The sequence below is a fragment of the Yoonia sediminilitoris genome (assembly GCF_003058085.1).
Lineage (GTDB): Bacteria > Pseudomonadota > Alphaproteobacteria > Rhodobacterales > Rhodobacteraceae > Yoonia > Yoonia sediminilitoris.
This window is the reverse complement of record NZ_QBUD01000009.1, coordinates 55914-112414: the sequence shown is the minus strand read 5'-3', so window position 1 is coordinate 112414 and position 56501 is coordinate 55914. Positions and strand designations below refer to the sequence as shown.

At 56.8% G+C, this 56501-nt stretch carries 56 protein-coding genes and 2 tRNA genes (2 of these 58 cut by a window edge); 29 read left to right on the top strand and 29 right to left on the bottom strand.

Annotated elements, in window-relative coordinates; translation table 11 throughout:
- Positions 1 to 384 carry the end of a multidrug effflux MFS transporter gene (locus C8N45_RS15960; protein WP_108387250.1) on the top strand. Its footprint begins 822 nt before the window's first position, so only the last 384 of its 1206 coding nucleotides appear in the window; its start codon lies beyond the left edge, outside the window; its stop codon occupies positions 382 to 384.
- Here C8N45_RS15960 and mfd read toward each other — a convergent pair.
- A complete protein-coding gene (mfd, locus tag C8N45_RS15955; RefSeq protein WP_108387249.1) occupies positions 381 to 3830 on the bottom strand; it encodes a transcription-repair coupling factor in 3450 nt (1149 codons plus the stop codon). The two genes, C8N45_RS15960 and mfd, sit on opposite strands and share 4 nt — an antisense overlap.
- A gap of 34 nt (positions 3831 to 3864) precedes the next feature.
- Positions 3865 to 4392 (bottom strand): hypothetical protein, encoded by a 528-nt coding sequence (locus C8N45_RS15950; RefSeq protein WP_108387248.1) that lies wholly within the window; start codon positions 4390 to 4392, stop codon positions 3865 to 3867.
- A gap of 123 nt (positions 4393 to 4515) precedes the next feature.
- Here C8N45_RS15950 and hemB point away from each other — a divergent pair, with 123 nt between their 5' ends.
- From hemB to C8N45_RS15930, 3 genes are all read left to right on the top strand, one after another.
- A complete protein-coding gene (hemB, locus tag C8N45_RS15945) occupies positions 4516 to 5520 on the top strand; it encodes a porphobilinogen synthase (protein ID WP_108387247.1) in 1005 nt (334 codons plus the stop codon).
- A 405-nt stretch (positions 5521 to 5925) separates the two neighbouring features.
- Positions 5926 to 6480 carry a lipid-binding SYLF domain-containing protein gene (locus C8N45_RS15935; RefSeq protein WP_108387245.1) on the top strand — a complete coding sequence of 185 codons (555 nt, stop codon included), beginning with the start codon at positions 5926 to 5928 and terminating at the stop codon, positions 6478 to 6480.
- Positions 6481 to 6483: 3 nt separating this feature from the next.
- Entirely contained in the window at positions 6484 to 7089 is a 606-nt protein-coding gene (locus C8N45_RS15930) for a nucleotidyltransferase family protein (protein WP_258793299.1), read from the top strand.
- On the opposite strand, the gene C8N45_RS15925 is transcribed toward C8N45_RS15930, so the two are convergent.
- The 3 genes from C8N45_RS15925 to ypfJ form a co-directional block, all read right to left on the bottom strand.
- Positions 7082 to 7729, bottom strand: a complete 648-nt coding sequence (locus tag C8N45_RS15925) for a Hint domain-containing protein (protein WP_108387243.1) — start codon at positions 7727 to 7729, stop codon at positions 7082 to 7084. The genes C8N45_RS15930 and C8N45_RS15925 overlap by 8 nt on opposite strands.
- 280 nt (positions 7730 to 8009) lie before the next feature.
- Positions 8010 to 8095 (bottom strand) — tRNA-Leu (locus C8N45_RS15920).
- A 63-nt stretch (positions 8096 to 8158) separates the two neighbouring features.
- Positions 8159 to 9013, bottom strand: a complete 855-nt coding sequence (ypfJ, locus tag C8N45_RS15915) for a KPN_02809 family neutral zinc metallopeptidase (RefSeq protein ID WP_108387242.1) — start codon at positions 9011 to 9013, stop codon at positions 8159 to 8161.
- Positions 9014 to 9126: 113 nt separating this feature from the next.
- On the opposite strand from ypfJ, the gene C8N45_RS15910 reads away from it, so the two are divergent.
- Together C8N45_RS15910 and C8N45_RS15905 are read left to right on the top strand one after the other, a co-directional pair.
- The gene (locus C8N45_RS15910; RefSeq protein ID WP_108387241.1) at positions 9127 to 9705 is read left to right on the top strand and encodes a YqaA family protein; all 579 of its coding nucleotides are present in this window, start codon (positions 9127 to 9129) and stop codon (positions 9703 to 9705) included.
- Positions 9702 to 10193: a disulfide bond formation protein B gene (locus tag C8N45_RS15905; protein ID WP_108387240.1), complete on the top strand. Its 492-nt coding sequence runs from the start codon at positions 9702 to 9704 to the stop codon at positions 10191 to 10193. Before C8N45_RS15910 ends, C8N45_RS15905 begins: the two co-directional genes overlap by 4 nt.
- Here the strand turns inward: C8N45_RS15905 and C8N45_RS15900 are convergent.
- A complete protein-coding gene (locus tag C8N45_RS15900) occupies positions 10150 to 10569 on the bottom strand; it encodes an Lrp/AsnC family transcriptional regulator (RefSeq protein ID WP_108387239.1) in 420 nt (139 codons plus the stop codon). The two genes, C8N45_RS15905 and C8N45_RS15900, sit on opposite strands and share 44 nt — an antisense overlap.
- Before the next feature lie 86 nt (positions 10570 to 10655).
- Here C8N45_RS15900 and rocF point away from each other — a divergent pair, with 86 nt between their 5' ends.
- From rocF to yghX, 3 genes are all read left to right on the top strand, one after another.
- A complete protein-coding gene (gene rocF / locus C8N45_RS15895) occupies positions 10656 to 11585 on the top strand; it encodes an arginase (protein ID WP_108387238.1) in 930 nt (309 codons plus the stop codon).
- Entirely contained in the window at positions 11582 to 12628 is a 1047-nt protein-coding gene (gene ocd, locus C8N45_RS15890) for an ornithine cyclodeaminase (RefSeq protein WP_108387237.1), read from the top strand. Before rocF ends, ocd begins: the two co-directional genes overlap by 4 nt.
- 94 nt (positions 12629 to 12722) lie before the next feature.
- A complete protein-coding gene (yghX, locus tag C8N45_RS15885; RefSeq protein WP_108387291.1) occupies positions 12723 to 13619 on the top strand; it encodes a YghX family hydrolase in 897 nt (298 codons plus the stop codon).
- A gap of 39 nt (positions 13620 to 13658) precedes the next feature.
- On the opposite strand, the gene C8N45_RS15880 is transcribed toward yghX, so the two are convergent.
- Positions 13659 to 13925, bottom strand: a complete 267-nt coding sequence (locus C8N45_RS15880) for an usg protein (RefSeq protein WP_108387290.1) — start codon at positions 13923 to 13925, stop codon at positions 13659 to 13661.
- 195 nt (positions 13926 to 14120) lie between these two features.
- Here C8N45_RS15880 and gyrA point away from each other — a divergent pair, with 195 nt between their 5' ends.
- The 3 genes from gyrA to gluQRS are packed head-to-tail and all read left to right on the top strand — an operon-like array spanning position 14121 to position 19146.
- Complete coding sequence (gene gyrA, locus C8N45_RS15875; protein WP_108387236.1) at positions 14121 to 16862, top strand: DNA gyrase subunit A; 2742 nt, start codon at positions 14121 to 14123, stop codon at positions 16860 to 16862.
- A gap of 58 nt (positions 16863 to 16920) precedes the next feature.
- Positions 16921 to 18276 carry a methylenetetrahydrofolate--tRNA-(uracil(54)-C(5))-methyltransferase (FADH(2)-oxidizing) TrmFO gene (trmFO, locus tag C8N45_RS15870; protein WP_108387235.1) on the top strand — a complete coding sequence of 452 codons (1356 nt, stop codon included), beginning with the start codon at positions 16921 to 16923 and terminating at the stop codon, positions 18274 to 18276.
- Positions 18277 to 18288: 12 nt separating this feature from the next.
- Positions 18289 to 19146, top strand: a complete 858-nt coding sequence (gene gluQRS, locus C8N45_RS15865; protein ID WP_108387234.1) for a tRNA glutamyl-Q(34) synthetase GluQRS — start codon at positions 18289 to 18291, stop codon at positions 19144 to 19146.
- A gap of 12 nt (positions 19147 to 19158) precedes the next feature.
- Here the strand turns inward: gluQRS and hisI are convergent, their stop codons facing one another.
- Positions 19159 to 19512: a phosphoribosyl-AMP cyclohydrolase gene (hisI, locus tag C8N45_RS15860; protein ID WP_108387289.1), complete on the bottom strand. Its 354-nt coding sequence runs from the start codon at positions 19510 to 19512 to the stop codon at positions 19159 to 19161.
- A 67-nt stretch (positions 19513 to 19579) separates the two neighbouring features.
- Between hisI and C8N45_RS15855 the strand changes: the two genes are divergently transcribed.
- Positions 19580 to 20026, top strand: a complete 447-nt coding sequence (locus tag C8N45_RS15855) for an iron-sulfur cluster assembly scaffold protein (protein ID WP_108387233.1) — start codon at positions 19580 to 19582, stop codon at positions 20024 to 20026.
- Between the two features lie 186 nt (positions 20027 to 20212).
- Here C8N45_RS15855 and C8N45_RS23945 read toward each other — a convergent pair whose 3' ends face one another.
- The 5 genes from C8N45_RS23945 to sciP form a co-directional block, all read right to left on the bottom strand.
- Positions 20213 to 20335, bottom strand: a complete 123-nt coding sequence (locus C8N45_RS23945) for a hypothetical protein (RefSeq protein ID WP_258793298.1) — start codon at positions 20333 to 20335, stop codon at positions 20213 to 20215.
- A 102-nt stretch (positions 20336 to 20437) separates the two neighbouring features.
- Positions 20438 to 22528: an ATP-dependent DNA helicase RecG gene (recG, locus tag C8N45_RS15850; RefSeq protein WP_108387232.1), complete on the bottom strand. Its 2091-nt coding sequence runs from the start codon at positions 22526 to 22528 to the stop codon at positions 20438 to 20440.
- Entirely contained in the window at positions 22525 to 24630 is a 2106-nt protein-coding gene (ligA, locus tag C8N45_RS15845; protein WP_375342478.1) for an NAD-dependent DNA ligase LigA, read from the bottom strand. The genes recG and ligA overlap by 4 nt, the downstream gene beginning before the upstream one ends.
- A 166-nt stretch (positions 24631 to 24796) precedes the next feature.
- Positions 24797 to 25510, bottom strand: coding sequence for a response regulator transcription factor CtrA (gene ctrA, locus C8N45_RS15840; RefSeq protein WP_108387231.1), 714 nt, complete (start codon positions 25508 to 25510; stop codon positions 24797 to 24799).
- A 90-nt stretch (positions 25511 to 25600) separates the two neighbouring features.
- Positions 25601 to 25879, bottom strand: a complete 279-nt coding sequence (sciP, locus tag C8N45_RS15835; protein ID WP_108387230.1) for a CtrA inhibitor SciP — start codon at positions 25877 to 25879, stop codon at positions 25601 to 25603.
- 128 nt (positions 25880 to 26007) lie between these two features.
- On the opposite strand from sciP, the gene mnmA reads away from it, so the two are divergent.
- Complete coding sequence (gene mnmA, locus C8N45_RS15830) at positions 26008 to 27147, top strand: tRNA 2-thiouridine(34) synthase MnmA (protein WP_108387229.1); 1140 nt, start codon at positions 26008 to 26010, stop codon at positions 27145 to 27147.
- Positions 27148 to 27366: 219 nt separating this feature from the next.
- Here mnmA and C8N45_RS15825 read toward each other — a convergent pair whose 3' ends face one another.
- The 3 genes from C8N45_RS15825 to C8N45_RS15810 form a co-directional block, all read right to left on the bottom strand.
- Positions 27367 to 27789 (bottom strand): DUF2267 domain-containing protein, encoded by a 423-nt coding sequence (locus C8N45_RS15825; RefSeq protein ID WP_108387228.1) that lies wholly within the window; start codon positions 27787 to 27789, stop codon positions 27367 to 27369.
- 580 nt (positions 27790 to 28369) lie between these two features.
- Entirely contained in the window at positions 28370 to 30889 is a 2520-nt protein-coding gene (locus C8N45_RS15815) for a bifunctional diguanylate cyclase/phosphodiesterase (RefSeq protein WP_168769495.1), read from the bottom strand.
- A 616-nt stretch (positions 30890 to 31505) separates the two neighbouring features.
- A tRNA-Arg gene (locus C8N45_RS15810) sits at positions 31506 to 31582 on the bottom strand.
- A gap of 353 nt (positions 31583 to 31935) precedes the next feature.
- On the opposite strand from C8N45_RS15810, the gene C8N45_RS15805 reads away from it, so the two are divergent.
- From C8N45_RS15805 to C8N45_RS15795, 3 genes are all read left to right on the top strand, one after another.
- Positions 31936 to 32712: a peroxidase family protein gene (locus C8N45_RS15805; RefSeq protein WP_133175994.1), complete on the top strand. Its 777-nt coding sequence runs from the start codon at positions 31936 to 31938 to the stop codon at positions 32710 to 32712.
- Between the two features lie 144 nt (positions 32713 to 32856).
- Positions 32857 to 33174 (top strand): DMT family transporter, encoded by a 318-nt coding sequence (locus tag C8N45_RS15800; protein ID WP_108387224.1) that lies wholly within the window; start codon positions 32857 to 32859, stop codon positions 33172 to 33174.
- A gap of 18 nt (positions 33175 to 33192) precedes the next feature.
- The gene (locus C8N45_RS15795) at positions 33193 to 33825 is read left to right on the top strand and encodes a cysteine hydrolase family protein (RefSeq protein WP_108387223.1); all 633 of its coding nucleotides are present in this window, start codon (positions 33193 to 33195) and stop codon (positions 33823 to 33825) included.
- Positions 33826 to 33929: 104 nt separating this feature from the next.
- On the opposite strand, the gene C8N45_RS15790 is transcribed toward C8N45_RS15795, so the two are convergent.
- The 9 genes from C8N45_RS15790 to iscR form a co-directional block, all read right to left on the bottom strand.
- Positions 33930 to 35153: a cysteine desulfurase gene (locus C8N45_RS15790; RefSeq protein ID WP_108387222.1), complete on the bottom strand. Its 1224-nt coding sequence runs from the start codon at positions 35151 to 35153 to the stop codon at positions 33930 to 33932.
- Positions 35150 to 35749 (bottom strand): YIP1 family protein, encoded by a 600-nt coding sequence (locus C8N45_RS15785; RefSeq protein WP_108387221.1) that lies wholly within the window; start codon positions 35747 to 35749, stop codon positions 35150 to 35152. The genes C8N45_RS15790 and C8N45_RS15785 overlap by 4 nt, the downstream gene beginning before the upstream one ends.
- Complete coding sequence (locus tag C8N45_RS15780; protein WP_108387220.1) at positions 35746 to 36249, bottom strand: YIP1 family protein; 504 nt, start codon at positions 36247 to 36249, stop codon at positions 35746 to 35748. Before C8N45_RS15780 ends, C8N45_RS15785 begins: the two co-directional genes overlap by 4 nt.
- Positions 36250 to 36252: 3 nt before the next feature.
- Entirely contained in the window at positions 36253 to 37542 is a 1290-nt protein-coding gene (locus C8N45_RS15775) for a SufB/SufD family protein (protein WP_108387219.1), read from the bottom strand.
- Between the two features lies 1 nt (position 37543).
- Positions 37544 to 38299 (bottom strand): Fe-S cluster assembly ATPase SufC, encoded by a 756-nt coding sequence (sufC, locus tag C8N45_RS15770; RefSeq protein ID WP_108387218.1) that lies wholly within the window; start codon positions 38297 to 38299, stop codon positions 37544 to 37546.
- A gap of 158 nt (positions 38300 to 38457) precedes the next feature.
- On the bottom strand, positions 38458 to 38988 hold the full coding sequence (locus tag C8N45_RS15765) for a hypothetical protein (RefSeq protein WP_133175993.1): 531 nt from the start codon (positions 38986 to 38988) through the stop codon (positions 38458 to 38460).
- A 232-nt stretch (positions 38989 to 39220) separates the two neighbouring features.
- Positions 39221 to 40744: a Fe-S cluster assembly protein SufB gene (gene sufB / locus C8N45_RS15760; RefSeq protein WP_108387216.1), complete on the bottom strand. Its 1524-nt coding sequence runs from the start codon at positions 40742 to 40744 to the stop codon at positions 39221 to 39223.
- A gap of 11 nt (positions 40745 to 40755) precedes the next feature.
- On the bottom strand, positions 40756 to 41790 hold the full coding sequence (locus tag C8N45_RS15755) for a cysteine desulfurase family protein (RefSeq protein ID WP_108387215.1): 1035 nt from the start codon (positions 41788 to 41790) through the stop codon (positions 40756 to 40758).
- 6 nt (positions 41791 to 41796) lie between these two features.
- Positions 41797 to 42258, bottom strand: a complete 462-nt coding sequence (gene iscR / locus C8N45_RS15750; RefSeq protein ID WP_108387287.1) for a Fe-S cluster assembly transcriptional regulator IscR — start codon at positions 42256 to 42258, stop codon at positions 41797 to 41799.
- A 162-nt stretch (positions 42259 to 42420) separates the two neighbouring features.
- On the opposite strand from iscR, the gene C8N45_RS15745 reads away from it, so the two are divergent.
- The 5 genes from C8N45_RS15745 to C8N45_RS15725 all read left to right on the top strand — a co-directional run bounded on the left by C8N45_RS15745 (position 42421) and on the right by C8N45_RS15725 (position 46952).
- Complete coding sequence (locus tag C8N45_RS15745) at positions 42421 to 43074, top strand: alpha/beta hydrolase (RefSeq protein ID WP_108387214.1); 654 nt, start codon at positions 42421 to 42423, stop codon at positions 43072 to 43074.
- 2 nt (positions 43075 to 43076) lie between these two features.
- Entirely contained in the window at positions 43077 to 43487 is a 411-nt protein-coding gene (locus C8N45_RS23725) for a hypothetical protein (protein ID WP_245882696.1), read from the top strand.
- 31 nt (positions 43488 to 43518) lie between these two features.
- Complete coding sequence (locus C8N45_RS15735) at positions 43519 to 44094, top strand: HD domain-containing protein (protein ID WP_108387213.1); 576 nt, start codon at positions 43519 to 43521, stop codon at positions 44092 to 44094.
- 86 nt (positions 44095 to 44180) lie between these two features.
- Positions 44181 to 46250, top strand: a complete 2070-nt coding sequence (locus C8N45_RS15730) for a DEAD/DEAH box helicase (protein WP_108387212.1) — start codon at positions 44181 to 44183, stop codon at positions 46248 to 46250.
- Between the two features lie 360 nt (positions 46251 to 46610).
- Positions 46611 to 46952 carry a TfoX/Sxy family protein gene (locus C8N45_RS15725; RefSeq protein WP_108387211.1) on the top strand — a complete coding sequence of 114 codons (342 nt, stop codon included), beginning with the start codon at positions 46611 to 46613 and terminating at the stop codon, positions 46950 to 46952.
- Positions 46953 to 47034: 82 nt separating this feature from the next.
- Here C8N45_RS15725 and ndk read toward each other — a convergent pair whose 3' ends face one another.
- On the bottom strand, positions 47035 to 47457 hold the full coding sequence (ndk, locus tag C8N45_RS15720; RefSeq protein WP_108387210.1) for a nucleoside-diphosphate kinase: 423 nt from the start codon (positions 47455 to 47457) through the stop codon (positions 47035 to 47037).
- Between the two features lie 178 nt (positions 47458 to 47635).
- Between ndk and C8N45_RS15715 the strand changes: the two genes are divergently transcribed.
- Positions 47636 to 48691 carry a proline racemase family protein gene (locus C8N45_RS15715; RefSeq protein WP_108387286.1) on the top strand — a complete coding sequence of 352 codons (1056 nt, stop codon included), beginning with the start codon at positions 47636 to 47638 and terminating at the stop codon, positions 48689 to 48691.
- Positions 48692 to 48718: 27 nt separating this feature from the next.
- Here C8N45_RS15715 and C8N45_RS15710 read toward each other — a convergent pair whose 3' ends face one another.
- Positions 48719 to 49069: a DUF6614 family protein gene (locus C8N45_RS15710; protein ID WP_108387209.1), complete on the bottom strand. Its 351-nt coding sequence runs from the start codon at positions 49067 to 49069 to the stop codon at positions 48719 to 48721.
- A 158-nt stretch (positions 49070 to 49227) separates the two neighbouring features.
- Here C8N45_RS15710 and C8N45_RS15705 point away from each other — a divergent pair, with 158 nt between their 5' ends.
- The 4 genes from C8N45_RS15705 to C8N45_RS15690 all read left to right on the top strand — a co-directional run bounded on the left by C8N45_RS15705 (position 49228) and on the right by C8N45_RS15690 (position 52483).
- Positions 49228 to 51081 carry an ABC-F family ATP-binding cassette domain-containing protein gene (locus C8N45_RS15705; protein WP_108387208.1) on the top strand — a complete coding sequence of 618 codons (1854 nt, stop codon included), beginning with the start codon at positions 49228 to 49230 and terminating at the stop codon, positions 51079 to 51081.
- Between the two features lie 72 nt (positions 51082 to 51153).
- Positions 51154 to 51783, top strand: a complete 630-nt coding sequence (locus C8N45_RS15700) for a MarC family protein (RefSeq protein ID WP_108387285.1) — start codon at positions 51154 to 51156, stop codon at positions 51781 to 51783.
- 17 nt (positions 51784 to 51800) lie between these two features.
- Entirely contained in the window at positions 51801 to 52379 is a 579-nt protein-coding gene (locus C8N45_RS15695) for a retropepsin-like aspartic protease family protein (protein WP_108387207.1), read from the top strand.
- Positions 52376 to 52483 carry a DNA polymerase III subunit chi gene (locus C8N45_RS15690; protein WP_108387206.1) on the top strand — a complete coding sequence of 36 codons (108 nt, stop codon included), beginning with the start codon at positions 52376 to 52378 and terminating at the stop codon, positions 52481 to 52483. The genes C8N45_RS15695 and C8N45_RS15690 overlap by 4 nt, the downstream gene beginning before the upstream one ends.
- A gap of 1 nt (position 52484) precedes the next feature.
- Here C8N45_RS15690 and C8N45_RS15685 read toward each other — a convergent pair whose 3' ends face one another.
- Together C8N45_RS15685 and C8N45_RS15680 are read right to left on the bottom strand one after the other, a co-directional pair.
- Positions 52485 to 52937 carry a DNA polymerase III subunit chi gene (locus C8N45_RS15685; protein WP_108387205.1) on the bottom strand — a complete coding sequence of 151 codons (453 nt, stop codon included), beginning with the start codon at positions 52935 to 52937 and terminating at the stop codon, positions 52485 to 52487.
- Positions 52938 to 54404 (bottom strand): leucyl aminopeptidase, encoded by a 1467-nt coding sequence (locus C8N45_RS15680; protein ID WP_108387204.1) that lies wholly within the window; start codon positions 54402 to 54404, stop codon positions 52938 to 52940. It abuts the gene before it with no gap.
- A 142-nt stretch (positions 54405 to 54546) separates the two neighbouring features.
- Between C8N45_RS15680 and lptF the strand changes: the two genes are divergently transcribed.
- Together lptF and lptG are read left to right on the top strand one after the other, a co-directional pair.
- Positions 54547 to 55677 (top strand): LPS export ABC transporter permease LptF, encoded by a 1131-nt coding sequence (gene lptF, locus C8N45_RS15675; RefSeq protein WP_245882695.1) that lies wholly within the window; start codon positions 54547 to 54549, stop codon positions 55675 to 55677.
- Positions 55674 to 56501, top strand: partial view of an LPS export ABC transporter permease LptG gene (gene lptG / locus C8N45_RS15670; protein WP_108387203.1) — the 5' portion only. Its footprint extends 267 nt past the window's final position; the window shows 828 of its 1095 coding nt (coding positions 1-828); it begins with the start codon at positions 55674 to 55676; its stop codon lies off the right edge, out of view. Before lptF ends, lptG begins: the two co-directional genes overlap by 4 nt.

Below are 56501 nucleotides of genomic sequence, written 5' to 3'. Positions count from 1 at the left end.
ATGCGGATAGGGATGCGGGCGATCATCAAGGCGACCTATGCCGCGCAGATTTGCCTGACGATCCTACTGATTGTCGTTACGGCCGTCGATGGCCCCTATTGGCTTGCGTTTGGCACCTATGTCTTTTGGGTCGCTGGCAACTTCTTTCAGGCGGGCCTGACAATCGGCAACCTCAATGCGCTCGCGATGGAAGAAATGGCCCATATCGCGGGCATGGCGGCGTCAGTCATCGCTGCTATATCGACCATTGGTGCGGTGATGATCGCAGCCCCGATAGGCCTGCTGTTTGATGGCACGCCAATCCCGATGGCTATCGGCACATTGTGCGCGGCAAGCCTTGCGCTTTGGTTGACCACCAAGATCGTCCGGCCCAGCGACGCCTAGCTACTTTTCGCCTTTTTCTCATCGGACAGTTTTTGTGCCAAATCACGGGCAATGTTGAATGCGCCCTGAATTTTGTCACGTTCCTTGGTCCAGTCACGGCGCACGACGATCTTGTTGTCTTTGACCTTGGCCAACCCGTTTTGCGCATGCACAAACTCGACCAGCCCCTTGGGCGATGCGAATTTATCGTTATGAAACTGGATCGTGGCGCCCTTTGGACCCGCATCAAGCTTGGAAATCCCCGCCCGCTTGCACATGGCCTTGATCCGCACGACCAGCATCAGTGTGTTCACTTCGCGCGGCAGTTTGCCAAAGCGGTCAATCAGTTCGGCGGCAAACCCTTCCAGTTCAACCTTTGTCGTCAGTTCCGACAGGCGGCGGTAAAGGCCCAGACGCACATCCAGATCAGGCACATAATCTTCGGGGATCAGCACAGGCACGCCCAGATTGATCTGCGGTGCCCATTGGCCATCGTCGGTAATGCCTTCGGCGGCACCCGACTTAATCGCGCTGATCTGTTCTTCCAGCATTTGCTGGTACAACTCGTACCCGACTTCACGCATCTGGCCGGACTGCTCTTCGCCCAGCAGGTTCCCAGCCCCGCGAATATCAAGGTCCTGACTGGCTAGTGTGAAACCCGCGCCCAGCGTATCAATCGACCCCAGCACCCGCAGGCGCTTTTGCGCCGTATCCGTCAGTTTCTGGCGCGGCTTGGTCGTCAGATAGGCATAGGCACGGGTCTTGGACCGGCCCACGCGCCCCCTGATCTGGTAAAGTTGAGACAGCCCGAACATATCCGCCCGCCAGACGATCATCGTATTGGCTGTTGGAATATCCAGCCCGGATTCCACAATCGTCGTGGCCAGCAACACATCATATTTGCCGTCATAAAAGGCGTTCATCCGGTCATCGAGTTCACCTGCCGCCATCTGGCCTGTTGCGGAAATATAAGTGACTTCCGGCACCTCGCGTTTGAGGAAATCCTCCATTTCGGCCATGTCGGAAATGCGGGGCACGACCACAAAGGATTGCCCGCCGCGGTAGTGTTCGCGCAAAAGCGCCTCGCGCACGGTGATCGTGTCGAATTCGCTGACATAGGTGCGGATCGCCAGCCGGTCGATGGGCGGTGTGCCAATAATCGACAGGTCGCGCACGCCCGACAAGGACAGTTGCAAGGTGCGCGGAATGGGCGTGGCGGTCAGGGTCAGCACATGCACGTCAGTACGCAGTTGCTTGAGCCGTTCCTTATGCTGCACCCCGAATTTCTGTTCTTCATCAATGACAAGCAGGCCAAGGTTCTTGAAGCGTACACCCTTGGCCAAAAGTGCATGGGTGCCCACCACGATATCAACCGTGCCCTTGGTGATCCCGTCGCGCGTTTTTGCCGCATTCCCCGCGCTGACAAATCGCGACAATGGGGCCACATTAGCAGGAAACCCGCGAAACCGTTCGGCAAGGTTCTGGTAGTGCTGGCGGGCCAGCAGGGTTGTCGGCGCAATGATCGCCACCTGCACACCGCACAGGGCCGCCACAAATGCGGCGCGAATGGCCACTTCGGTTTTGCCAAAACCCACGTCACCGCAAATCAGCCGGTCCATCGGTTTGCCAGACGACAGGTCCTCTAGCACGTCCTCGATCGCGGCCAGTTGATCATCGGTTTCTGCATAGGGAAAGCGCGCAAGGAACTGGTCCCACAGCGCGTCAGGCGGGTCGAGCGCGGGTGCGGTGCGCAAGGCGCGTTCTGCCGCGACCCGGATCAGACGTTCGGCAATCTGCCTGATCCGCTCCTTCAGCTTGGCCTTTTTCGCTTGCCACGCGCCGCCGCCCAGCTTGTCCAGCAGGCCCGTTTCATGGCCGTATTTGGACAGCAGTTCGATGTTTTCGACGGGCAGGTAGAGCTTTGAATCTTCGGCATATTCCAGAAGCAGGCATTCATGGGCGGCACCGGCTGCCGAGACAACCTCCATCCCCATGTAGCGGCCAACGCCGTGGTCGACATGAACGACCAAGTCGCCCGGCGACAGGCTGTTGGCTTCGGTCAGGAAATTGTCAGCACGCCGTTTGCGCTTGGTCTGGCGGATTAATCGATCGCCCAGCACGTCCTGTTCGGAAATCACCGTCAGTCCGGGGGCCTCAAACCCATGATCCAGAGGCCAGACAGCCAGATGCAACCCGCGTTTGCCGACCCTTGCAAAATCCTTGATCCTGATCGCTTCGACGACACCTTCGTCTTCGATCAACCCTTCCAACCGCTCGCGCGCACCGTCAGAATAGGATGCGACAATCACCGGACCTGCGTCCAGCCTTGATTTGATGTGATCTGCCAAGGCACTGAAAAGGCTAATTTGTTCCTGTTGGCGTTCTGGGGCGAAGTTGCGTCCTATGCGGCCACCTGCGTCGATCACACCGGGACCGGTTGCCTGTTTCAATGCTGAAAATTGCAGGACTCGTTTGTCGGCAACAGCGCGATCCCAAGCGGCATCATCAAGATAAAGCAATTTAGGAGGGGCCGGTTTATAGACACTGTCCATCCGGCCCTTTTGCGTCAGCGCGTGCATCCGCGTGCTATATTGGTCGGCAATGCTTTCCCAACGGGCCATGCGCGCCGGGCCAACCTGATCGTCCAGCGTCACTGTCGCGCGGGGCAGATAATCAAAGAGCGTCTCCAGATCGTCTTGGAAGAAGCCCAGCCAATGTTCGACACCTGCATGTTTGCGGCCCGCGCTGACAGCCTCATACAGCGGGTCATCGGTGCCAGCGGCGCCAAATTCGATCCGGTAATTCTGCCGAAAGCGCGTAATCGCCGCCTCGTCCAGAATAACCTCGGACACGGGCGCCAGTTCGACGTCTGTCAGCTTTTCGGTTGTGCGTTGGCTGGCGGGGTCAAACCGCCGGGCACCGTCCAGCACATCGCCAAACAAATCAAGCCGCACCGGGCCGGATTGCCCGGGTGGAAAGATGTCGATAATGCCGCCGCGCACAGCGTAATCGCCCGGCTCCATCACTGTCGGGCTTTGGGTAAAACCCATGCGGACAAGGAAATTGCGCAGGGCGGTTTCGTCCAGCCGTTTTCCAACGGTTGCGGTAAAGGCGGCCTCGCGCAGTAAAGCGCGGGGAGGCACCCGCTGCGTCGCCGCAGACAGCGTTGTCAGCAGCACAAACCGCTCGGGCATCCCATGAACCAATGCGGCCAGCGTGGCCATACGTGCGGCCGACACGTCCGCATTGGGCGACACCCGGTCATATGGCAGACAATCCCACGCCGGAAATACAAAGACAGGCATGTCCGGCGCAAAGAAGGACAATGCAGCCTGCATTGCCGCCAATCTCTTGTCATCGCGGGCCACATGCACGACAGGGCCGGACTTTGCGACCTCTGTCAGGATCAATTGGGCATCGAACCCTTCGGGCGCGCCGCTGACGGTAATATGTTTCGGGTCAGACATTCCGCTGACCTACCCCGCGACGCTGGCGTGTCAACTATCTAAAGCCAAGAGGCAGCGAAAGATTGTGATACATGCCGTACATCGCAGTGGCAAAAATCGACACCATCGCGATGGTTTGAATCCAGAACCGCAGACCTAACAGAGCATGCACCAAATCATCGCCCGTCGGCTGCGACCTTGCGAAACTCATGCTCAGCCGGATATTGAGGATCACGACAACCGTCAGCGGCAAGGCGATACAAAAGAAACCCTGTGCCAGCTCGAACCCGTAATAAAAACCGGCCATGGCAAGCACGCTGAGGACAAAGGCGGCAAACCCCATCAGCCAAAGACCCGCGACATCCGCGATCGCAATCAATCGGCGGACATTGATCGCCACGATGGCTTCGAGATCGGCGGTGGCCTGATCGCCGTTGCGCCGGGCACGATGGATCATGTCAAACGGCACGCCAATAATCCAATGGCTGGCCGTTGACCAAGTTACCGCAACAGCTAGCCAGTACCAGACGTTGGAAAACGTATGCAGGCTAATGACTTGAAAAATTGCGTCATTCCAGTCCAAAAAACTGTCGTCCTCTGTCAGTTGTTTTTGGAGACACTAGCGCCACGCGTGAGCAATGCCCAGACTTGTGATGCTGCATAATCCGTGTCAACCATTGATAAATCACTACCAAAGGCATGCCTCATGACCCCTACCGTCGCCCCCTTTCCCGCTGCGCGTCTTCGCCGGATGCGCAAATCGCCTGCCATGCGGGCCTTGTCGCGTCAGAATACCCTGACCGTCGATGATTTGATCTGGCCGGTTTTTGTGATGGACGGCAAAGACGATGAAACCCCGGTTGCGTCCATGACCGGTGTCACGCGCCGCACAGTGGACCGCATCGCCAAAGCCGCACGCGAGGCGCAAGATCTTGGCATTCCCGCCATCTGCATCTTTCCCTACACTGACATGTCAGCCCGGACCGAAGATTGTGCGATGGCATGGGACCCTGACAATTTGACCAATCAGGCGATCAGGGCGATCAAGGATAAAGCCCCCGACATCGCGGTCATGACGGACATTGCCCTTGATCCATACAATGTCAACGGACACGACGGATTTGTGGAAAATGGCGAAATCGTCAACGACCGCACAGTCGAGGCGCTCGTCAAAATGGGTCTGGCACAGGCCGAGGCGGGTGCAGATATTCTTGGGCCTTCCGACATGATGGACGGGCGCATTGGTGCGATTCGCCGTGCGCTGGAAAGTGCAGGGCATCATAACGTCAGTATTCTGAGTTACTCGGCCAAATATGCCTCTGCTTTTTATGGGCCGTTTCGCGATGCGGTCGGTGCGTCGGCGGCGCTGACGGGTGACAAGAACACCTACCAGATGGACCCGGGCAACAGCGACGAAGCGTTGCGGCTGGTCCAGCGTGATCTGGACGAGGGCGCAGATATGGTGATGATCAAGCCGGGAATGCCCTATCTGGACATCTGCCGCCGGGTAAAAGACAGCTTTGGCGTCCCGACCTACGCCTATCAGGTCAGCGGCGAATACGCGATGTTGCAAGCGGCCGCACAAAACGGCTGGCTTGACGGTGAAAAAGTGATGATGGAAAGCCTTTTGGGGTTCAAACGTGCCGGATGTGACGGCATCCTGACTTACTTTGCGCCGGAAGCCGCCAGACTGATGCGCGCGCAAAGCTGATTTGCCTCGTTCAGCGTTGATCAACTCTTTCTAAACGTCCGCGCCCTACTGATCTCCCGGAATTCGGAACAGGTAGATAAAGGGGTGAGTTGGTAAACGGGACCGGTGACGATTTCATGCGTATCATTGCCAGCATCACCGAGATTGCGGGCATGGTCAATGACGTCACCAGCGCAAGTGCATGTTGCAGCGCGTCGCACAACGGTCAAAGCAGGTTCACAAATTCAATCCGGGAACATGTAAACCAAAGCAAAGGGCGGCATGCCGATCCGAGCGGCTCGCAAACTGCGTGGTCGCATTTTGCCCAATCCAACTTCTGTGAGGTGACAGGACGTCAAGCTTTGCGTATAGTCCGCCCATAAATGGCCAAAAAGGTCATACTCAGGCAGATAAGGCGGACCAGAGATGAGCAGACTCTCAAGACGTGCATTTGCGCTTGGCGCAGTGGCGACGACATTGGCGGCATGTGGCAACGGCATCGGCGGCGGCGGGGCCAGCGCGATTGACGCGCGGGCAGACAGCACGTTGAATTATATGTTTCAAACCTATCCCGGAACACAGGAGCTGGCATCGCGAGCATCCGGCATCCTTGTGATGCCGCTGATCACCGAAGCCGGGCTTGGCATTGGCGGCAGCTATGGCCAAGGTGCATTGCGGATCGGACCCTCGACCGTTGATTACTATTCTGCGACATCCGGCAGCGCAGGATTCCAGATCGGTGCGCAGCAGTTCAGTTCAGTTCTGTTTTTCATGACCCAGGAAGCGTTGCTGGAATTCCGGCGTGGACCCGGTTGGGCGGCTGGTGCAGACATTGAATATGCGCTCAGCGATCAGGGACAGTCTTTGCGCGCGGAAACGACGACCTCTCTTGCACCTGTCATCGCAGTGAATTTCGCACAGACGGGGTTGCGGATCGGCGCGTCTCTTGAAGGGATCAAGTACACTCGCATCATTCCCTGATCAGTGTCCGCGTCTGTTCCCATTTTGATTCTCGCGGCGGGCGGTTCTACCCGCATGCGTGGCAAGGACAAATTGTTGGAAACGGTGGACGCCACACCGCTGTTACGTGTGCAGGCGTTGCGCGCGCTTGCAACGCAGCAGCCTGTTTTCGTCGCGATTTCGGATCACCAAGAAGAACGCAAGGCCGTGCTATCTGGTCTGGATGTCACGATTCTGACTGTCCATAATGCTTCAGAGGGAATGTCAGGCACCTTGCGCGACGCCGTTGCGCAATTGCCGGACGCCGATGCCTTCATGGTAATGCTGGGCGATCTAGTCGGGATCAAAACAACCGATCTGCAAAAAGTTCTGGACGCGCGTCAACATCACCGCGACTACCTCATCTGGCGTGGTGCGACTGATAGCAGTGAGCCCGGCCACCCGATCATATTTGACGCAAGCCTGCGCCCGTTATTCGCTGATATCTCCGGGGACAATGGCGCCGAAATGGTAGTAAAATCATTACGAAACCAAGTCTTTCTAGTTCCGCTCGACGGACGACGCGCCCGCCTTGATTTGGACACCCCCGAAGAGTGGGAGGCATGGCGAAACAGCAGCGACATTACTTGAACAGAAGATACGACTCTATTCTTTTCAATGCCTTACGGGCCGTAGTGTAACCTTTCAAACCGTCGTTTGTCGCAAGATTTGGATAGATGTTTAGCAGTTCGGACCGCTGCTCTGCTGCCACACCCTTCAGCGAGAAATCATTCGGTTGAAAGCTTTCCGACCAAGTGCCATCACTCAGGACCACCTGATGGGCATCAAACATGAAATGCAGGTAGGTTGTGCCCGGCACATTCACCACATCAACACCGTCGAGCATCGTCAGGTCTTTGGCAGCGACCAGCACTTCCTTTTCATTAAAGTGAGCCTTGGCCAGATCCGACACCACCAGCATGCGGTGTTGCGGTGAAACGAGCATATCTCGTTCGGGCATGTCACGACCAAGACTACCGGCCCTGATCAAAACCGGGCGCAGCGTCTTTTTGTCTTTCATTGCGTCTGTGGGAATCGGTCGAAAACCCGCCCAGGTAATCGACTGTATGCCATTGTCACGCGTCAGGATGCGGTCTCCGATGGTGAGTGTCTCGACCAGCCGCTCGCCCTTGGGTGTTGCAATTCGAGTACCGGGTGTAAAGCATGCCACGGTATCTGCTTGGCCAGAACAGAGCGGCGGGGCATGATCCACAATTGCCAAATCTGTCATAAAAAATTACCTCACTCAGTCAAACACACACACACTAACCGCTCAGAAAAAAGCTTTCTGACAAACCGCGGTAAACAAATGTGAGCGGAAATACGCTCACGTAACACCTAACTATAGACATATATCCGCTCGAATACCAACAATCTGCGCCGCAATCGGCAAAAAAAGATTGAAACGGCGGTCAAAACATCCGTCCTTGGTCAAGGAAACAATTGTTTTCAGCAACCTGCCAACACCTTTGTGACCGAAACCTGCGCGGCATGAACTGTCATGTAAATATTGGTGCCGATGGAGAGACTCGAACTCTCACGATGTTGCCATCGGGGGATTTTGAATCCCCTGCGTCTACCATTCCGCCACATCGGCCAATGCGCATCTCCTAAAGCGGCGGGCTGCTGGCGTCAATCACACAATCGAGAAATTGCGCGATCACAACTGCGCGGCCGAAAAGGTATCACATTGATCCAGATTTCCGCTTTCCAGCCCGCGTGCAAACCAACGCTGACGTTGTGCACTTGTCCCATGGGTAAAGGTGTGTGGTCGCACCGCCTGCCCTGCATTGCGCTGTAATGTATCGTCACCGATCTGGGCCGCGGCGTTCATCGCCTCTGCGATATCACCGGGTTCGAGGCTATCAAATTTTTCTGCGGCGAGGCGCGCCCAGATCCCCGAAAGGCAGTCGGCCTGCAATTCGACCCTCACTGACAGCGCGTTTGATTTTTCCTGATCCAACTGGCCACGCAATTCGTTGACCCGCTGCAATATACCCAGTTCGTTTTGCACATGATGCGCGACTTCGTGCGCGACGACATAGGCCGCAGCAAAATCGCCACCTGCCCCCATCCTTTGCGACAGGGTGACAAAGAATTCAGTGTCCAGATAGGCTTTGCGCTCTGGCGGGCAATAGAACGGTCCGGTCGCGGCAGAGGCCCCGCCACAAGCCGATTCGGTCCGGCCCTTGAACAACACGAGAGTGGGTGGGCGGTAGGACCGGTTCAACTGGCGGGTAAACACGTCGGCCCAGACGGCCTCTGTATCCGCAAGTGTGACTGCGACAAATTCACCTGCCTGCGCATCGGCGGCGGTAATCTGTTGGTTTGGTGTCGCTTCGAACTGCTGGTCGCCAAGGTTGACAAACTGGCTGGTGTCGACACCGAAATACCAGCCCGCGACAAGCAGCAATACGCCGGCAATGCCGCCAACGCCACTGATCCGGACACCGCCGCCACGCCGCTTGCGTCTGTCTTCGATGTTGCTGCTGCCGCGTCGTCCCTGCCATTTCATGTCGGAAATCCTCAATAGCCCACCCTCACCTTAGGCAGGAACTTCCTTTAAACAAGCTTGACCGCCCGCCCTGCCCGTGGCCTAAGACGACAAACCATGCAAGTTGGGTGCTCATGTTACGCAAACTCTATAACTGGACATTGTCACTGGCCCAGTCGCCCCATGCCTTGTGGGCGCTGGCCGCCGTGTCGTTTATGGAATCGTCATTCTTTCCGATTCCCCCCGATATTCTGATGATCCCGATGATCATCGCCCGCCCGTCGCGCGCCTTTGTCATCGCGGGAGTTGCGACAATCGCGTCGGTCTTGGGCGGGGTGTTCGGCTATTACATCGGCTATGCCCTGTACGAGACCATTGGCCAGCTAATTTTGGACTTCTATGGCAAAGGCGAATATTTCGCAGAGTTCGCCGTAACATATAACGAATGGGGCGCATGGGCCGTCCTGATTGCAGGTGTCACCCCCTTCCCTTTCAAGGTGATCACGATTGCATCAGGGGTCACGCATTTGTCATTGCCGGTCTTCATTCTGGCATCCGTCATCGCACGCGGTTTGCGGTTTTTCATCGTGGCGGCACTGTTGTGGAAATTCGGCGCACCTATTCGTGACTTCATCGAGCGCAGACTTGGCTTGCTTTTCATCCTGTTCTGTATCTTGTTGATTGGTGGTTTCGCCGTTTTGGGGGTCCTGTGACACGCAATCTGATGATCATTCTGGCGAGCGGTGGGTCGCTTGCGCTGCTGGGAGGCGCTTTCTTCTTTCAGCTATTGGGTTATCCGCCCTGCGCGATGTGCCTGTGGCAACGCTGGCCACATGCCGCAGCTATCTTGATTGGTCTTTTGGCGCTGCGGTTTCCGGGCCGGTTGTTGCCGTCGCTTGGCGCGCTGGCTGCGGGAACGACCGCGGGAATTGGCGTGTACCATACGGGTGTGGAAAGGGACTGGTGGGAAGGTCCGACCAGTTGCACGGGAACTGGCAGTCTCGAAGGGCTCAGCGGTTCGGACTTGCTGTCGGTAGAAGGACCAAGGGTCGTCATGTGCGATCAGGTCAGCTGGGAATTCCTATCATTGTCTATGGCCAGCTGGAACGCGCTTTTGTCGTTTGATCTGATGATAGGCTGGCTGATTGCCGTGGTGCTTAGCGGCGCGTCGACAACAAAAGGGACGTCTCGGACCTTGTGACGCCGTCCAGCCTGCGAATGGCAAAGAGGATGCGGTCAAACTCTTCCAAAGTCGCCGCTCCGATTTCAGCAATAATGTCCCACGTCCCATTCGTGGAATGAACAGCCCGCACCCCCGCCATCGTGATCAGGCGCGGCATCGCGCGTTCTGCACCGCGTCCCGCAATTTCAAGCATCATCAAACCGCGCACGGCATCGGGACGCACGTCAGACCGGGTGAGCACGGTAAATCCCGCAATTTCGCCCCCGTCCTGCAAACGCCGCAAGCGGGTCCGGACGGTGCTGCGGGTCACGCCCAAAGTAGCGGCCAGTTCAGACAATGACGCCCGCCCGTTGCGTTTGAGCGCGGCAATCAGCTTGTGATCCAGTTCGTCCAATTTTGCTGTCCAGTTTGATTAATTGACTGACATTTTGCGCAATTTGACCCCTTATACCATCCCCTGTTTTGCGCAACACTTGGGGCATGGAAAAAAAACACATCATACTTATCGGCGCGCCGGTTGATTGTGGCAAGCGCACGCGCGGTTGTCTTATGGGGCCTGACGCCTATCGCACAGCGGGCATTTCCGAAGCAATCACAGCCCTTGGTCACACGGTCGCGGATCGCGGGAATTTGGCACCGGCCCATGTGGACGTGCCGCAGCATGGCAATGCGCAGGTCTACAAGCTGGCTGAAAACGTCGGCTGGACACAGACATTGATGGCGGCCGCACAGGATGCCGCCCCCGAAGGAATACCGATATTTCTGGGTGGTGATCATGCGCTGGCCGCCGGTACGGTCGCGGGTATGGCTGCCTATGCGGCATCGCAGAACCGGCCGTTCTTTTTGCTGTGGCTCGATGCGCACAGTGACATTCACACGCCAGATACCACAGACACGGGCAATCTGCATGGCACGCCTGTGGGCTATGTCACCGGGCGCGCAGGATTCGTGGACTATCCGCCCCTGCCCGCCACCGTTGATCCGGCGCATATTTGCATGATCGGGCTGCGCAGCGTGGATGACGCGGAACATGCCGTGCTGGACGATGGTGACGTGACCTTGGTGGACATGCGTAAGATCGACGAAGATGGCATTCGTGCCCCGTTGGCGGGCTTTCTTGATCGGGTCGCGCAGGTCAACGGGCTGCTGCATGTGTCATTGGACGTGGATTTCCTTGATCCATCGGCCGCCCCGGCCGTAGGCACGACCGTGCCCGGCGGCGCTACCGAACGCGAAGGCCATCTGGTGATGGAAATGCTGTCGGACAGCGGTTTGGTCAGTTCGCTTGATCTGGTCGAGCTCAACCCGTTTCTGGACGAACGCGGCAAGACGGCAACCTTGATGGTTGATCTGACAGCCTCATTGCTCGGCCGTCGCGTCTTTGACCGCCCAACGCGGAGATCGCTATGACCCTCAAGGCATCCCCCCTCGCCTTTGTGCCCTTTGTCAGTGTTGATAACATGATGCGACTGGTCCACCATGTCGGCATCGCGCAATTTATGGCTGATCTGGCAACCGAGATTGAAGCCGACTTTGCCCGCTGGGAATTGTTCGACAAGACCCCGCGCCTTGCCAGCCATTCCGATGTCGGTGTGATCGAACTCATGCCCACGTCAGATGGGGTGCAATATGCGTTCAAATATGTGAACGGCCACCCCAAAAACATGCAGGAAGGGCTGCAAACGGTCACTGCTTTTGGCGTTCTGGCGGATGTGGATACCGGATATCCAAAGCTGTTTTCCGAAATGACGGTTTTGACCGCCCTGCGCACGGCGGCGATGTCTGCTGTCGCGACCAAACATCTGGCCAATCCCGGTGCCAACACCATGGCCATGATCGGCAACGGGGCGCAGTCAGAATTTCAGTGTATCGCGCAGAAGGCAGTGAACGGGGTCGACACGGTACGGCTGTATGACGTTGACCCTGCCGCAACAGCCAAATGTGCGGCCAATCTTGCCGATGCCGGCCTAACGATCGTGCGTTGCGACACGCCCGAGGACGCGATCGAAGGGGCGGATATCATCACCACGGCCACCGCTGACAAGAATATGCAAACGATCCTGACCGACAATATGGTTGGCAACGGCGTCCACATTAACGCCATCGGTGGCGACTGCCCGGGCAAGACGGAATTGCACGGTGATATCGTTGCCCGATCATCCGTTTTCGCGGAATACCTGCCGCAGACAAGGGTAGAGGGCGAGTTGCAGCAGATGGACGATGATCATCCGGCAACCGAGCTTTGGCAGGTGATCACTGGCGCGGCCAAGGGGCGGCAATCGCAGCCGGAAATCACGCTGTTTGACGGGGTTGGCTTTGCCATCGAAGATTTCAGCGCCCTGCGGTATGTGCATCAAAAAATACAGGATACGCCGTTTTACATCGATATCGACCTGATCGCCGACCCTGACGATCCGCGCGACCTTTTCGGGATGCTCAAGCGCGCGCACTAGCAGGCGCGCCAAAACGTTATTTGACAAAGTACGCCCCTTGAAAGCCAATGGGTTGAATGGCCGCGCGGCCATTCAACTCTGACAGGGGGATATGATGACAGAGCAACCAAGAAAGAAGGCAAAGGACTTCGACCAGCGCATTCTGGAGATTTTCGACGGGTATGTGCACGGCAAGATGTCCAAGCGTGACTTCATCACGCAAGCAGGCAAGTATGCCGCCGCTGGCGTAACAGGCGCGATGATCCTTGAGCAACTGCAACCCAATTATGCATATGCCCAGCAAGTGGCGCCGGATGATCCGTCAATCGTCACCGAAGTGATGGAATACGAAAGCCCTGAAGGGCACGGTACAATCAGGGGGCTGATGGCCAAGCCAGCAGATGCAAGCGGGCCGTTGCCTGCCGTACTGGTGGTGCACGAAAACCGCGGGTTGAACCCCTACATTGAAGATGTGGCGCGGCGCGCGGCCAAAGCAGGCTATTTCGCCTTTGCACCCGATGGGCTGACCCCGCTTGGGGGCTATCCGGGCACTGATGAAGAAGGCCGCGAAATGCAGCGCACTTTGGATGGTGCCAAGCTGATGGCGGATTTCTTTGCCGCGTTCGAATTCCTGCGCGATCACGAGGGATCAACCGGCAAGGTCGGCGCGGTCGGTTTTTGTTACGGTGGTGGCGTCTGCAATGCGCTGGCTGTCGCCTACCCTGATTTGGCTGCCTCCGTTCCGTTCTACGGCCGCCAACCCGCGACAGAAGACGTGCCAGCCATCCAGGCGCCGCTGATGATCCAATATGCAGGACTTGATGATCGGATCAACGCAGGCTGGGAAGAATATGGTGCTGCACTGGAAGCCAACGGCAAGGAATTCTCGGTCCATTTCTATCCGGACGTGAACCACGGGTTTCACAACGACACGACCCCGAGGTACGACGAAGATGCGGCCAAGCTTGCCTGGGACCGCACGATTGCGTTCTTCGGCGTTCATCTGAAGTGATTACGCGGCGGCGCAGGTCATTGGCCTGCGCCAAAGCGCCTAATGATAGTGGAATTCGCCAGTCACGTGACGCCATTCGCCCGGGCTGATCATCTTGCGGTGCACAAACCGTACCGAATGCAGCGGCCCCTCAAGTTCATCGTGCCAAAAACCGATGAATTGCAACAGCTTGTCATGGTCCGGGGCAAGGTCGTATTCCTGCCAGATGAAGGTATTCAATACGTGCGGATGGTCCGGCATATGATAGTACATTTCTGCCGTGGTCAGCCCGTACCCTTTCATCATCATTTCGGTCTCTGATTGCATGGCCGCTCCCTTCGTTTCTTGTCTTTTCATTATTTGATGATGATCTGGTAAATTATGTCAACAAAAACAATCTGTTATCAGCAACACTCTGCGGCTGCCAAAAGCACTGCGCATCGCCCATTGCACCCAACATCAAGTGTCTGTTACATTGCCTGCAACGATATCTAGCAGTGCCAATAACAACAGGCGGCCCACGTGAACGACACCCCAGAAACCCCTGAAAACGATGACGAATTACCGCCGATGCGCCCAGCGTTCGAGGGTCCGTCTGTCACGATCGAACATGAGCTGAAAACCAGCTATCTGGACTACGCGATGAGCGTCATCGTGTCGCGCGCCATTCCTGATCTGCGGGACGGGCTCAAGCCCGTGCACCGCCGCATCTTGTACGGCATGAACGAGGGCGGCAACACGCACGACAAACCCTATCGTAAATCGGCCCGCTCTGTTGGCGATGTCATGGGGAAATATCATCCGCACGGCGACAGCGCGATCTATGACGCATTGGTGCGGATGGCGCAGGATTTCTCCATGTCGCTGGTCTTGCTGGACGGGCAAGGCAACTTTGGCTCGATGGACGGCGACCGGGCAGCGGCCATGCGCTATACCGAAGTGCGGATGGACAAGCCTGCCGCCTATCTGCTCGCCGACATTGACAAAGACACGGTTGATTTCCAGGACAACTACGACGGCAAAGACCGTGAACCAACAGTTTTGCCCGCACGTTTCCCCAACATGCTGGTCAATGGCGCGGGCGGTATCGCGGTCGGCATGGCCACCAACATTCCGCCGCATAATCTGGGCGAAGTGATCGACGGCACGCTGGCGCTGATCGACAATCCGGATCTGTCATCCGAGGAATTGATCGACTATATCCCCGCACCAGACTTCCCCACCGGCGGGATCATCCTTGGCCGGTCAGGTGCGCGCAAAGCCTATCTTGAAGGGCGCGGTTCCGTGATCGTGCGCGCCAAGACCCGCACCGAGGAAATCCGCAAAGACCGCTATGCCATCATCATCGAGGAAATTCCCTATCAGGTGAACAAGGCGACGATGATCGACCGTATCGCCGAAGCCGCCCGCGACAAGCGGATTGAGGGTATCGCGCATGTGCAGGACGAATCTGATCGCAACGGCGTGCGTGTGGTCGTTGAACTCAAGCGTGATGCCACCGCCGAAGTCGTGCTGAACCAACTGTTCCGCTTTACCCCGATGCAGACCTATTTCGGCTGCAACATGCTGGCGCTGAATGGTGGACGGCCCGAACAGTTGACGCTGCGCGCCTTCCTTGTGGCCTTTGTTGATTTCCGCGAGGAGGTCGTTGCCCGCCGCACTGCATTTGAATTGCGCAAGGCGCGCGAACGGGCACATGTCCTGTGTGGTCTGGCTGTTGCCGTTACCAATATTGACGAGGTCGTCGCGACCATTCGCGCCTCTGCTGATGCGGCCACAGCCCGTGAAAAGCTGATGACACGCAAGTGGCCCGCGCATGATATTCTGGAATATATCGCGCTGATTGATGACCCGACCCATACAGCCAATGACGACGGCACCTACAACCTGTCTGAAACGCAGGCCCGCGCGATCCTTGATTTGCGCCTGCAACGCCTGACCCAGATCGGGGTGAAAGAAGTCACCGACGAATTGAAAGAACTGGCCGGTAAGATCAGGGAATATCTCGAAATTCTGGGATCGCGCGACCGCATTATGCAGATCATCCGTGACGAATTGCACGAGGTTCGTGATCTGTTTGCCGTGCCGCGCCGCACCGAGGTTGTCGATTGGTCCGGGGATATGGAAGATGAGGACCTGATCGAAAAGGAAGACATGGTCGTCACCGTCACGTCAGGCGGCTATATCAAACGGACGGCGCTGGCCGATTTCCGCGCGCAACGGCGCGGCGGCAAGGGCCTGTCGTCGATGGCCACCAAGGAAGAGGACGTCGTCACGACCCTTTTCGTCGCCAACACCCATACTCAACTGCTGTTTTTCACGACCGATGGGATGGTCTACAAGCTCAAGACATGGCGCCTGCCATTGGGTAGCCGGACAGCCAAGGGCAAGGCGATTGTCAACATCCTGCCGATCCCGCAGGGCGTGTCGATTGCCGCCATTATGCCCGTCGACCGGCCCGAGGATGAATGGGACGACCTGCAAGTTGTCTTTGCAACCTCTGCCGGAACTGTACGCCGTAACAAGCTGTCAGACTTCACAAATGTCATGCGCAACGGCAAGATTGCGATGAAATTCGAAGGTGAGCATGAGGACACGATTCTGATCAATGCCCGCATCGCCTCTAACGATGACGATGTGATGCTTGTGACAGATTCCGGGCGTGCCATCCGCTTCCCTGCGACTGACGTGCGGGTGTTTAATTCGCGCAGTTCCACAGGTGTCCGTGGGATCAGATTGCAGGGCGATGATAAGGTCGTGTCGATGTCGATCATCCGGCACTTTGAGGCCGAGTCCGATGAACGCGCCGCCTATCTGAAAATGCGCCGGGCCATGGCAGGTCTCGCCGATGACGCCGAAATCGATGACGAGGAAGAAGCCACACCAGGCCAGATCAGCCAGGAACGTTATGCCGAAATGTCGGCAGCTGAAAACCTGATCCTGACGATTACGGCCAAAGGGTCCGGCAAACTGTCCTCAAGCCACGACTATCCTGTGCGCGGGCGCGGCGGTATGGGCGTCGCGGCCATGGACAAGGCGATGCGCGGCGGGCCGCTTGTGACTTCCTTCCCTGTCGAAATGTCAGATCAGATCATGCTGGTCACGTCCACCGGCCAATCAATTCGCGTGCCTGTCGAAGGGATTTCTTTCCGATCGCGGGGCGCTGGCGGGGTCAAGGTCTTTGACACGGGCAAGGGCGAAACGGTGGTTAGCGTGGCATGGATCGCCGATCAGGGCGACGAAGCGGAACCTGAGACAGAATAACGAACGGCCCGCGATTGCGGGCCTTTTCTTTATCCGGCTTGGGTCCTAAATGTGGCCCATGGAAAACACACTCAATATCATTGGCGGCGGCATGGCCGGATCAGAGGCTGCGTGGCAGGCCGCCAACGCAGGCATCAAGGTCGTCATTCATGAAATGCGCCCCAAGGTTGAAACCTTTGCCCACCGGACAGGCAATCTGGGCGAAATGGTTTGCTCCAATTCCTTCCGGTCGGATGACCATGAACAAAACGCCGTTGGCCTGCTGCATTGGGAGATGATGCAGGCAGGGGGTCTGATCATGAAAACCGCTTACGCCCATCGCCTGCCCGCAGGTGGCGCATTGGCCGTCGACCGTGACCCGTTTGCAGAAAGCGTGACACAAGCACTGACATCGCATCCCAATATCCGCGTGTCCTACGATGAAATCACCGCCCTGCCCGACGATGGCCATTGGATCATCGCCACCGGACCGCTGACTTCTGGCGCGCTGGCAGAAGCGATCAAAGCGGAAACCGGGGCCGAGGCGCTGGCGTTTTTCGACGCGATTGCGCCGATCATCTATCACGATTCCATCAACATGGATGTTGCGTGGATGCAGTCGCGCTATGACAAGGGCGAAACGTTAGAAGAACAGACCGCCTATCTGAACTGCCCGATGACCAAGGACCAGTACGAGGCATTCATCGACGCACTGCTGGCCGCAGACAAAACAGAATTCAAAGAAGGCGAGACCGCCGGTTATTTCGATGGCTGCCTGCCGATTGAAGTGATGGCCGAACGCGGTCGCGAAACCCTGCGCTTTGGTCCGATGAAGCCCGTCGGGCTGACCAACGCCAACGACCCGCAAAACAAACCCTATGCTGTGGTGCAGCTGCGCCGCGATAACGCATTGGGGACATTGTTCAACATTGTGGGTTTCCAGACCAAGATGAAATACGGGGCGCAAAAGCAAGTCCTCAAGATGATCCCCGGTCTGGAGGATGCGGAATTTGCCCGTCTTGGCGGTATCCATCGCAACACATTTATCAACTCGCCAACGTTGCTGGATGCGCAAATGCGGCTGAAATCACGCCCCAATATCCGTTTTGCCGGGCAAATCACCGGTGTCGAAGGATATGTTGAAAGTGCTGCGATGGGCCTGTTGGCCGGGCGCATGGCTGTGGCGGAAATGACGGGCCAGACGCTGGCCGCTGTCCCTGATACGACAGCGATGGGCGCGCTTGTAACCCACATCACTGGCGGTGCAGAGGCCAAGACATTCCAACCGATGAACGTGAATTTCGGGCTGTTTCCATCTGTGGATACGGTCAAAGGCGGGCGCAAGCGGCGCAAGGAACGCTACAAAGCCTACACCGACCGGGCCAAGGCGGATTGGTCCGCATGGCTGGAACAGATGTTGCGGTCTGCGGCCTGACCTGTTGGGGCGATGATTACACGTTTTGCGCCTTCGCCAACCGGTCCGCTGCATCTGGGGCATGCCTACTCTGCAATGTTTGCCTTTGACATGGCGATGGCGGCGGGCGGCACTTTCTTGTTGCGGATGGATGATATTGACCGGGTCCGGTCAAAACCGGAATTCGAGGCGCAGGCCATCGACGATTTGCATTGGCTTGGGCTCAGCTGGCCGGAACCGGTGATGCACGAATCCCAATCAACGGCGCGGTTTCAGGCGGCATTGAAAAGGCTTGAGGCGCTGGATCTGCTGTACCCCTGTTCATGCAGCCGCGCGGATATCGCCAATGCCGCCAGCGCGCCGCAAGAGGGTGTGCCGACCCATGGACCCGATGGGCAGATCTACCCGGGGACCTGCCGCAACCGCCCGATGTCATCGTTTCGGGACGGCGATGCGATCAGACTGAATATGCGAAAGGCGATTGCGGCCAGCCCTCTACTGCCTTGCTTTGTCGAAACCGGTTCGTCCCATGCGGGCACGCACCAACTGGTTGCAGATGACCTGCTTACCACCATTGGCGACGTCGCGGTGGCGCGCAAAGGCATGGCTGCGGCCTATCATTTGTGTGTTGTCGTAGATGACCATGCGCAGGCGATCAGCCATGTGATCCGCGGGGCAGATTTGTATGACGCCACCCGCATCCATGTCTTGTTGTTTCACCTGCTGCGTCTGCCAATCCCGATCTATCACCATCACCGGCTGATCCGCGATGAGGCAGGCAAACGTCTGGCGAAACGGGACGATGCGCGCGCCATCGCCAAATATCGGGCCGACGGAGCTACCCCAAATGACATTCGCCAGATGGTCGGTCTGCCTGCATCATCCATTTGATATTCGCGGCATTCAGTCCTGCCGCGTGTTGATTTCTGCGCCCTCACGAACAACCGTAAAAAAGCAGCTCCGCGCACCGGTATGACAGGCAGGACCAGTCTGATGGACAGAGACCAGCAAACAATCCCTGTCACAATCAACATGGAAATCAACAAGTTGCTGCGTATTGCCGCTGGTTGCGCCCTTGATCCAGAATTCTTGCCGCGAGCGTGACCAATATGTGACCTGTCCGGTCTCAAGCGTCTTGGCAACAGCTTCTGAATTCATCCATGCCATCATCAGCACTTCGCCCGATGTGGCATCTTGCGCAATGGCCGGGATCAGGCCCGCGTCGTTAAATTTCAATGTGTCAGGATCGAAACGCATCTCAAAAACCTTTGCAAGCAGCATGTTGGGCACTATCTAAGGATCAACTACAGGAAGGGCAAACGCGATGTCAGCAGAAACAGATATGATCAAGCTTTATTCCGGTCGCATTCTGGCGCTGGCAGCGGATATGCCGCGCACAACACGGCTTGAGAACCCCACAGCAACCGCCAAGAAACGCTCTCCGCTTTGTGGGTCAACCGTCACCGTCGATATCAACGTAGAAGACGGTGTGATCACCGACTACGGGCAAGACGTCAAAGCCTGCGCACTGGGACAAGCAGCAGCAGCCGTCGTTGGGGGCGCAATTGTTGGCTGCACAGTGGACCAAGTGAAACAGGGGCGTGACGAACTTTTCGCGATGCTGAAATCTGATGGGCCGGTCCCGGCGGCGCCTTTCAGTGAACTCGAAGTGCTGGAACCCGCGAAAGACTATAAAAACCGGCATGCCTCTATCCTGTTGGCGTTTGACGCCACGCTTGACGCACTGGAGTCCATCAAGGCCACCGCATAAAAAAACCGCCGCGCACCCGGGACAGGATGGCGGCGGCAGATTGGCCGTGTGTCTGTTCGGTCCTTGAAAGTATCTCAGCAAAAGGGGAGGCAAAACCCCGTTGAGAACTCGGACAGGCAGGTCATCAACATTGCATTCTAAGGGACAGGCGCAATGTGAAGGACCGAAAAGCCCACGGCAGGCAGGTCAGATCAAGCTGGGCAGCGCCAATCCGACAAACAACATAATCATCAGGGCAGCAACACCCAGCGCATCAGCTAAAATCGTGTCACGTGAACGGGTGAATACGGTTTTGATCTCTTGCGCCATGGTGATGTTCTCCTCATGTTCTGTTGCCCCTTTGTTCTCATATCATTAACTGTGTGTAAAGAACTTTTTAAGAACATTTGTGAACGTTTCGGATCGCGCGCGCTAACCCACTGAAATTAAACGGATGGCTTTATCCTGTTCCATCAGCCAAAGCAGCGTACGAGCGGCTTCGCCGCGCGGGGATTTCAGCGTAGGGTCATCATGCAGGAATTTGCGCGCATCACTTTGGGCCAGCGCCATCAACCCGGCCTGTCGTTCGAGATCGGCATTGCGAAACCGTGGGATGCCGGATTGCGCCGTGCCGATCACGTCCCCTGCTCCGCGCATGGCGAGGTCTTCTTCGGAAATCCGAAAGCCGTCCTCGGTCTCGCGCAGGATTTCCAGCCTGCGGCGGCCGCTCTCGCTGAGCGGTGGCTGAAACAGCAACAGGCAGGTCGATGCAGTTGACCCGCGCCCGACCCGCCCGCGTAGCTGATGCAATTGGGCCAAACCGAAACTTTCGGCCCGCTCGATCATCATAATCGACGCATTGGGCACATTGACGCCCACCTCGATCACAGTGGTCGCGACCAGCACCTTGGTATCGCCCGCCACAAAGCGCGCCATCGCTGCGTCTTTTTCAGCCGGGGGCATTTGCCCGTGAACCAGCCCCACAACGCCTTCTCCCAAGGCCGCGCGCAGCCGCTTGAACCGTTCTTCGGCCGCCGTCATATCGACGATTTCGCTTTCTTCGACCAACGGACAGACCCAATAAGCCTGCCGTCCCTCGGCTACAGCATGGCGCAATTTTTCGACCACCTCATCCATGCGCCCGGTTGAGACCAGCGCGGTTTTTACGGGTGTGCGCCCGGGCGGTTTTTCGTCCAGAACCGATACATCCATATCGCCATATTGCGCGAGTGCCAGCGACCGCGGAATGGGCGTGGCAGTCATGACAAGCACATCGACCGCCGCCCCTTTTGCGCCCAACTCCATCCTTTGCGCCACACCAAACCGATGTTGTTCGTCAATGATCGCCAACCGCAAATCGTGGAAAACGATGTCTTTTTGAAACACCGCATGGGTGCCCACCAGAACATTGATCTCGCCCGCGGCAAGTGCTGCCAGTTTCGCGGCACGTTCTTTGCCCTTGTCGCGTCCGGTCAGAATCTCAAGCCGGACACCGGCGGATTGCGCCAAAGGTTGCAGCCCTTCCAGATGTTGCCGCGCAAGGATTTCCGTAGGTGCCATCATGACACCCTGCCCTCCTGCCTCGACCACGCAAAGCAGGGCCAAGAACGCAACAAGGGTCTTGCCAGAGCCGACATCACCCTGAAGCAACCTGTTCATGCGATGATCAGATTTCAGATCGGTCGCAATTTCCGCCACAGCCCGTGTCTGAGCGCCGGTCGGCTTGTAGGGCAGAGCTGCAAGCACCTGCTTTTGCAGCGCGCCCGTCCCTTGCGATGGTCGCCCTTTCGAACGCCGCGACACGGACCGCGCCAAAGCCAGTGTCATTTGGTGGGCAAAAAGTTCATCATAGGCGAGCCTTTGTCGCGCGCTATTGTCCGGCGACAGGTCGTTCGGCGTTGTCGGATTATGCGCCTGTGTCAGTGCGTCACGCCAATCGGGCCAGGATTCTTTCGCTTTCAAGGCCGGGTCAATCCACTCGGGCAGGTCCGGGGCCATCTGCAACGCGGCGCGGGTTGCCTTCCACATCAGCTTTTGCGTGATGCCTGCATGCAACGGGTACACCGGCTCAAATGCTGGAATATCCTCTGCCTCACTGGGCAGAACCACGTGATCGGGGTGCACGATCTGGGCGACATTGTCGAAAATCTCGACCTTGCCAGAAACCAAACGCCGCTGACCTGTCGGCAACAAGCGCTGCAAATAGTCGCCTCGGGCGTGAAAGAACACCAACTGAAATTCGGTCTGCGCATCGGTCACATGCACGCGGTATGGCCGCCCACGGGTCTTGGGTGGATAGTGCCTGCCAACAGTGACCTCCACCGTGACGGTTTCGGGCGCGATGACATCGCGAACAGAGGCGCGACGGCGACGGTCTACACCCGCAAGTGGCAGCGTCATCAACACGTCGCGGGGTTTGCTTGTGCCCGCGTTTTCAAGCGTTTGCGCCGTCTTGGGGCCAATCCCTTCAAGTGCGGTGAGAGCACCAAAAAGCGGAAATAGAACTTCCGGGCGCCCGCTCATGCGTCGCCGATCAGGGTCAGCCAAGCATCTTCGTCGATTGTTTCAACGCCCAGATCAGCGGCTTTTTTTGCCTTTGATCCCGCACCCGGCCCTGCGACCAGCAGGTCGGTCTTTGCACTGACAGACCCTGATACTTTTGCACCCAGCGCTTCCGCACGGCTTTTCGCCTCGGCTCGCGTCATTTTTTCAAGCGTGCCGGTAAAGACGACGGTTTTGCCAGCAACGGGGCTGTCGCTTTCGGCGCGCACCATATCTTGCACGTCCAATTCCGCTATCAGCGCGTCAATTGAAGCGCGCTCTGCGTCCTGCTGCATTGATGTAATCAAGGATGTCGCCATGACGGTCCCAAATCCGTCAATGCCGATCAATTCCTCCCATTCCGGGCCTTCGCCAACGCTTGCACCGGTCACGGCGGCTTCAAACGCGGCCCATGATCCGTAATGATTGGCCAATAACGCACTGGCCGTTTCACCGATGTGACGTATGCCAAGCGCGAAAATCACCCGGTTGAGCGGGATCACTCTTTTCTCGTCAATTGCATCGAACAGGTTATTAGCGCTCTTTTCGCCCCAACCTTCCTTGTTCTGCAATTGTTGCAGGCCTTTGCCGTATCGCTCGCGCAATTTGAAGATATCGACAGGTGTCCTGATCCAGCCATCCGCATAGAACTGTTCGACCTGCTTGGCGCCCAGCCCTTCAATATCGAAGGCCGCGCGGCTGACGAAATGCCTGAGCTTTTCCACGGCTTGCGCCGGGCATATCAAGCCACCCGTGCAACGGTAGACCGCATCGCCCGCCTCGCGCACCGCGTCGGATCCGCATTCGGGGCAGGTTTTAGGAAATTCATAGGGTTTTGCATCCACCGGACGACGAGACAGATCGACATCCGCGATCTTGGGAATCACATCGCCTGCCCGATAGACCTGCACCCAGTCGCCGACCCTTATGTCGCGCCCTTCGCGGATGGGTTGCCCATCGCCGCCGCGACCCATGATGTAGTCCTCATTGTGCAACGTCGCATTTGACACCACGACCCCGCCTACTGTGACAGGCGACAGGCGCGCCACCGGCGACAGTGCACCGGTTCGTCCGACCTGGATGTCGATTGCTTCAAGCTTGGTCCAGGCCAATTCCGCCGGAAATTTATGCGCGATGGCCCATCTGGGAGTCGTCGAGCGGTACCCTAATCGCCGCTGCAAGTCCAGATCGTCCACCTTATAGACGACACCGTCGATATCATAGCCCAAGGTCGCGCGCTGCGCTTCGATCATGTGATAGTGGGCCAGCATTTCAGCGGGACCGCTGCAAATCACCGTCAGATGATTTGTCTGAAATCCCAATGCGTTCAGCCGCGTAATCGCGCCTGATTGCGTGTCGGCCAGTGGTTCTGACAAGACCCCCCAAGCATAGGCAAAGAATTTCAGCGGGCGTGTGCGCGTCACATTGGCATCCAGCTGGCGCAAGGACCCCGCAGCGGCATTGCGGGGATTGGCAAAGGTCTTTGCCCCGCCCGCCACTTGCCGTTCGTTCAGGGCCGAAAAGTCATCATGGCTCATGTAGACTTCGCCACGCACTTCGAGCAGGTCGGGCGCATCGGCCAACTTTTGCGGAATATCATCAATGGTCCGAGCGTTTTCAGTGACGTTTTCGCCTACTGTTCCGTCGCCCCTCGTGGCCGCCTGCACCAATCGTCCAGCTTCGTAGCGCAAGGATAATGACAGACCGTCGATCTTGGGTTCGGCAGTGTAGCGCAGTGCGGTATCCGCACCGACACCAAGGTATTTTTTGATCCGACTGTCGAAATCCACCACATCTTCGTCATCAAACGCATTGCCGAGTGACATCATTCTTTGCGCGTGGGTAATCTTGCCGAAACCTTCCGCAATCGGTGCGCCAACCTGCTCGCTTGGGCTATCGGCCCGTTTCAGCGCCGGAAACGCGGCTTCAATTTCCAGATTGCGCTGCTTGAGACGATCATAGGCAGCATCACTGATCTTGGGGGCATCCTTGGTGTGATAGGCAACATTTGCGTCGTGCAGTTGCGCCGCCAGCCATGCCAGTTCCTGTTGTGCCTGTTCCACCGTCAAGGATGCGACATCCAGTTGCCCAGTCCGTGGATGTTGGCCATGCTGGATGTCGTTCAAAACGCGCTCCTGACAACGAAAGAGACCGACCATCATCTATGGTCGGTCTCATTCTTATGCAGCGTTATGCCCGCAGTCCAGAGCGGATTGGCGCATGGTCGGTGAGTGTTTGGGTGGGTTTAACTTAGGCGCCCACAACCATCTTTTCGGCATTGATCGCCGGCTCCGGGTCACGCAGCACATAGCCTCTGCCCCAGACCGTTTCGATATAATTCTCGCCATCAGTCGCTTCACTCAGCTTCTTGCGAAGCTTGCAGATGAACACGTCGATGATCTTTAGTTCTGGTTCGTCCATACCGCCATAGAGGTGGTTCAAGAACATTTCTTTGGTCAGCGTCGTTCCCTTGCGCAGGCTGAGCAGTTCCAACATTTGGTATTCTTTGCCGGTCAGGTGAATTGTCGCCCCGCCCGAATCAACGGTCTTTGCATCAAGATTGACTGCAATCCGTCCCGTTTTGATGATCGACTGGGCGTGCCCTTTCGACCGACGGATAATTGCATGGATACGCGCCACGAGTTCTTCGCGGTGGAAGGGTTTTGTCAGATAATCATCTGCCCCAAAACCAAAGCCTTTTAGCTTGCTTTCTGTCCCATCGTCCCCTGAGAGGATCAATATAGGCGTATCAATTCGACTCAAACGCAGCTGTCGCAGCACCTCATGGCCATTCATATCCGGTAAATTGATGTCCAGCAGGATCAAATCGTAATCATACAACTTCGCCAGATCGATCCCCTCCTCACCCAAATCTGTCGCATAGACGTTCAGGTTCGCATGGGTCAGCATCAGTTCGATACTTTTGGAAGTGGTAGGGTCGTCTTCAACCAGCAAGACACGCATCCGAGTTCTCCGCTCTCTCTATGTGTCGTTAACCTATACGGCTAAAGGTTAATCACCCGTTACCTTACCCTAAAATAATGTCATTTCCACCTAGGGTTGTCTATAGCGCTGTAGCGCCGTCGTTTTCAGCGCTGCTTCGCCATGATTGGACACAGCGTTTTCCCACTCGGCGAACTCCTCTTCTGACAAGCCATAGTTTTCCAGCGCTTCATTGCGGCTGAGCAAGCCGGACGCAACCGCCCGGACCACAGCAGCTTTGCGCGATGCGACCCATCTGCGGGTTTCCTTGCCCGGCAAATCGGCCCGGGTCATTATTGATCCATCGGGCAGCGTCACCGACCGCGGCCCTTCAATTTTTCGTAAGTACATGACTCACCCCTTTCGTAAACTCCCACAATCCTTATGCGTTTCAGGGTTTAACGATGCGTATAACCAGCCCTTGAGAATACGTAGGATTTTCCTATATTTCGCGCGAACCCCTCATCACTGGACATGGAATGACACTTGATTCGCCGCTGAATTCGCTCGGCTTTGCAAAGCCACCCGCCGAAACCCGTGTTGTCGTGGCGATGTCGGGTGGTGTCGACAGCTCTGTTGTCGCAGCGCAGCTGGCTGAAGAGGGCTATGATGTGGTTGGCGTTACCTTGCAGTTATATGATCATGGCGCGGCCTTGGCCAAAAAGGGTGCATGCTGCGCGGGCCGCGACATTCATGACGCCCGCCGCGTGGCCGAGGAAATGGGATTCCCGCACTATGTTCTGGACTACGAGAATACCTTCCGCGAAGCGGTCATGGATGAATTTGCGGACAGTTATCTGGCGGGTGCAACACCTGTACCTTGCATCCGCTGCAACGAGCGGGTGAAATTCAAGGACCTGCTGCAAACGGCCAAGGATCTTGATGCTGACTGCATGGCGACGGGGCACTATATCCAGCGCATGATGGGCCCGCAGCGGGCCGAACTGCATGCCGCCGCCGACGCCAGCAAGGACCAAAGCTATTTCCTGTTCTCGACCACACAGGAACAGCTTGATTATCTGCGCTTTCCCTTAGGCCACTTGAAATCAAAGGAAGAAACCCGTGCGCTGGCCGCCAAATATGGGCTCAGTGTTGCGGACAAGCCGGACAGTCAGGATATCTGCTTTGTGCCCAATGGTGACTATGCCGCCGTTATCGAAAAACTGCGCCCGGGTGCGGCAGAACCGGGGGATATCGTTGACGTCAATGGCACTGTTCTGGGCGCGCACAATGGGGTGATTCATTACACCATCGGCCAGCGACGCGGGCTTGGTATTGGTGGCCTTGCTGATCCGCTTTATGTGGTGCGCCTCGATGTGGACGCGCGCCAGGTCATTGTGGGCCCGCGTGAAATGTTGGCAACCCGACGTGTCCCCTTGCGCGAAATCAACTGGATCGGCGATGGCAATCTGATGGATAAGGGGGAACGCGAAATCGCCGTGCGGGTCAGGTCGACCCGCCCCCCAACTGACGCGATCCTGCGGCCGATTTCAGCCACCGAGGCAGAAGTCGAACTGGTCAACGCAGAGCAAGGTGTATCGCCGGGACAGGCCTGCGTGTTCTATGACCCCGATAGCACGCGGGTGCTTGGGGGCGGCTGGATCTGGCGCGGGGCATAGGCATTGCTGCGTGCCTTCGGGTTGGCAATTTTGGGGTTGATGAAGCTTAGGAAGGCGCTTCGGTCGGTGTCCAGTCGCAGGCCACTTGCTGACCGGAGGCCGAAGCGCACAGCCAACGTCCTATGTCCTTGCTACAGCTTTTCGGGAAACGCATTGCAAGTTACGTATGTCGCCGGCGTTTCGCCCTTATCTGATGCGCCATGTTAAAGGCAAAAGGCTTTAGAACAAGCGCCTGATTTTATTTGTGAAAGTTGACTTTACGTCGTCCATTTCCCCCCGCGAAACATGCGCATCAAGCACGTCAATCACTGCGGCAATGGCATGGTCGGCATCCCCCATCGGATCATTGTCAAACCCCGCCTGCACGCGGTCGACAAAGCCTGCGGTCGTTCGCTCCACGACCGGCGTGCTTGAGGGATTCCACCCCTCATAATAGATCCCACGGATCAGCGTCGGCAATTGCGCACCAAGCTGCGCGGCTTCGTCGACATTCAGGTGATCGCGAATGACATGCAAGACCTGCCGCAGCAGCCTGTATGACCTCCGCTTGTCGTCCCAATCTGTGCGCGCATCAACCTCGTTGATCCAGGCATTCGCATCATGCACTGCGGTGTCGATGATTTTTAATCCCAATGCGCTCATCCCAGCCTCCTCTTTGACTTCTCAGAGACTACCGCCCGATTTCAGGCATGATTTGACATAGATCAGGCGCGGGGGCAGCAAAGATGTGCGCACTGCACTCTTGCTCCGCGGTCCGAGCTCTGGACGTTGGACGCGGCGCGACCGCAATGGCACGATCCGGAAAAGTTTTTTAGCAGCCAAACCGCCTGTGGGAATTCTTGGTCGGATTCCGCCAATGCTTTCCGCTAGGAGCAGATTCAGGAACAGCCAATGCCTGAACTGCGCCGGGTTTGCCTTGCGCGAACATGATGAGCGCCATTGCTGCTGCGCTGACTATGTTGCGCGGCAAGAGGTCGCCAATGCCGTTGAATTCATGCAGTATTACCATGCAAATCTTTGCATCTATCGCAAGCATCGCGGCTTTCGAGAGGCTCTGGATTCGGCATACAAAACTGCGCCGTTACAGGTAAGAGAGGGGCAAGACAGCCGCACTATAAAAGTGCCTTCTGCAATGGCCATACCGAGCGATCATGCGCAGCAAACAATATGTTCCGATATGAACCGAGCCAACAGGCAGTCGCAAGATTAATGGGTCCTGACCCTAGGCTCGAATTTGAGTAAAGCCTACCGGAGGATGGGCTGCGATCCATTTTCTGACCCATGCGGGAATCTGATTGAGCGGCATTGGGCGCCCTACAAGAAAGCCCTGGATTTCGTCGCATTTTGTTTTTTCAAAAAACGCACGTTCCGCCTCGCTCTCGACACCTTCGACAAGCACTGTAATGCCAAGGTTGTTGCCAAGGTCAATCAGCGTCTCCGTGATGGCTGGCAGACTTGGGTCGCTATGGATGCCGGCTACGAAAGTCCGGTCAATCTTGATCCGTGATACAGGGAAGTTGCAAAGACTTGAAATCGCTGCGTGACCAGTACCAAAGTCATCCAACTCGATCCTGAAACCGGCCCGCGCGAGGCCGTAGATATTGTTAACAGCAGTTTCCATTCGTTCATTCAAAAGCGTCGATTCCAATAATTCGATGCAAATGCGCGCCGGATTGACGGTGATCCTATCAACTTCCCATAACAGGCGATCTACCAATTCGGAGTTCATCAAACGGGCCGTTGAAATATTGATGCTGACCGTTGCGTGAGGAAGGCCAAGTTCATCAATTGCCTTGGTTGCAAGGCATATTTCCCTAAACATCCGATCGTCGATCTCTTCGATGAGATGCGCATTCTCGGCAGCCGGGACAAATTGGGCTGCACTCAAAACCCCCAACTCCTGATGATTCCAGCGCAGAAGAGCTTCGAAGCCGACGATCCGGTTGCTCTTAATGTCGATCTGTGGCTGGAAGTAAGGCTCGAACTCTCCTCGCTCCAGCCCGTCCCGGATATCCAGTGCCAGAGCCGCATCTTTGAGTGCCGCGTCCCGCATGGACTGTTGGAAGAAGGCGTGTCGACCGCGGCCCGTTTTTTTTGCTGCCTTGAGGGCGATATCGGCGTTCACGATAGCTTCCCCGACGGACGCTCTTCCCGTTCCCTCTATGAAGGCAATTCCCACGCTGGCCCCCACCCGAAGGTCTTTATTTGCGTAAATTACAGGCGCCTCAATCGCCGCAACAAGAGACCGTGCGACTTGTACGATGTGATCGTCATGTGCCCTGGTCCGCCATCCAACCAGAAATTCGTCGCCTCCCATGCGGGCTATGGTCTGAAACCCAAAGGTGCTCTCTCGCAGGCGGTCAGCGACCGCACAAAGCACGATATCACCCGCATCATGACCGTCCCTGTCATTTATCGACTTGAACCGATCTAGGTCGATCCGCATGAGGCAAATGCGTTCATTTGAGGTGGAGATTTCCTGCTCTTCTTGCAACAATTCCTCCAGTTCGCGCCGGTTACGCAAACCAGTGAGATCATCAGTGACAGCAGCGCGGCGCAGCTTTCGTTGCTCTGCCCTCAACTCTGTCAAATCAACATGCGTGCCAACGATGCGTGTTGGCCTTCCGCCCTCTCTGACTAGCCGACTGCGGGACAAAATATCGACCCACGTGCCGTTCTTATGTCGCATACGGAATTCCCCTTCCAGTAACTCTCTGTCTGTCTGGATGATCTCGGGAATTAAGGGCAGTGTCGCGGCATCTTGTGGGTGCAGGAGAGTGCGAAACGTCTCATAGCTTGCGGGCATTTCATCTGGCTTGTACCCCAGCATCTGATACCACCGCGGCGAAAGATAGGTATCCAATGTTTCCACATTAATGTCGTAGAGTCCGTCCGACGTCCCTTCGATTGCAAGCGCAAAGCGGTCTTCGCGTTCTTTGAGTTTTCGCTTGTTGCGTTCCCATTCATTGATGGTGACTGCAATAACAAGGGCGAGAATTAGACCAGTGGCAAGAAGCGCCTCGTCAATAAATGACCGAGCTTCATCAATCAGCGCATCCCGCGGAGTGACAGTTATGATCCAGCTGCGACCACCGGCTTCAACACTCCGCTCCGACGCGTATTTTGTGCCGGAACTTTGCTCCGTATTCCCGTAGACCACCCCCCCGTCGTCAACGAGAGTGATTGCATAGGACGCCTCAATCGCACTTCCCATAACCAAGCGGATCAGCAGATCAGTTCGGAAAACCAGATTGATGTGCCCAAGCAGGTTACCATTTCTAAAGACTGGGGCATATCCGGCAAGGCCCCGCCCACCCTGTGCCAGCATAATCGGTCGGGTAAGGCGAAATGAATTCATTCGGGTCGAAGACTCCAGGGTGGAGGCAGGCTCATCAAGGTCACGCAGGTTCAGGCCAAGCGCGGCCTCGTTGCCCTCGAGCGGGTTTACCTGGATTATTACGCCATCAGAATTGACCCAATTGATCGCCTGAATATCAGGGAACTGGCTTTGAATTGCTGCGGCCCCTTCACCGAAGTCGGAAGCCGTGTCGATTCTACCATCTTCCCATCCCCGCCGCAGCAAATCGACCATGGCGACGCGTGTAAGAAGTTTCTCTTCCAATCTCGCAGCGAACTCGTCAGCAAAGGTTTGAACGATCGATATCGTATGGTCTTCCTGAGTCTGCCGCACGATCTTGTTCAAGAATGCCGTCGCAAACACCAGCAATGCAGCTATGATCATCGCCGTTGTGCTCGGCCAGTTCGCTCGGCGCATGTCTTTCCTCGCAAATTCAGGCGCTCATCATCACCATCAGTTCTTTAATAAATCATTAAGATTATTGTGATGAGCATGCCTAAATCCGCTCCTTGGGCATTCAATTTATCTGCACGCCAGCAAAATAATAGACAATTTCCAGCGAAGTTCAGGTCTCGCCCGATTTTGTCACCGGCCTCCAATTTCTCGCAATGTTCAAATTCAGTGTGGACAGTTACAATTCAAGGCGGCTCGTCCCCAAACAAAAAACCGATTCAAACCAGCTGTGAGTGAGAGGAAATGGGAGTGTCTTATTCTTGAACCTCATTGATCTCGACGAGATTCAGTGGTTCACGCCAAGACTCTGGCGCGCTCTGTTGGGGAATGTTCGAACTCACTTTGGAGGCTTCGTTCGAACTCGCGCTGCACTTTCCATCACGTCCTTGGAATATATGGGAATATGGTCGGACGGATTGGCGTAAAACGGTGCTTCGACAGGTGTTTTCGCAGGCTGTTCGAAACAGTCAAAATCAGGAAGTTCGAAACCCGACTTTTTCTCTCCCTTTCAGGCTGTTGGAGAAAATTTCAACTGCTGAAAGTGAAATGGCGCACCCAGTAGGATTCGAACCTACGACCTTCGCCTTCGGAGGGCGACACTCTATCCAGCTGAGCTATGGGTGCAAACTGCTTAAGCAGTGCTTACTTCAATTTTCCGCGGGATTAAAGCAAAGATCGGCAGCCCCGCAAACCACTGATCCAAGACGTCCATTCCAACGCCTCGTCACGAAATGAACCCTTCACATCAGCCTTCGGACAGCAGAACTCTATCCAGCCAAGCTACGAGTACCTACGCGTCATCTAACATCGCTGTGCGATGCCCGCAATGGTCAAAACGAAGGTGAGGGAAACCTGACTTGCCCAAATTCCGCGCCATCACACCATAAGCCCACTTTTTGACGGCCCCTATTTCAAACCCAAATCGGCGGACTATTTTCTCGCGTCTCCCTCATGGCATGTCACATCTTGATTTGTTTATGAAAGCCCACTGCGCAACAGAACCTGTGCCGAAAATCCTGCTCCCTAAAACCTTCGAGCGGCTCAAATGGCTGCCCAACCCTGTCCAGATCAAGAACCTGTCGCATCAGCAACTGATCGACGTGCCCGAAGAAATTGCACTTGGCATGGGCAGGGAAACCGACCAGCAGCGCGATGCAGCGGCCGGAATGACCTTCTTTGGCCAATTTGTCGATCACGACATCACGCTTGATGTGACAAGTGCGTTGGGCACACCGATTGAGCCGGCAACCATCCGCCACGTGCGCTCCCCGTCCCTTGATCTTGATTGTGTTTATGGCGGCGGACCCGAGGCAACACCTCAGCTATACGGTTCGGGTGATGTTGCGAATTCCCTTGTCTACGGCAACGGCCAGAATCCGTTTGATCTGGCCCGCACGACGAATGGCGCTGCCTTGGTCGGAGACCCGCGCCATGACGAAAATGACGTTGTCAGCCAGAATCGGGCGAACATGATTGCGGTGCACAGTATCCTGATGGGCAAATGCCTTTCTGATCTGGTATTTTCCGCCACGTGGTCTTTGAAGAGGTGCGCCGCTTCATGCGGATGCGTTACCAGTGGGTCATCTGGAACGAACTATTGCCCGGTTTTGTCGATCAGGGCTGCCTGGATGAGGCCCGGAACAAAGACCTCTTTGGCGCCGATGTACCGATTATGTCGGTTGAATTCAGCGGTTCTGCCTGAACCCGGAGGTCCGCAATGCGGGACGGAGCGGACCTTGAAACTCAACGACTGAATGTCCGCTTTAACACACTCTGGTTGCCGGCTGAAAAATTGACAATTCGTGCTCCCGCGTTTATCCGGTAGTTCTTAGCCTGCCGGGACGTCCCGGCCACGACAGGGCATCAGTCAGGACGACCTGCGAAAAATGGAGGTCAGAATGGCTTGGATTTTTCTTATCATCGCAGGTGCACTGGAAGTCGTTTGGGCGACGGGGCTCAAGAAGCTCGGCATTGGTTTCTCTTGGTCACTTGGCGCTCTGACGCTTATCGCGATGATCACGAGCCTCGTTGCTCTATACGCTGCGATGACCCGACTGCCGCTCGGCATCGCCTATCCGATCTGGACCGGTATCGGCTCTGTCGGAACGGTGTTGGTCGGCGTGATGGCATTCAACCAAAACCTTAGCACAGCCGGCGTTGCAGGTTTGATACTTCTAGTTGTCGGGATGTTTCTGCTCGGCTCGGATGCGCATTAAGACGAAAGGATTCGAACAATGACGACAAGAACCAAAACAGCGAGAAACCTGATCGAAGGGCGACCCGCGCTTATCGTGATCGACATTCAGAAAAGCACCTTCATTGACGACAGTGAGGTGCGTTCTATCGAGAACATGCCTGGCTACAAGGATCGGATGATCGCTGCGCGCGACCTTGTCGATGCCTCGCATGAGCACGATGTGCCGGTCATCTTCATCCAGGAAATACATCGTTCCGACCTCATTGATTTTGGCCGCGAACTGGACGGGGATGAGGACGTTCACTGTCTTGAAGGTGACCCGCGCACAGACGTCGCCAAAGAGGAAATGGGATTCCAAAGCGGCGACTACATCATCCCGAAGCGGCGCTACTCAGCGTTTTTCGGGACGGATTTGGAAATCCTGCTGCGGGGGCTGAAAGTTGACACGCTTCTGCTGTGCGGCGGGCTAACCGATGTTTGCGTCCACTATACATTCGTGGATGGCCACCAATCCGACTACTTCTGTCGCGTCATTGAGGACTGTGTTGGGGGTTCATCTCTTGAGGCCCATAAGGCGGCGCTCAAAGCGATGGAGTACCTACAAACGGGAGCCGTTCAGGACCGGACAACTGTGATTGACGCGATTTCAAGACACCAAAAGACGACTTGACTGTTCCGCGCATTCCCCGCGCACCAATGCTGAACCCGACATTCGCCGCGACGCAACAGTTTCGCAGGTTGGGCTCGAAGCAGTCGCTGAGGAACCACGCTCATCTACCCGAACAACTCGTGACAGAGTTCAAGCGCATCAATCAGAACATCAACCTCATCGGTGGTGTTATACATCCCGAACGATGCGCGGCAGGTCGCACCCACGCCCATATGTTCCATCAAGGGCATCGCGCAATGGGTGCCAGCGCGCACCGCAACACCTTTTTTGTCAAGCACGGTCGAGATATCATGCGCGTGGGCCGCCCCCTCAAGCGTGAAAGAGAAGATGGCACCCTTGGTGGCGGATTGACCCTGGATGTTGATCCAGTTCAAACCACCCAGTCGCGCGGTGGCATAATCACGCAAGATGCGCTCATGTGCTGCGATCCGGTCCAACCCGATACCCATCATATAATCCAATGCAACGCCAAGCCCGATGGTTTGCACGATCCCCGGTGTGCCCGCTTCAAACTTCATCGGCGGATCATTCCATGTCACGTCATCCCGGGTCACGTCGCGGATCATGTCACCGCCCCCCATAAAGGGACGCATTTGCGCCATGCGTTCTTTGGTCACATAAATCGCACCAGAGCCTGACGGGCCATATAGCTTGTGCCCCGTGATGGCATAGAAATCGCAACCGATGTCGCGCACATCCACTGGCATATGCACAACGGCCTGCGATCCATCAACCAGCACCGGCACGCCCTTGGCATGCGCGCCTGCCGTGATGGCCTTGACGTCAACAACCGTGCCCAGCACGTTGGACATATGGGTTACGGCGACCAGTTTTGTGCGCGGGCCAATTGCGGCAATCACCTTGTCAGGGTCCAGATCACCGTTGGCATCCACGTCAACCCACTTGATTTTCACCCCCTGCCGTTCGCGCAGGAAATGCCAGGGGACGATATTGGCGTGATGCTCCATGATCGAAAGGACAATCTCATCACCGGCTTCCATATGTGGCATGGCCCAGCCGTAGGCGACCATATTGATCCCCTCGGTCGTGCCGGAATTAATGATAATCTCATTCTCTGAGCCCGCATTCAAAAAGCGGGCTATGATGCCGCGCACGCCTTCATAGCGCTCGGTCGAAAGATTGCTCAGGTAGTGCAGGCCACGATGGACGTTGGAATATTCCTCGGCATAGCCGCGCGTGACCGCATCAATCACGACCTGTGGCTTCTGCGCTGAGGCCCCGTTGTCGAGATAAACCAATGGTTTGCCGTTCACTTCACGCGATAGAATTGGAAAATCCGCACGGATTTTTGAAACGTCGTAGGTCATACGCTCACTCCGGTTAATGCAGGGACCCCGATGATCGTCAACAGGATCAACAATGCCGCTCCGACCGCCAGGGAAGACAGGATGATGCAGCCGAACGCCTTCAGCAGGCTGCCGAAATCATGCAATACATCAACGAAATGCAGGAAAGCCCGGAAAACGGCGATTGCGGACACCAAGGCAAAGATCCCCGACAGTGCCGGGCTGAGAAACAGTAGCACCATCTGAATAATCAAAAGCACCAGCCGCATGGTGTTGAACCACACAAACAGGGTCAGCGTTTCTTCCAAATTGCCGCTGCCGTACAGGAATGTTCCGGCTTTCCAGATCGCCAGTGTGCTGCCGATCAAATAGGCAACGGCCAATGCGGCCCAGCCAAAAGGGGAAAAACCCAATGAAAACGCCTGCATTTCCGCAGGAACGGGCGACAGATACTGATCGCCCACGATCAACAGCGCATTCAGAATGGCCAACAGCACAAGCGCCGTCCAAAGCGGCTCTGCCCCGATCCGCATTCCTTTTGCTTGCCGCGCCATTTCGGCGGGTTCAAGCACGGTCATCCAGATCGCGCGAAAGAAACTTTCAGGTGTCACAGTCATTGTGGGCCTTCCGCCTCGCGCAGGCATTGCAACCAGATCCAGCCAAAGACCAATAGCAGGATGCCGCCCACAATATTCGCCTGCAGTCCGGCCCCGATAAAACCACGAACAAGCCCATGCAACAAGAACAAGGGTGCGGTCGTCAGAAGTGACCAGAACAGCGCCAAACGGGCCCCATAGAAACCGCCCTTGCCACCGAACAGGCGGGCGACCAGATGCGACAGCGCGGCTATGGCATACATGACAAGCGGCAACATGATCACCAGTGAATAGAAGGTATAGGTCATCATACCTTCAAAATTCACATCATCCGGCCACGGCGACGGTTCATATCCGCCTGAAATGCGCGACAGGCGCGGCCATTGGGCCACGAAGATCAGGAAACAACCGATCATCAGATAAGCAATCGCCCGATCTTCGCGGCGCCCATGGGCCAGAAGGTCACGCATCACCGCGCGCGGCGCACGCCACGTGCGGACCATATCATTGGTGACTGGCATGGCTCAGCTACTGTGACGCTGCAACCAGCTTTCCAGCCGGTCGCGCAATTCCTCTGCCAACCCTTCGTCTTCGATCTCTTCCAGTGCCTCTGCCAGAAACGCCAACGTCAAAAGACTGGTCGCTGCCTTTTCGGGCACCCCGCGCGAGCGGAGGTAAAACAACGCATCTTCGTCAATCGCACCCGAGGTCGAGCCATGCGAACAGGCCACATCGTCGGCGTAGATTTCCAACTCCGGCTTGGCAAGGAACTGGCTGTCATCATCCAGCAGCAACGACTGGCTGATCTGGTAGCCATCGGTTTTCTGGGCGCCCTCTTTCACAAGAATCTTGCCCTGAAACACGCCCGTTGCCCCGTTGCGCAGGACTTTCTTGAACACCTGACGGCTTTCGCAATTCACCGCATCATGGGTAATGAACACCGTGTCGTCGTGGTGAAAATCCGTACCGTCGCCAACGCAGACACCGGCCACATGGGCGGTCGCATTGTCGCCCACGATCTCGAGCACGCATTCGTTGCGGGTCAGCACGCCATTGAATGTCAGGGTAAAGGACTTGAATGTGCTTTCCTCGCCAATGCGCGCAAAGCCATGTGTAACGGCGCGGCGTTCGTGGTCGCGACCTTGCGCGCGGACATGGTGGAACCGACCACCATCGGCCACGTCAACCTCAAGCAATTTGGAAAACCGCGCCGCGGCGGGGCCGGTTTCCAGCAAGGTCATTTCGGCCCCCGCTTCCACCTTGATCACATTATGCAAAACAGCGTCCGACGCCACATCGCGGTGTAGATAGATCAAATTCACCGGCTTGCTGGCCTTGCCAGTCACCCGGATCACAACACCATCTGTGGCTGTTGCGGTATTCAAGGCGGCAAGTGCGCGATCCACGGGATTCTGACCGCGGGCTTCCAGCACACCGTAAAGATCCTTGGCCCAATGAATATCGGTTGCCATCGCATCGGCCAGACGGCTGATTTCCAGACCTTCACCCGACAAATCATCGGATGCATCCGGATCAAACACGCCATCGACAAACACGATGCGAATCCGGTCCACGGCATCAAACAGCGGCCCTTCGTCATTGTCGAAAAGCGCCGCCTCGGGTGCCGTTGGTACCGTCAGCGATGTCGGGTCCGTGTATTTCCAATATTCATCACGTCGCGTGGGCAACCCCATTTGGCGCACACGCGCCAACGCATCGGCGCGCGCCGCATTTGACCATGCCGCAGCTCCGGGCAATGTCACGCCCTCAAGCCGCGCCTCCGTCGTGTCCGCTTTGAGCTTTGCAAGCGCCATCTCAGACCACCTCTGCCAGGATATCGGCGTAGCCGTTGTTTTCGACCTCAAGTGCGAGTTCGGGGCCGCCTGTTTTCACGATGCGACCATCGGCCATGATGTGCACGACGTCCGGCTTGATGTGGTCCAAAAGACGCTGATAGTGCGTGATCACAAGGAACGAGCGGCCTTCGGAGCGCAGCGCATTCACGCCTTCAGCGACAAGTTTCATCGCATCAACATCCAGCCCGGAATCGGTTTCATCCAGCACACACATCTTGGGCTCAAGCATTGCCATTTGCAGGATTTCATTGCGTTTTTTCTCGCCGCCGGAAAAGCCCACGTTGACTGGGCGCTTGAGCATATCCGCATCGATTTTCAGGCTCTTGGCCCGCGCGCGCACTTCCTTGAGGAAATCACCGGCGCTGATTTCTTCTTGCCCGCGCGCCTTGCGTTGTGCGTTCACCGCGGTACGCAGAAATGTCATATTGCCAACGCCGGGAATTTCGACCGGGTACTGAAACGCAAGGAAAAGGCCGATCGCGGCGCGCTCTTCCGGATCAAGATCAAGCAGATCATGACCGTCCAGCGACGCCGACCCGCCGGTGACTTCATAACCGTCCTTGCCGGACAGAACATATGACAAGGTTGATTTGCCCGAGCCGTTGGGTCCCATGATCGCATGAACGGAACCCGCATCAATCGACAGATCGACACCCTTGAGGATCTGCTTATCTTCTTCTTCCAGTTTGACCTTCAGGCCTTTGATTTCCAACATATTTCGTCCTCACAAGGTTCAAGACACGGCAAAAAGCGCGTGTCTTGGTTTTTCAGTTTCAGATACAGACAATCGCCCGCCTCTTTTGAAAGAGCAGGCTACCGATACATGGGTTCTTTTGATTTTTATGGCCGCAAGAAGCGACGGAATGTGCGGGCTTAGGTGTCCAGCAAATCCGTTTGTGGTTGTGCAGTGAACGCGGGCAGTACGATCGTCATGGGTTCGGTTTCGGCCTGCACGCTTGCCACATGTTCCGGCGTATAGATGACTGCCAACTGGTCCGGATAAAACCACATCAGATTGTGCCCGGCCACAAACATCGCCGCAACGCCGCCGATCTGGCACAGGCGCAACATCGGTCTGCGATGGCGTATCAGTGCGGACACCAATAAAACGAAAAAGGTGGTCAGCAGCAGATCGGTGAACAGAGAGCCAATGCCCGCGTCGGTCATTTCGAGATAGCGTAGGCGAATAGCCTGCGCGGCCATAACGGCGGCCACCCCGACCATTAACGACACAACCAGACGCATCACCGAAAAGCGCTGTGACTTTACGGCTTTCTGAATTTCGGCAGGCGTGGTGTGCTTGGGCACATGCATCCCAAGCTCCTGATCGAAATAGGCGTTGTTGCGCGGGTCCTGAATACGCTTCACCCGCATCTTGAAATCGTTGAGATCTAAATTCGCCATCGCGTTCTGCTCCGCCATTCTGATCGTGCGACTGGAGTCGCATCAAACTGGGGCAAGAACACGACTGCCTTGTGACAAGAGAACGACGTTCGTGCGAAATAAAGGCCGTTTGCGCACGAGCACGGCGCGTGGGCTGGCGCGCAGCGTTGCCACTGCACGGACCCATACGCTGAACGCGCTTCATAGTGTCACCAAATCGGTTCATCGTTGCCTTCCAAGACACGCAGGCGGATTAACCCACGGACCCTTCAAGTGAAATCGCGACAAGAGCTTGCGCTTCCATTGCAAATTCCATCGGCAATGCCTGAAGCACTTCCTTGCAGAACCCATTCACAACCAGCGCGACCGCTTCTTCCTCGTCCATGCCGCGCGAGCGGCAATAGAACAGTTGGTCATCATCCACCTTGGATGTCGTCGCCTCATGTTCGACGCGGCTGCTGTTGTTCTTGACCTCAATATAAGGCACCGTGTGTGCCCCGCATTTGTCGCCGATCAACAGGCTGTCGCATTGGGTGTAGTTGCGGCTTTCCTTGGCTTTGGGATGCATCGACACCAAACCACGGTATGTGTTCTGCGCCTTGCCAGCACTGATCCCCTTGGAGACGATCCGCGACTTTGTATTCTTGCCCAGATGCACCATCTTTGTGCCCGTGTCGGCCTGCTGCATGTTGTTGGCAATTGCGATGGAATAGAATTCACCTTGTGAATCGTCGCCACGCAGGATGCAGCTTGGGTACTTCCACGTCACGGCAGAGCCGGTTTCCACTTGCGTCCACATCACCTTGGACCGGTCGCCGCGGCAATCGGCACGCTTTGTCACAAAGTTGTAGATACCGCCGACGCCGTTTTCGTCACCGGGATACCAGTTCTGCACGGTGGAGTATTTCACTTCTGCATCTTCTTCGACGATGATTTCGACCACTGCGGCGTGCAGCTGGGCGACATCACGCTGGGGTGCAGTGCAGCCTTCAAGATAGGAGACGTAGGACCCTTTGTCGGCAATGATCAATGTCCGTTCAAACTGGCCGGTGTTTTCCGCATTGATGCGGAAATATGTGGACAGTTCCATCGGGCAGCGCACGCCGGGCGGCACATAAACAAACGACCCGTCCGAAAAGACGGCGCTGTTCAGCGTCGCATAAAAATTGTCAGAGGCAGGCACAACCGTTCCCAGATATTTCTTGACCAACTCTGGATGGTCGCGGATCGCTTCCGAGATCGAACAGAAGATCACGCCGGCTTTTTTGAGTTCAGCCTGAAACGTCGTGCCAACGGACACACTGTCAAATACGGCATCAACTGCGACTTTGCGGCCTTCGGCGGGGGCGTCTTCTGCACCCTCAACACCAGCCAAAATAGCCTGTTCTTTCAATGGAATGCCCAGTTTAGCGTAGGTTGCCAGCAGCTTTGGGTCAACCTCGTCCAACGACTTTGGTTTGACCTCCATGCTTTTGGGGCGGGCGTAGTAATAGATGTCCTGAAAGTCGATCTTGGGATAATCGACCATCGCCCATGTGGGTTCTTCCATCTGGCCCCAACGCTCGAAAGCGGACAGGCGCCAATCGGTCATCCATTCGGGTTCTTCGTTCTTGGACGAAATCAAGCGAACGATATCTGTATTCACGCCCTTGGGGGCGTAATCCATTTCGATCTCGGTGTTCCAGCCGTGTTTATAGGTGCCTGACAAGGCGGACACAGCGTCAACCGTCTCCTGATCTACACCGTCTTTGACTTCTATTTCATCAAAAGCAGCCATTTTATTCCCTCTCAAGCCGCCCGTCTGCGGGCGCGTTTATCGCTCCAGGCCTGCACAAAGCGCATGACCTCATCCTCTGTCGTGTCCACACCAAGTGAGACACGTATGGCACTTGCGGCCGCCTCATCATCCAGACCGTTCGCCTGCAAGACCCGGCTGACCTTGACCTTGCCGCTCGAACAGGCAGAGCCTGCCGAAACCGCAAATCCGGCCAAATCCATTGCCATTACCTGCGTTTCGCCCTTCCAGCCGGGTGAAGCGAAACAAGAGGTGTTTGGCAACCGTTCATTGGTATTCCCGACAAAAATAGTGCTATTATCTGTCGCCTCAATGGCCTTTTCTAGAATATTTCTAAGTTTGGCAACCCGGTCCCAGTTTTCTGCGGCCAAATCGGCTTGGGCGGCCACAGCAGCGGCCCCCATACCGGCAATGGCGATCACGTTTTCAGTACCGGACCGGCGGCCCATTTCCTGCCCGCCGCCCTTGATTTGTGAAGCAATTTCAGCACCTTGCGGCACCACAAGCGCACCAACGCCCTTCGGGCCGCCAAATTTGTGCGCCGACAGAAACACCATTTCCACCCCTGACCAAGCGTAGGAAAAAGGCACCTTTCCAAAAGCCTGGGTAATGTCAGAGACAGCCAGACCTTGCGGCAGCGACTGCAAAATCCCTGTTTCAGAATTGGCCAACTGCATTGCCGAGTGGGCAGGATCAGCCACCTGCACAAGCCCGTCCACAACCGGCAGACACGGGTCAATCCACGCGTGAACCGCGTCATGCTCCATCGGACCGGCCTGTAAATTGCGCCCCGCCAGAGCCAATGCCGCCGCTTCGGTGGCGCCTGACGTAAACACGATATCCGCGCCCGACGCGCCAACAGACTCGGCAATCTGACCACGCGCTTTTTCGACGATCGCCTTGGCGGCTCGCCCTTCCGCATGCACGGACGATGGATTTCCCACAACATCCATTGCCGCGATCATCGCCGCGCGCGCCTCGCTGCGCAGGGGCGTTGTCGCATTATGATCTAGATAGACGCGTTTCATGTCAGATCACACATCATCGACAACCTCGAACAATGCAGGCACCGCGGGACAGGGGGCCAGTTCATTCCCGACAACATCCGACAGGCGGGCCTGATGCAAAAATACATAGACGTGCGCCGATAGTCCTTCCCACAAACGGTTGGTCATGGATTGCGCGCGCGACCCCGATGCCGCGCCCGATGCCCCTGCCCCTTTGTGCATCGCCGACACGGTTTCATCGACCGCGCCCAAAATCTCGGCCACGCGAATATCGGCCGCCGGACGGGCAAGACGGTATCCGCCGCCCGGACCGCGGACAGATTCAACCAGACCGGCACGGCGCAACTTCACAAAAAGCTGCTCAAGATAAGGCAGCGAAATGTCCTGCCGCTTCGAAATCTCGGTCAGGTTGACCAGCGCATCATCCGATTGAAGTGCAAGGTCGGCGAGTGCGACCATTGCATATCGGCCTTTCGTGCTTAACTTCATGGTCACAACCCCCTCAAACAGGCGCAATTTCATTGACGCCGCACGGTCGCAAGATTACTTCACCGTGAACCCATGCGGGCGAAAGCCCAACTTAGAATCTTTCTAAAGTGCCTGAGTGTTTTCGTCAAGAAAACGATAGGCCAAAACAGAGACGGACCATTAATGCCCGAAGTTATCTTCCCCGGACCCGAAGGGCGCCTTGAAGGGCGCTATCACCCTCAAAAGGACCGCGATGCGCCGATTGCCATCGTGTTGCATCCGCATCCACAGTTTGGCGGGACGATGAATAACCGCGTCGTTTATAATTTGCACTATGCATTTTATAACATGGGTTTCACCGTGCTGCGGTTCAATTTCCGCGGTGTCGGGCGCTCGCAGGGCGAATATGATCAAGGTGTTGGTGAGTTGTCCGATGCGGCGTCCGCGCTTGATTATCTGCAATCAATGAACAGCAACGCCAAACACTGCTGGGTGGCCGGCTTTTCATTCGGGGCCTGGATCGGGATGCAACTGCTGATGCGGCGTCCCGAAATAACCGGTTTTATCTCGGTGTCGCCACCAGCCAACATGTATGACTTCAGCTTTCTGGCCCCCTGCCCGTCATCGGGCCTGATCATCAACGGGTCGAACGACCGTGTTGCCCCACCGCGCGACACAGTAAGCCTTGTCAACAAGCTACACGAGCAAAAGGGCATCACCATCACGCATGATGAAATGGAAGGTGCGGGCCACTTCTTTGAAGATCCACATATGGACCCTATGATTGACACGGTTAAATCATACGTCCGCCGGAGGCTGACTGAAAGCACGAGGTAATCATGGCAGAAGCATATGTCGATAAAGTCGCCAACGAACTGGCTGATCTGGCATTGGCGGATCAGGCTGCGTCGGGTGATGTTGGGATCGTAGATGCCATTGGCGAGATTTTAGGCGCCTCATCCCAATCCTTGCAGGAAACCTATTCAACTGCGATCCGTGTCCGCCGGGCCGAGGCGCGCGCGCGCGAAGTGCTCGCGCAGCGGTTGGCAAACGGATACAAGGCAGCGCCCAAACCAAAGGCGGCACCCTTGCAGGGGCTCTCAGATGAAGACAAAGAAGCCGCAGAAGCTGCAATTGCCCAAGATCAGGACGTGACATCGCAGGACCAGACAGACGTCGAAAACGCAAAAGCCGACGCGGGAAAAGAAGACGCCGCACCAAGTGCGATGCCGCGCCGCGTTACACGGTAGTGGCAGACGGAGCGGATACGCAGGCGACCCCATGACAGACCGGATTCATGCGCAGCTCGCCTTTCTGACAGAAGTTGACAAGCTCAAGACTGTTCTGAGGGGCACCACCCTTTGTGACAGTTCGCGGCGCGAAAACTCTGGCGAACATAGCTGGCACATCGCGCTGTACGCGATGGTGATGGCCGAACATGCGGTCAAGCCCGTCGACATCAGCCGGGTCATCAAGATGTTGCTGATCCACGATATTGTGGAAATCGACGCAGGCGACAATCCGATTCACGGCGACCATGACCCGGCCGAAATGGCGGCGATCGAACAGGTTGCAGCCGCGCGCATATTCGGGCTGCTGCCGGATGATCAGGCGCAGGCATTCCGCGCCCTCTGGGATGAATTCGAAGCGGCCGAAACTGACGATGCGGTCTTTGCCAAATCCATCGACCGTGTGCAGCCGGTCGTGTCGAACCTTGAAACCAATGGTGGCACATGGCCCGAATACAACGTGACCGCGGAACAGCTCCAGACGCGCGTGGGCGTCAAGGTCCAGCGTGGGGCACCTGCCATCTGGGATGCGCTCAAACGGCGGATCGATACGTGGTTCGGGCAATAAATAAAGTGACTCTTGACGTTCGCCCCCTATACAAACGCTGTGTGCAGGCGTAAGGCGCAGGGCTTATCCGCCCAGAAAGCCCCTTTATGACGACCATGATCCCCACTCTCTCCGATGCTCTTGCCAAACAAGGCTATACCGATCTGACCCCTGTGCAGATCGCCGTAACCGATGCCGAACTGGAAGGGAAAGACTTGCTTGTCTCCGCCCAGACGGGGTCTGGCAAGACCGTGGGGTTTGGATTGGCCATCGGGCCGACCATTCTGGCCGAGGACGGCACATTCGGCCCCGCCGGGCGGCCACTTGCGCTGGTCATTGCGCCGACGCGCGAACTGGCCTTGCAGGTCAAACGTGAATTGCAGTGGCTTTATGCCGGTGCCGGGGCGACGCTCGCCTCTTGCGTGGGCGGCATGGATTTCCGCGATGAACGCCGCAGCCTTGAACGTGGGGCGCATATTGTCGTGGCCACGCCGGGGCGTCTGCGCGACCACATCATGCGCGGCACGATTGACCTGTCCGACATCAAGGCAGTCGTACTGGATGAAGCGGACGAAATGCTCGACCTTGGGTTTCGTGAAGATCTGGAATTCATTCTGGATCAGGCGCCTGAAACGCGGCGCACGCTGATGTTTTCGGCCACCGTGCCCAAAATGATCGCAACGCTTGCGAAATCCTATCAGCGCGACGCGGTGCGCGTGGCAACTGTCACCAAGGAATCGCAGCATAGTGACATCGAATATCGGGCCTTGTCCGTAGCCAACCACGATATCGACGCGGCAATCATCAACGCACTGCGCTACTATGATGCGCCCAATGCGATTGTGTTTGCCAATACACGCGCAATGGTCACGCGGCTGACCACCCGTCTGGCCAACCGTGGCTTTGCGACGGTCGCCCTGTCCGGCGAACTGAGCCAGACCGAACGCTCTCACGCGCTGCAGGCGATGCGCGACGGACGGGCCAAGGTCTGCGTGGCCACCGATGTCGCCGCACGCGGAATTGATCTGCCGAACCTCGAACTGGTCATTCACGCCGAATTGCCAACCAATGCAGAAACGCTTTTGCACCGGTCAGGCCGCACAGGGCGCGCCGGACGCAAGGGGATTTCCGCGCTGATCGTGCCTGCCAAGATGAAACGACGCGCTGAAAACCTGCTAAAGTGGGGCAAACTGACAGCGACGTGGGCCATGCCGCCGACCGCCGAAGAAGTGACGGCAAAGGACGAAGAGCGACTGCTGACCGATCCGGTCTGGGCAGAAGAGTTCACAGACAGTGAAACAGAATTCGCAAAGCGCCTTCTGGCGGCACATGCCCCCGAAAAAATCGCTGCCGCCTATTTGCGGCTTTATGCAGGCAAGCAATCCGCGCCCGAGCATATCAGCGAATACAAGGAAGGACCGCAAGCCAAGGAACGGACCCCGCGCGAGACGAAGTCATTCGGCCCGTCCAGATGGTTCAGCGTTGACGTGGGCCGCGAAGGCAAGGCAGAGGCGCGGTGGCTCTTGCCGATGATCTGCAAGGCCGGTGGTATTACCAAAAACGAAATCGGCGCGATCCGCATTCAGCCCAATGAAACCTTTGTCGAAATTTCGGAGCCTGCCGTACAAGGATTTCTGAAGTCGGTGGGCAAAGACATGAAGCTTGAAAATCAGGCAACGCTCACTGCGCTTGGCGGCCCCCCACAACTTGGCGAAAAAGGGCCGCGCAAAACCAAGCGCGATTACGACAAACCCAAGGGCGTCCGAAATGACGGACCAAAACCCGAGCGCCATGCGCCGCGTGACCAGTCGCCGCCACCGCCGTCACGGCAAAATGATGAACCTGCGATCAAGCCGATTCCGGGCGCGGCAGACGATAAGTCAGCGCGCAAACCCCGCGCAAAACCGGCCCGCCGCGACCATGGTGATGCGCTGGTGGAAAAGAAAAAGCCCGCATTTAAGGGTAAGAAACCGGGCAAGCAAAACACCTCTGGTTTCAAATCTGACACATCCGGTCACAAAAGCGGTGGCGGAAAACCGGCTGGAAAGCCTGCGGCAAAGCCCGCTGGCAATGCAAAAGATACCTCGAAAAGATTTGTCCCGCCCGGTGGAAAATCCAAGCCCCGCAAGGGTTTAGGTAAAGGTGGCCATGGGGCGCCCCGTCGTGGAAAAAGCTAAAATGCAACCTGCAGGACACAAAATCGTCACATCACAACACCGGGAACCGACATGATGGGTCAGCATAACCCGACTATGATCAAGACGATCGCGGCTGTAGTTTAATAAGCAGTTGTTAATAAGTTGATGTCTCAAGGACGAATTCCATGACTACCCAGACTCAAAACACACCAAAGCCGCAGCAAACGCAGCGGCCAAGCCAGCCTGCACCGGCAATGCAAACCAAGCCCGAAACGCCCATCTTCACCGATTTTGCCAGTATCTGACCGTTTGGTCGGCACTCTGCCAAATCAGGCCATTTGCGCGGCAGCGCTCTAGACACCGGTTTTCCGTCGATCGGATTGCATCTATAGTTCGGCCATGACAGCACTGACAAGCATCCGCAACATCGGCCCCGCGTTTGCGCAGGCACTCAGCGCCGTCGGCATCACAACTGCCGAAAAGCTGTACGAAACAGGCGCCGACGCAGCCTATGTCAAGCTGCTCGAAGCTGGCAGCAAACCCCACTTCATCGGCTATTATGTGCTTCACATGGCGCTGCAAGGCAGGCCGTGGAACGACTGTAAAGGCGACGAAAAGAAAGCCTTGCGCAAGCGCTTCGACGCAATCAAGGCCACGTCATTCGACGATCACCGTTCAGAATTTGAACGAACGCTGGATCATATTGGAGTGGGTCAGCGGATGGAAAAGCGCGAGGACTGAAGCGCCATTCCCGGCGCCTGCAAAAAAGCCGCCCACAGTTATGCGCTGCGGACGGCCCAATTTGAAAGCGCGTTGTCGGGATTTAGCCGACCAGTTCAAGCCCTGAGAAGAAGAAAGCGATCTCTTCTGCGGCTGTGTCCGGTGCGTCCGACCCATGGACAGAGTTTTCACCGATCGACAGCGCAAATTCTTTGCGGATCGTGCCGGGCGCTGCGTCTTCGGGGTTGGTTGCGCCCATGACTTCACGGTTTTTTGCGATGGCGTCTTCGCCCTCAAGAACCTGCACGACGATCGGCTCTGAAATCATGAATTCACAAAGTTCGCCAAAGAAAGGACGCTCGGCGTGGACGCCGTAAAACTGCTGAGCCTGGGCCAGTGTCAACTGAATGCGCTTGGACGCGACGACGCGCAGCCCTGCTTCTTCAAATTTGGCAATGATTGCACCGGTCAGATTGCGCTTGGTTGCGTCCGGTTTGATGATCGAAAATGTGCGTTGGATAGCCATGTGTTAGGGTCTTTCCTGGGAGGGTTATGAATTGGCGGTCCACTAGCACGGCCTATCGGCCATGAAAAGACCCTGCTGACATCATGGCAAACCTGAAAATTTGGCCCCGGTTTTTCGAATTCGCTTTGCCTTTGCCGCGACCGTCTCGCAAGATCACCCAAAGCCGGAGGAAAACCAGATGCACGCCAACCGCATGATTACGGCCGTCGAAGCCCACGCCGAAGGTGAAGGCGGCCGCGTGATTACCGGCGGCATGCCCCATTTGCCCGGCCGCACGGTGCTGGAAAAGATGCAGTATATGCAAGCCCACCACGATGATATCCGCACGATGATGCTACAGGAACCACGCGGCAACCCTGCCCTGTGCTGCAACGCATTGGTGCCGCCGTGCGATCCGTCTGCCGAAGCAGGATTCATCATCATGGAGCAAACCGAATACCCGCCGATGTCTGGCAGCAACACGATCTGCGTAACGACCGTGCTGTTGGAAACAGGCATCGTGCCGATGGTAGAACCCGTCACGACTTTGCGGCTCGAGGCACCCGCGGGCCTGATCGACGTGACCGCCCACTGCAAGAACGGCAAGGTCGAACAGGTGACATTCCTGAATGTGCCCGCTTTTGCGGTGCATATCGGCGTGCCGCTCGTTGTCGCGGGCTTCGGGACTGTCACTGTCGATATCGCCTGGGGCGGCATGTTTTACGTGATTGCAGACGCGGCACAGTTCGGCATTGATCCTGTGGCGGAAAACGGGTCCGCAATCGTGCGCGCCAGTGAGGCCATGCGCGCCGCCGCCGCGCAACAATACCCCGTCAGCCACCCGGACGAACCGACATTGACGGGCCCCACAATTGCGCAGCTGACCGCGCCGCCCAATGACCCGATGACCCATGGCCGGGGTGCAGTCACGGTATCGTCAGGCGAATTTGATCCTGACAGGCCCGGCGCAATCACTGGCGCGCTTGACCGGTCCCCGTGCGGGACAGGGACCTGCGCCAAAATGGCCGTGCTGCACGCGAAGGGTCTTCTTGCGGTTGGCGAGGATTATAAAAACGCGGGTCCCTTGGGGACGGTATTCACTGGCCGGATCACTGGCACGACCAAGGTCGGTCCCTATGATGCCATCATCCCCACATTGTCCGGGCGCGGGTGGATCACCGGTCTGTCGCAATATCTGCGCGACCCCAGCGATCCTTTTCAGTCCGGTTTCACTGTAGGCGATATTTGGGGCTGAGTCCGCGAAATCGCTGGTGATGACAACTCAGAGCAACGCCATCCGCTCTGCCCGCTCAGGGTCAGGGAATGGACGGTAAAGCGTTGTTTCAACTTGCCCCACCATTTGATGAACGGCGGTATAAAGTCGCTCGACCTCTTCATCACCGGTGCCGGTAAAACGGAATGCCTGATCCAACTGGGATAGATCACGCAATTCTATTTCCAACAGAAAATCGCGGCCCAGCGGGGCGCCGAACCCAAGTTTGCGGCGACACAAACGCCAGGACTGAATTTTTCCATTGGCTTTCAGGTAATCCATCCAGGCTGTCACAGCCACCGCGAAGGGCACCGCCTTTGCATCATCCTGCAAATCAAAAGCACAATGGTAAAGATTCATTCCGGTTCCAACATCAACTTCAAGCAAACGATAGCTGAGCCGGGTTACTGAAGGATTACTGCCTTTCACCCCTCATCGGGAACATCAACGACCCGTCAATCGCCTGCCTCTTGATACCAGCGATTGACCCTGCCCCGCGGATCAAGCATAGCCCCCGCATGCTCAAGATATCAGACATCACCTATTCCGTCGAAGGCCGCACGCTGGTCGAACATGCCTCTGTCACGATTCCGACCGGGCACAAGGTTGGCCTTGTGGGGCGCAACGGGTCCGGCAAGACCACATTGTTCCGCGTGATCCGGGGGGAAATGGTGCTTGATACGGGCACCGTGAATATTCCCAAAGGCTGGAAAATCGGCGGTGTCAGTCAGGAAGTGCCCGGCAACGACGTGTCGCTGATCAACACCGTTCTGCGGGCCGATACAGAACGCGAGGCCCTGCTGGCAGAGGCTGAAACAGCCACCGACCCGGACCGGATCGCCGATGTGCAGACACGGCTGGCCGATATCGACGCATGGTCCGCCGAAGCGCGCGCCGCCACGATCCTTAAGGGTCTTGGCTTTACGCATGAAGAACAGCAAATGCCCTGCTCTGCCTTTTCGGGCGGGTGGCGGATGCGGGTGGCGCTTGCCGCCGTTCTGTTCAGCGAACCCGACCTGCTGCTGCTGGACGAGCCGACCAACTACCTCGACCTCGAAGGGGCGCTCTGGCTCGAAGCCTATCTTGTCAAATACCCTCACACCGTGCTGATTGTCAGCCACGACCGGGAATTGCTGAACCGGTCGGTCGGCGGCATCCTGCACCTCGAAAACAAGGGGCTGATCTATTACACAGGGCCTTACGACACTTTTGCCAAACAGCGTGCGGCGAACCGCGCCGTGCAGGCGGCAGCGGCCAAAAAGCAGGACGCACAGCGCGCCCATCTGCAGGCCTTTGTAGACCGCTTCAAAGCCAAGGCCTCCAAGGCCAAGCAGGCGCAATCGCGGGTCAAAATGCTTGAAAAGATGGACACGATCCGGGCACCCGAAGATGCGGCGCGCACGGTTTTCACCTTCCCCGAACCCGAGGAACTGTCGCCGCCCATCATCGCGACCGAAGGGGCTGCCGTAGGATATGGCAACAATATCGTGCTGCATGACCTGAATTTGCGGATTGATCAGGACGACAGGATTGCCTTGCTGGGGCGCAACGGCGAAGGCAAATCGACCCTGTCGAAAATGCTGTCAGACCGCTTGCCCGTCGCGCGCGGCAAGATGGTGACATCCAACAAGCTGCGCATCGGTTTCTTTGCCCAACATCAGGTCGATGAACTGCGTGTCGATGAAACCCCGCTCGACCATCTGTTCCGCGAACGCGCGCACGAGGGTCAAGCCAAGCTGCGCGCGCGGCTGGCCAGTTTCGGGCTGGGCGCTGACCAGGCCGAGACCGAAGTCGGGCGGCTCTCAGGTGGGCAAAAAGCGCGCCTGTCGCTGCTGCTGGCCACGCTGCCTGCACCGCACCTGCTGATCCTTGATGAACCGACCAACCACCTTGATATCGAAAGCCGCGAAGCGTTGGTCGAGGCGCTGACCGCCTACACAGGTGCTGTAATTCTTGTCAGCCACGACATGCATTTGCTGTCGATGGTCGCCGACCGGCTATGGCTGGTCAAAGACGGGCATGTGAAACCCTACGAAGAAGACCTGCAAGCCTATCGCAAGATGCTGCTGACGCCTGACAAGACGAATGAAAAAGAAAAAACCAAGCCAGTCAAAGCCGCCAAGCCAACCCGCGAGGCGCTGCTAGCCCTGCGCAGCGACGTGCGCAAAAATGAAGAGCGCGTCAAGAAAATCAATGACATGCGCGATAAACTTGCCAAGAAACTCGCCGATCCGACGCTTTACGAGGACGGAAAAGCAGGCGAACTGGCCACATGGAACAAGAAATACGCCGAAGTCATGGATGGTCTGGAACGGGCAGAGGCCATGTGGATGGCAGCCCTTGAAAAGCTGGAAAAGGCGGAAAAACAATGACCCGCACCCCAGCTTCTTATGGCCCCAAATATCCCCGCCGGAGGCATCCGACATTCGCAAACAGCCACGTTCATGACTGAAATTCCCGCCCTGATCGCCGCTTTCACGACGATGTTCATCATCATCGACCCGCCGGGACTGGCGCCTGTGTTCATCGCCGTGACCCAAGGGATGACACCGGCGCAACGGCGCACGATTGCTGTCCGGGCCTGTCTGGTATCAATGGGGCTGATGATGCTGTTCCTGACACTGGGCGAGGCCGTGTTGGGCTTTATAGGTATCTCCATGGATGCATTCCGGATCGCGGGTGGCATTCTGCTGTTTTTGACCGCGCTTGAGATGCTGTTCCAGAAACGGCAGGCCCGGCGCGAAGATAACGCTGCCGAAGGACAGGCCGAACATCACGATGATCCATCTGTTTTCCCGCTTGCCTTGCCGATGATCGTGGGGCCCGGTGCGATCACGACAATTATCCTGCTTGCGGGTCAGGCGAATGGCGCGGCAGAGTTTGGCGCAATCGCAGGCGTGCTTCTGGCCGTGCTCCTGATCGTGTTTCTGGCGTTTCTGGCCGCACCGGCGATTGAACGGGCCTTGGGCAAGACAGGGTTGAACATCGTCACCCGTGTTCTGGGCATGTTGCTGGCAGCCCTTGCGATCCAGTTCATTTTGGATGGCCTGCGGGGTTTCGGGATCGGCGGCTAGCGCCTATATATCGATCCATGGAAACTGGTGATCTCATGCGGGTCTTGTACCTCAGCCTGCTTATTGCCGCCATTGGCGGCTCTTTTTTGCTGTCGCAACGCAACAACATCGGCAAAACACTACAGCAGGCAGCGATCTGGGCGCTGATCTTTGTCGGCGTCGTCGGGGCTTACGGGTTGTGGGAGGACATCAGCCGCGACGTGTCGCAACAACAATCGGTGATGATCGACGGGGCAATCGAAGTCCCACGCAGCATGGACGGGCATTATTATCTGACCCTTGAGGTTAACGGCACCCCGGTTGAATTTGTCGTGGATACCGGCGCCAGTCAGGTGGTGCTGACCCAAGAGGACGCCGCACGCGTCGGGCTTTCACCCGAAAACCTGCGCTATCTTGGTATCGCAAGCACAGCCAACGGAGAGGTCCGCACCGCATCCGTGCGACTGGATACGGTCGCACTGGAAGGCATTGTTGACGAAAACGTACCGGCCGTGGTGAACGAAGGGCAGATGTTCGGGTCATTGCTGGGCATGACCTACCTTGATCAATTCAGCCGCATTGAAATCCGAAATGGCAGACTGGTGCTGACACGATGAAAAAAGCTGTGATCCTCTTGGCTATGTTGAGCGCCTGTGCACCCGCACCGGAACTGCCCGAAGATTTCGACCCGACATTCGCCTATTTCATGGCGCAGCCTTAGGTTACTTCTCGGCCTTTTTGGTCCAGCGCCCATCCTCTTGAGCCCAATATTGCGCTGCACAGCCTGCATCAGTCAGCGTTTTCCACTGTCCGCGCGCGGTTTGCAGTGCGGCCCCGTCATGCCCGTCAAACAGAATACAGGTCCGCTCCAAAGCTGTGACCTCATCGGGTGTGACATCTGCACCCGCAACGCTCATTACGCAGGCAAAGCCTGTCGCGGCGACATCGCCCAGCAACACCGGCTGATCGGCGTCATGCGGCCCGCCTGCCTGACCATGAGGCAGAAAACCATCTTCGGGACCTTGCCACAGGATGTCGTCCAACCGCTGCAAAAGGGCCGCATCCTTGCCGCGCACCAGCACGCGCCAGCCCGCCTGCCGTGCCTTGCCCAGCAACATGGGCAGGGTCTGTTCCAGCGGGCTTTCGGTCAGGTGATAGAAATAGGCGGCCCCCATCTAGCCCTCGTATTTGTCAGCAATCAAACGGTTCAGCGCCATGACACCCCAACCGGTCGCCCCGGCGGGGGCATAGGCGGATTCCTTGCTGATGCTGGCCACCCCGGCAATATCCAGATGGCACCATGGCACGTCGTCCTTTACGAACCGCTTGAGAAACTGCGCCGCCGTGATCGAGCCCGCATTGCGGCCCGCGCTATTCTTGATGTCGGCCACCTTTGATTTGATCAGATCATCATATGCCGGTGCCAGCGGCAGACGCCACGCGCCCTCGCCCTCGGTCTTGGCGGCTTTCAGGAAGTCATCGCTCAATTCATCGGAATTTGAAAAGACACCCGCATTTTCATGCCCCAACGACACAATAATCGCGCCCGTCAGTGTGGCCAGATTGATGATCCCTGTGGGCTTGAACCGCTCTTGCGTGTACCACAGCACATCCGCCAGCACGAGGCGCCCCTCCGCATCGGTATTGATGATCTCGACCGTGTCGCCCTTCATGGATTTGATCACATCACCGGGGCGGGTAGCAGAGCCTGACGGCATATTCTCCACCAGCCCGACAAGCCCGACAACATTGGCCTTGGCGTTGCGCAAGGCCAGTGTGCGCATGACACCGGCCACAACCCCGGCGCCTCCCATGTCCATGGTCATGGTTTCCATGCCTGCCGCCTGCTTGAGGCTGATCCCACCTGTGTCGAACACAACACCCTTGCCCACAAGTGCAAACGGGGCTTCCTCTCCGCCACCTTTCCATGACATGACGGCCACCTTGGAGGGGCTGTCGGACCCCTGCCCGACGCTCAGCAAGGTGCGCATGCCAAGCTTTTCAAGATCATCCTCTTCAAGGATTTCGACCTCCAGCCCCAATTCCCGCATCGCAGCAAGCCGCGCTGCAAAATCATCGGTTGTGAGCACATTTGCGGGTTCGTTTGTCAGGTCACGGGTGAAAAACACACCTTCAGCGATTGCGGCCATTGGTGCCGCCGCCTTGGCCACCTCTTCTGGTTTGGACACCATGAAGGTCGCTGATCCGGGTGCTTTCTTTTCGCCGGTTTTGTGCGCATCAAAGCGGTAATTTCGCAGCGCCAGTCCCAGCGCCATTTCTTCGGGGGCGCGGACTGCACCGGCAAGGATTAGCAGATTATCCGTGCCCTGCGCCTTGGCCAGTTGGGTCCCGGCCTTGCGGGCGGCATCCGGCACCCGTTTGCGATCAAGCTTGACCACAAGTATCGCTGACGCGGCGAGCCCTGCGGGATAGGACAGCGCGCGCACATCACCCTGCGCCATCTTTTCGAAACTCTCGCTTTCAACGAACCGGTCCAGCATCTTGCGGGATAATTTGTTGACCCGGCGGGCCCCCATGTCAAACTTGCCGTCCTGTCCCACGACAACCGCGATCTTACCAGTCGCGGTTTCCACCGCATCTAGATCAACATCCTTGAAGTGAATTTCGATTGGTGTCGTCATGGGTTTAGCCCTTTTCAGTCAAACTCTGTTCGGCCATAGGTAGCCCGCAGGTGGCGCAATGACCAGATAGCTGTTCAATCCCATCTCATGATCGGCTAGTTTGGCGAAAAACGCAGCACCCGTTCCAGCAAAGGACCCAAGCTTGGCCCGATTTGACAGATATCTGCTGTCGCAGCTTATGGTGTTGTTTGGGTTTTTCAGCCTCATTCTGGTCTTGATCTATTGGATCAACCGCGCGGTCGTGCTGTTTGATCAGTTGATCGCAGACGGCCAGTCCTTTGCGGTATTTCTGGAATTCACAGCCCTGTCGCTGCCCTCGGTCATCCGGCTGGCGGCCCCGTTAGCAGCCTTTGCCGCCGCCGTTTATGTCACCAATCGTATGACAACGGAATCGGAATTGGTTGTTGTGCAGGCCACTGGCTATTCTTCCTTTCGCCTTGCGCGCCCGGTCTTGTTTTTTGGTCTGATCGTTGTGGTTCTGATGTCGGTGCTTATCCATTTCCTTGTCCCTGTCAGCACCTCGCGCCTGGCCGAGCGCCAGTATGATATCGCACAAAACGCGACCGCGCGGCTGTTTACCGAAGGGCAGTTCATCGAACCTGCCGAGGGGGTCAGCTTTTACATCCGCGAAATCACGGCAGAAAATGAACTGCTCGACATTTTTCTTTCCGACACCCGCGACCCGACCGAGCATGTGATCTACACCGCCAAAAAGGCGTTTTTGATCAGGGATGCAGGCGAAACACAATTGGTGATGATTGACGGGTTGGTGCAAAATCTGACGACAGAAGACCAGCGCCTTGTCGTGACCTCATTCGAAGATTTCGCTTACAATATCGGCACGCTTGTCGGGACAAAGTCCCGTAGTCGGCGCAGGGCGGCAGAGCTGGGCACATGGCAGCTTTTGCGGCCAACGCCGGAAGTGGTGAAAGAGACGCGCAATAGTGCCGCCAGCCTGATCGCGCGTGGACATGACCGTTTCAGCCAATCTTTGCTGGGTGCGGTAGCCGCACTTTTGGGATTTGCGACCCTTCTTGTCGGCAGCCATAGCCGGTTTGGCGTATGGCGGCAGATCGTGGCCGCGATTGTGCTGATTGTTGTTGTCAAAGGCACAGAGTCCATCGGCCTGAATTTGGCCCGAAAGGACGACAGCCTGTGGTTCGCAGCTTACCTTCCGATTGTCACTGGCATTTGCATCATCTGGTGTCTGCTCTTTGCTTCAAGCCGCCCTTATCTGTTCAAACGCCGGATAAAAGAGGCCGACGCGACATGACCCTGCATCGCTACTTTGCCCGGCGTTTTTTGTTCACCTTTCTGGGGATGTTCGCTGTATTCGTACTGATCATGCTACTGGCCGATCTGGTCGAACAGCTGCGCCGCTTTGGCAGGCTTGAGGCGGGATTCATGGATATCCTCACGCTCACGCTGCTCAATGTTCCTCGCGCGGTTTACCGGATTTTGCCCCTGATCATGATCCTGTCGGCAATCGCGCTGTTTCTAAGTCTGGCCAGATCGTCAGAACTCGTGGTCACACGCGCCGCGGGGCGCTCTGCCTTGCGGTCGCTCTTGGCGCCACTTGCTGTTGCCCTGACGATTGGCGTGCTGGCTGTTGCGGTGATGAACCCGATTGTGGCTGGCACCTCGAAACAGTTCGAGGTCCGCGTCGATGATTTGCGCGGCGAATCCTCGACATTGTCCATTGCATCCTCGGGGTTCTGGTTGCGACAAGGAAATCAGGACGGGCAAACGGTGATCCGCGCGCAAAGCACCAATCTGGACGGCACGCGGCTGACAAAGGTGACATTCCTGAGCTTTGACCGCGAGGGCACGCCGGTCCGCCGGATCGAGGCTGAAAAAGCGCAATTGCAGAATAATGCGTGGGGCCTTGAACAGGCCAAGGTCTGGAACCTGCAAAGCCCAAATACGCCAGAGGCAACCGCAACACGCGAGGATACCTTATCGATCCCCTCCAGCCTGACAGCGGACCAGATCAGGGACAGCTTCGGCACGCCCTCATCGATCCCAATCTGGGAGCTTCCGGCCTTTATCGACAGGCTGCAGGCCGCAGGCTTCTCGGCGCGACGCCATCTTGTCTGG

What these genes read in the sequence shown, in the direction of transcription:
- mfd (WP_108387249.1), bottom strand. Translation starts at nt 3,830, where the DNA reads ATGTCTGACCCGAAACATATTACCGTCAGCGGCGCGCCCGAAGGGTTC.
- hemB (WP_108387247.1), top strand. Translation starts at nt 4,516, where the DNA reads ATGACCCCTACCGTCGCCCCCTTTCCCGCTGCGCGTCTTCGCCGGATG.
- C8N45_RS15935 (WP_108387245.1), top strand. Translation starts at nt 5,926, where the DNA reads ATGAGCAGACTCTCAAGACGTGCATTTGCGCTTGGCGCAGTGGCGACG.
- C8N45_RS15925 (WP_108387243.1), bottom strand. Translation starts at nt 7,729, where the DNA reads ATGACAGATTTGGCAATTGTGGATCATGCCCCGCCGCTCTGTTCTGGC.
- ypfJ (WP_108387242.1), bottom strand. Translation starts at nt 9,013, where the DNA reads ATGAAATGGCAGGGACGACGCGGCAGCAGCAACATCGAAGACAGACGC.
- C8N45_RS15910 (WP_108387241.1), top strand. Translation starts at nt 9,127, where the DNA reads ATGTTACGCAAACTCTATAACTGGACATTGTCACTGGCCCAGTCGCCC.
- rocF (WP_108387238.1), top strand. Translation starts at nt 10,656, where the DNA reads ATGGAAAAAAAACACATCATACTTATCGGCGCGCCGGTTGATTGTGGC.
- ocd (WP_108387237.1), top strand. Translation starts at nt 11,582, where the DNA reads ATGACCCTCAAGGCATCCCCCCTCGCCTTTGTGCCCTTTGTCAGTGTT.
- yghX (WP_108387291.1), top strand. Translation starts at nt 12,723, where the DNA reads ATGACAGAGCAACCAAGAAAGAAGGCAAAGGACTTCGACCAGCGCATT.
- C8N45_RS15880 (WP_108387290.1), bottom strand. Translation starts at nt 13,925, where the DNA reads ATGCAATCAGAGACCGAAATGATGATGAAAGGGTACGGGCTGACCACG.
- trmFO (WP_108387235.1), top strand. Translation starts at nt 16,921, where the DNA reads ATGGAAAACACACTCAATATCATTGGCGGCGGCATGGCCGGATCAGAG.
- gluQRS (WP_108387234.1), top strand. Translation starts at nt 18,289, where the DNA reads ATGATTACACGTTTTGCGCCTTCGCCAACCGGTCCGCTGCATCTGGGG.
- hisI (WP_108387289.1), bottom strand. Translation starts at nt 19,512, where the DNA reads ATGCGTTTCGATCCTGACACATTGAAATTTAACGACGCGGGCCTGATC.
- C8N45_RS15855 (WP_108387233.1), top strand. Translation starts at nt 19,580, where the DNA reads ATGTCAGCAGAAACAGATATGATCAAGCTTTATTCCGGTCGCATTCTG.
- C8N45_RS23945 (WP_258793298.1), bottom strand. Translation starts at nt 20,335, where the DNA reads ATGGCGCAAGAGATCAAAACCGTATTCACCCGTTCACGTGACACGATT.
- recG (WP_108387232.1), bottom strand. Translation starts at nt 22,528, where the DNA reads ATGAGCGGGCGCCCGGAAGTTCTATTTCCGCTTTTTGGTGCTCTCACC.
- ctrA (WP_108387231.1), bottom strand. Translation starts at nt 25,510, where the DNA reads ATGCGTGTCTTGCTGGTTGAAGACGACCCTACCACTTCCAAAAGTATC.
- sciP (WP_108387230.1), bottom strand. Translation starts at nt 25,879, where the DNA reads ATGTACTTACGAAAAATTGAAGGGCCGCGGTCGGTGACGCTGCCCGAT.
- mnmA (WP_108387229.1), top strand. Translation starts at nt 26,008, where the DNA reads ATGACACTTGATTCGCCGCTGAATTCGCTCGGCTTTGCAAAGCCACCC.
- C8N45_RS15825 (WP_108387228.1), bottom strand. Translation starts at nt 27,789, where the DNA reads ATGAGCGCATTGGGATTAAAAATCATCGACACCGCAGTGCATGATGCG.
- C8N45_RS15815 (WP_168769495.1), bottom strand. Translation starts at nt 30,889, where the DNA reads ATGATCATAGCTGCATTGCTGGTGTTTGCGACGGCATTCTTGAACAAG.
- C8N45_RS15805 (WP_133175994.1), top strand. Translation starts at nt 31,936, where the DNA reads ATGAAAGCCCACTGCGCAACAGAACCTGTGCCGAAAATCCTGCTCCCT.
- C8N45_RS15800 (WP_108387224.1), top strand. Translation starts at nt 32,857, where the DNA reads ATGGCTTGGATTTTTCTTATCATCGCAGGTGCACTGGAAGTCGTTTGG.
- C8N45_RS15795 (WP_108387223.1), top strand. Translation starts at nt 33,193, where the DNA reads ATGACGACAAGAACCAAAACAGCGAGAAACCTGATCGAAGGGCGACCC.
- C8N45_RS15790 (WP_108387222.1), bottom strand. Translation starts at nt 35,153, where the DNA reads ATGACCTACGACGTTTCAAAAATCCGTGCGGATTTTCCAATTCTATCG.
- C8N45_RS15785 (WP_108387221.1), bottom strand. Translation starts at nt 35,749, where the DNA reads ATGACTGTGACACCTGAAAGTTTCTTTCGCGCGATCTGGATGACCGTG.
- C8N45_RS15780 (WP_108387220.1), bottom strand. Translation starts at nt 36,249, where the DNA reads ATGCCAGTCACCAATGATATGGTCCGCACGTGGCGTGCGCCGCGCGCG.
- C8N45_RS15775 (WP_108387219.1), bottom strand. Translation starts at nt 37,542, where the DNA reads ATGGCGCTTGCAAAGCTCAAAGCGGACACGACGGAGGCGCGGCTTGAG.
- sufC (WP_108387218.1), bottom strand. Translation starts at nt 38,299, where the DNA reads ATGTTGGAAATCAAAGGCCTGAAGGTCAAACTGGAAGAAGAAGATAAG.
- C8N45_RS15765 (WP_133175993.1), bottom strand. Translation starts at nt 38,988, where the DNA reads ATGGCGAATTTAGATCTCAACGATTTCAAGATGCGGGTGAAGCGTATT.
- sufB (WP_108387216.1), bottom strand. Translation starts at nt 40,744, where the DNA reads ATGGCTGCTTTTGATGAAATAGAAGTCAAAGACGGTGTAGATCAGGAG.
- C8N45_RS15755 (WP_108387215.1), bottom strand. Translation starts at nt 41,790, where the DNA reads ATGAAACGCGTCTATCTAGATCATAATGCGACAACGCCCCTGCGCAGC.
- iscR (WP_108387287.1), bottom strand. Translation starts at nt 42,258, where the DNA reads ATGAAGTTAAGCACGAAAGGCCGATATGCAATGGTCGCACTCGCCGAC.
- C8N45_RS15745 (WP_108387214.1), top strand. Translation starts at nt 42,421, where the DNA reads ATGCCCGAAGTTATCTTCCCCGGACCCGAAGGGCGCCTTGAAGGGCGC.
- C8N45_RS23725 (WP_245882696.1), top strand. Translation starts at nt 43,077, where the DNA reads ATGGCAGAAGCATATGTCGATAAAGTCGCCAACGAACTGGCTGATCTG.
- C8N45_RS15735 (WP_108387213.1), top strand. Translation starts at nt 43,519, where the DNA reads ATGACAGACCGGATTCATGCGCAGCTCGCCTTTCTGACAGAAGTTGAC.
- C8N45_RS15730 (WP_108387212.1), top strand. Translation starts at nt 44,181, where the DNA reads ATGACGACCATGATCCCCACTCTCTCCGATGCTCTTGCCAAACAAGGC.
- C8N45_RS15725 (WP_108387211.1), top strand. Translation starts at nt 46,611, where the DNA reads ATGACAGCACTGACAAGCATCCGCAACATCGGCCCCGCGTTTGCGCAG.
- ndk (WP_108387210.1), bottom strand. Translation starts at nt 47,457, where the DNA reads ATGGCTATCCAACGCACATTTTCGATCATCAAACCGGACGCAACCAAG.
- C8N45_RS15715 (WP_108387286.1), top strand. Translation starts at nt 47,636, where the DNA reads ATGCACGCCAACCGCATGATTACGGCCGTCGAAGCCCACGCCGAAGGT.
- C8N45_RS15710 (WP_108387209.1), bottom strand. Translation starts at nt 49,069, where the DNA reads ATGAATCTTTACCATTGTGCTTTTGATTTGCAGGATGATGCAAAGGCG.
- C8N45_RS15705 (WP_108387208.1), top strand. Translation starts at nt 49,228, where the DNA reads ATGCTCAAGATATCAGACATCACCTATTCCGTCGAAGGCCGCACGCTG.
- C8N45_RS15700 (WP_108387285.1), top strand. Translation starts at nt 51,154, where the DNA reads ATGACTGAAATTCCCGCCCTGATCGCCGCTTTCACGACGATGTTCATC.
- C8N45_RS15695 (WP_108387207.1), top strand. Translation starts at nt 51,801, where the DNA reads ATGGAAACTGGTGATCTCATGCGGGTCTTGTACCTCAGCCTGCTTATT.
- C8N45_RS15690 (WP_108387206.1), top strand. Translation starts at nt 52,376, where the DNA reads ATGAAAAAAGCTGTGATCCTCTTGGCTATGTTGAGCGCCTGTGCACCC.
- C8N45_RS15685 (WP_108387205.1), bottom strand. Translation starts at nt 52,937, where the DNA reads ATGGGGGCCGCCTATTTCTATCACCTGACCGAAAGCCCGCTGGAACAG.
- C8N45_RS15680 (WP_108387204.1), bottom strand. Translation starts at nt 54,404, where the DNA reads ATGACGACACCAATCGAAATTCACTTCAAGGATGTTGATCTAGATGCG.